Origin of the sequence: Enterobacter pseudoroggenkampii (genome assembly GCF_026420145.1) — a bacterium.
Taxonomy (GTDB): Bacteria; Pseudomonadota; Gammaproteobacteria; order Enterobacterales; family Enterobacteriaceae; genus Enterobacter; species Enterobacter pseudoroggenkampii.
The window spans coordinates 115,344-168,751 of the sequence record NZ_JAPMLV010000007.1 but is presented as its reverse complement, the minus strand read 5'-3'; the positions used below and the strand labels follow the sequence as shown (position 1 = coordinate 168,751).

The following is a 53,408-nucleotide window of genomic DNA, read 5'->3' as shown; positions in this document are numbered from 1 at the left end:
GCTTTCTTGTTGGTATAGGTCAGGATGTCCAGGGCCTGCGACACTTTCTTACCGCGAATCAGGTCAGCAACAAGGCGAACCTTCTGAGCAGAAGAACGAGCATGGCGATGTTGAGCTAAAGTTTCCATCTCTTCCTCCTACCTTATTTCTTCTTCGCTTTTTTATCAGCAGCGTGGCCGCGATAAGTACGAGTCGGTGCGAATTCACCCAGTTTGTGACCAACCATTTCGTCGGTAACAAAGACTGGAACGTGCTGACGACCATTATGGACAGCGATGGTCAAACCGATCATGTTAGGAAAGATCGTTGAACGACGGGACCAAGTGCGCAGGGGCTTCTTGTCTCCGCTTTCCACCGCTTTCTCTACCTTCTTCAGCAAGTGCAGGTCAATAAAAGGACCTTTCTTGAGAGAACGTGGCATGGCTTATCCTCTAAAATTATTTGCTACGGCGACGTACGATAAATTTATCAGTACGCTTGTTGCTGCGGGTCTTCTTACCTTTGGTCTGAACGCCCCACGGAGTTACCGGGTGCTTACCAAAGTTACGACCTTCACCACCACCATGTGGGTGGTCGACTGGGTTCATCGCAGTACCGCGAACGGTAGGACGAACACCACGCCAGCGTGCAGCACCTGCTTTACCCAGAACGCGCAGCATATGCTCAGCATTGCCAACTTCGCCCAGAGTAGCGCGGCAGTCTGCTTCGACTTTACGCATTTCACCAGAACGCAGACGCAGGGTGACATAAGCACCATCACGCGCAACGATCTGAACGTAAGTACCAGCGGAACGTGCCAGCTGACCGCCTTTACCTGGTTTCATTTCTACGTTATGAACGGTAGAACCAACCGGGATATTGCGCATCGGCAGGGTGTTGCCTGCTTTGATTGCAGCATCAACGCCAGACTGAATCTGGTCGCCAGCTTTCAGGCCTTTAGGGGCCAGGATGTAACGGCGTTCGCCGTCTTTGTACAGAACCAGCGCGATGTTCGCGGAACGGTTCGGATCGTACTCAAGACGTTCAACAACTGCTGGGATACCGTCTTTGTTGCGTTTGAAGTCAACAATACGATAAGCCTGCTTGTGGCCACCACCGATGTGACGAGTGGTGATACGGCCATTGTTGTTACGACCACCGGATTTGCTGTTTTTTTCCAGCAACGGAGCAAAAGGTTTGCCCTTGTGCAGCTCAGGGTTAACCACTTTAACTACGTGGCGACGACCCGGAGATGTCGGTTTACATTTAACAACTGCCATTGTATTACTCCTCCGACTTACTCAGCGCCGCCAACGAAGTCCAGATTCTGGCCTTCTTTCAGGGTGACGTAAGCTTTTTTCCAGTCGCTACGACGACCGATACGCTGTCCGTGACGTTTAACTTTCCCTTTAACTACTAGGGTGTTAACGACTTCGACTTCGACTTCAAACAGTTTCTGCACAGCAGCTTTGATCTCTGCTTTGGTCGCGTCTTTAGCAACTTTGAGAACGATGGTGTTTGTTTTTTCCATCGCAGTAGACGCTTTTTCAGAAACGTGCGGTGCGCGAAGCACCTTCAGCAGACGTTCTTCACGAATCATGCCAGCATCTCCTCAACTTGCTTAACAGCATCAGCAGTCATTACGACTTTGTCGAAGGCGATCAGGCTAACCGGGTCGATACCAGTCGCATCGCGTACGTCAACCTTGTGCAGGTTACGTGCGGCCAGGAACAGGTTCTCGTCCAGCTCACCGGTGATGATCAGCACATCTTCCAGAGCCATGTCTTTCAGTTTCTGTGCCAGCAGCTTAGTTTTAGGCGCTTCTACAGAGAACTTCTCGACAACGATCAGACGATCCTGACGTACCAGTTCGGACAGGATGCTTTTCAGCGCGCCGCGGTACATCTTTTTGTTAACTTTTTGACTGTGGTCCTGTGGACGCGCAGCGAAGGTCACGCCACCTGAACGCCAGATCGGGCTCTTGATAGAACCTGAACGCGCACGGCCGGTACCTTTCTGGCGCCATGGCTTTTTGCCAGAACCAGTTACTTCAGCACGAGTCTTCTGAGCACGAGTACCCTGACGAGCACCAGCTGCATAAGCAACAACAACCTGGTGAACCAGCGCTTCGTTGAAATCACGACCGAAGGTAGTTTCGGAAACAGTCAGCGCGCTCTGCGCGTCTTTCAATACTAATTCCATTGCTATCCCCTTACGCCTTCACAGCTGGTTTAACGATCAGGTCGCTACCGGTTGCACCCGGAACTGCACCTTTAACCAGCAGCAGGTTGCGCTCAGCGTCAACACGTACTACGTCCAGGCTCTGAACGGTTACACGTTCGTTACCCAGCTGACCTGCCATTTTCTTGCCTTTGAACACTTTGCCCGGAGTCTGGTTCTGACCGATAGAACCCGGAACGCGGTGAGACAAGGAGTTACCGTGAGTAGCGTCCTGGGTACGGAAGTTCCAGCGCTTAACGGTACCAGCAAAACCTTTACCTTTAGAGGTACCGGTTACGTCAACTTTTTTAACGTCAGCAAACAGCTCAACGCTAATGTCCTGACCTACGGTGAACTCTTCGCCTTCAGCAAGACGGAATTCCCACAGACCACGGCCAGCTTCTACGCCAGCTTTAGCGAAGTGACCCGCTTCTGGTTTGGTTACACGGTTAGCTTTTTTAGCACCAGTGGTAACCTGAATAGCGCGGTAGCCATCGTTAGCCAGATCTTTAACCTGAGTAACGCGGTTTGCTTCAACTTCGATTACGGTTACTGGGATAGAAACGCCATCTTCAGTGAAGATGCGGGTCATACCCACTTTTTTACCGACTAAACCAATCATTGTTTCAACCTCTCAATCGCTCGATGACCTGATTAACCCAGGCTGATCTGCACGTCTACACCGGCAGCCAGATCCAGACGCATCAGAGCATCAACGGTTTTCTCAGTTGGCTCAACGATGTCAACCAGACGCTTGTGAGTGCGGATTTCGTACTGATCACGCGCGTCTTTGTTGACGTGCGGGGAGATCAGAACGGTGAAGCGCTCTTTGCGGGTCGGCAGCGGGATCGGACCACGGACTTGCGCACCAGTGCGCTTAGCAGTCTCGACGATTTCCGCGGTTGATTGATCGATCAGACGATGATCAAACGCTTTAAGGCGGATACGGATTCTTTGGTTCTGCATGAGACCAGAGCTCCAATTATTTTATAAACGAAAATGATTACTCCTCAAACCCATTACGATTGATGGGAGAGTGTAACCGTTCTTACGTAGCTCCCCAATTGGGAGCATTGTTGAGTAACAAAATGAGCTACTCTGGTTCTGATTGAACCCGCCGTCAATTACGACAAGCCCGCGCATTATACGTAAATCTGGGTAAGACGCAAGTGCCGTTTAGAAATTAAGCGCCAAAGGCGCAGGATGCGTAAGAGCGCGCAACATTTCATGCAATGTATTCTGCGTCGATTCTTTGTTTCGAGCCGCTACGCATCTCCGTTTTTTATGCATTGCCGGCCAGGCCGTTTATAACGAGTATGCGCTCAAACCCGTTTGAGGCCTTTTTCATGCTAACCACCCTCCCCTTTCTGCTGATCTATCTTTCACTGACTGCCTTACTGGTACATGCCGATATTCGCTACGGTCGGCTTCCCGATAAATTTCTCTGCCCGCTGCTATGGGCGGGTCTGCTCTTTCAGCTCTGTATCCATCCTGATTTTCTGCCGAGCGCGGTGGCGGGTGCGATGGCTGGATATATTGGCTTTGCCGTTATTTACTGGGGCTACTGGTTTATCCGCCGACGTGAAGGTATGGGATATGGCGATGTGAAATACCTGGCGGCGCTTGGTGCATGGCACGGCTGGTGCGTACTGCCTACGCTGGCGCTACTCGCGGCGCTGATGGCGCTTCTTTGCATTCTTGTTTTTTCGTTAATCCGCCCTGATATGAAGGCAATAAAAAACCCGCTGCCTTTTGGGCCATTTCTGGCAGCAGCGGGTTTATGCATAGGCTGGAAGACGTTGGTTACTCTTCCACTTTAATCTGTGACTGAAGGTAGTTCTGCAGGCCAATTTTAGCAATCAGATCCAGCTCCGTTTCCAGCCAGTCAATATGGCCTTCTTCATCGGCCAGGATTTGGATCATCATATCGCGACTGACGTAGTCATGTACGCTGTCTGCGTAGGCAATGGCTTCACGGAGATCTTTGGCGCCTTCAAGTTCCAGCCTGAGGTCAGAACGCAGCATCTCTTCGACATCTTCTCCGATGCCCAGCTTGCCGAGATCCTGCAGGTTTGGAATGCCTTCAAGAAATAAAATACGCTCGATATATTTATCAGCGTGCTTCATTTCATCGATCGATTCATGGTACTCAACGTCGTTCAGACGTTTAAGCCCCCAGTTTTTGAACATTCTCGCGTGAAGAAAGTACTGGTTAATTGCGACAAGCTCATTTCCCAATAATTTATTGAGATAACTTATGATTTTAACATCACCTTTCATTATATAGTCCCTCCGCTTCCACTCATTGAAGCGTAGATCGGGCTACAGGGATGTCAAAAAAAAGATGGGCGCTTACGCTATCTCTTTGTATTCCGGGATCTGCATCAATTCGTCCTGCATGATCTCTCGCGCAGCACGTACGCATTTACCGCATTGATTTCCCACCGGAACAAATTTGCGTAGCTGTTGAAATGACTGAGGCTGAAACTGGCGAACGGCCTGACGTATTTTCTTGTCGCTTACACCATTACATAAACAAACGTACATAGAGACTCCCGTTCAAATTATGCGCAAAGTGTAAGTGAGAATGGTTATGATTACAATAGCACAAACGCCACAATACGGGACGGGAGCAGGCAAAAAATGCGAAATTTTGTGACAACGCCTGAGCGGCAAAAAACAAAAAAGGACGCCGAAGCGTCCTTTTTTTATTCGGGGATAATTAATTAGCCCAGAACTTTAGCAACAACGCCCGCGCCAACGGTACGGCCGCCTTCACGGATTGCGAAACGCAGACCGTCGTCCATCGCGATTGGGTGGATCAGAGTCACAACCATCTTGATGTTGTCGCCTGGCATTACCATCTCAACGCCTTCTGGCAGTTCGATGGTACCGGTCACGTCAGTTGTACGGAAGTAGAACTGTGGACGGTAGCCTTTGAAGAACGGAGTATGACGGCCGCCTTCGTCTTTGGACAGAATGTACACTTCAGATTCGAACTTGGTGTGTGGCTTGATTGAGCCTGGCTTCGCCAGAACCTGACCACGTTCGATTTCTTCACGTTTGATACCACGCAGCAGAACACCAACGTTCTCACCAGCACGGCCTTCGTCCAGCAGTTTGCGGAACATTTCAACGCCAGTACAGGTAGACTTCGCAGTCTCTTTGATACCAACGATTTCAACTTCTTCGCCAACTTTGATGATACCGCGCTCTACACGACCGGTAACAACGGTACCACGACCGGAGATGGAGAATACGTCTTCGATTGGCAGCAGGAATGGCTTGTCAATCGCACGCTCTGGTTCTGGGATGTAAGAATCCAGGAAGCCAGCCAGTTCGATGATTTTCGCTTCCCACTCAGCTTCGCCTTCCAGCGCTTTCAGAGCAGAACCTCGAACGATTGGGGTATCGTCGCCTGGGAAATCGTACTGAGACAGCAGTTCACGAACTTCCATCTCTACCAGTTCCAGCAGCTCTTCGTCATCAACCATGTCGCATTTGTTCAGGAACACGATGATGAAAGGAACGCCTACCTGACGACCCAGCAGGATGTGCTCACGAGTCTGAGGCATTGGGCCGTCAGTCGCAGCAACAACCAGGATCGCGCCGTCCATCTGCGCAGCACCGGTGATCATGTTTTTAACATAGTCGGCGTGGCCTGGGCAGTCTACGTGTGCGTAGTGGCGAGTCGGGGTGTCATATTCAACGTGGGAAGTGTTGATGGTGATACCACGTGCTTTTTCTTCTGGTGCGTTATCGATCTGGTCGAATGCACGAGCAGAACCACCGTAGGTTTTAGCCAGAACGGTAGTGATTGCAGCAGTCAGGGTAGTTTTACCATGGTCAACGTGGCCGATAGTACCAACGTTGACGTGCGGTTTTGTACGTTCAAATTTTTCTTTAGACACGGCTATATTCCTTACTATAGTGCTCTCCCCTGTGGAGAGAGCACGGGACTTAGGTTTTAATCCTGTGGATTACTTACCACGGGCTTCAATAACGGCCTGAGCAACGTTGTTAGGCGCATCATCATACTTCAGGAATTCCATGGTGTATGATGCACGACCTTTGGTCAGAGAACGCAGCTGAGTTGCATATCCGAACATTTCAGACAGCGGAACTTCAGCGTGGATCTTAACGCCAGTTACTTCGGATTCCTGACCACGCAGCATACCGCGACGACGGCTCAAGTCACCGATAACGTCACCGGTGTTCTCTTCAGGAGTTTCTACTTCAACCTTCATGATTGGCTCAAGCAGAACTGGTTTTGCTTTCTTAAAGCCTTCTTTAAAGGCAATAGACGCAGCCAGTTTAAACGCCAGTTCAGAGGAGTCAACGTCGTGGTAAGAACCGAAGTGCAGACGAACACCCATGTCAACAACCGGATAGCCAGCCAGAGGGCCCGCTTTCAGCTGTTCCTGGATGCCTTTATCAACGGCTGGGATGTATTCGCCAGGAATTACACCACCTTTGATGTCGTTGATGAACTCGTAACCTTTCGGGTTAGAGCCCGGCTCCAGTGGGTACATGTCGATCACAACGTGACCGTACTGACCGCGACCACCAGACTGCTTAGCGTGTTTACCTTCAATGTCGGTAACTTTCGCGCGAATCGCTTCGCGGTAAGCAACCTGAGGTTTACCCACGTTCGCTTCAACGTTGAATTCACGCTTCATACGGTCAACGATGATGTCCAGGTGCAGTTCACCCATACCAGCGATGATGGTCTGGTTAGATTCTTCATCAGTCCATACGCGGAATGATGGGTCTTCTTTCGCCAGACGGCCCAGAGCCAGACCCATTTTTTCCTGGTCAGCTTTGGTTTTTGGTTCAACTGCGATGGAGATTACCGGCTCTGGGAATTCCATACGCTCCAGAATGATCGGGTGATCCGGGTCACACAGGGTGTCACCAGTGGTCACGTCTTTCAGACCGATAGCTGCAGCGATGTCGCCCGCACGAACTTCTTTGATCTCTTCACGTTTGTTAGCGTGCATCTGTACGATACGGCCAAAACGCTCACGCGCCGCTTTCACGGAGTTCAGGATGGTATCACCGGAGTTAACCACACCAGAGTAAACGCGGAAGAAGGTCAGGTTACCCACGAATGGGTCGGTAGCAATTTTGAACGCCAGTGCAGAGAATGGCTCTTCGTCGCTTGCGTGACGCTCAGCCGGGGTATCTTTACCGTCGTCCAGGATGCCGTTGATCGCAGGAACGTCAACCGGGGATGGCAGGTAGTCAACTACCGCATCCAGCATCGCCTGAACACCTTTGTTCTTGAACGCAGAACCACAGGTTACCAGGATGATTTCGTTGTTCAGAACGCGCTGACGCAGAGCTTTTTTGATCTCTTCTTCAGTCAGTTCTTCACCACCCAGGTATTTCTCCATCAGCTCTTCAGAAGCTTCAGCAGCGGATTCGATCAGGTTCTGGTGCCATTCGTCAGCCAGGTCCTGCATTGCAGCTGGGATATCTTCGTATTCGAAGGTAACGCCCTGGTCTGCATCGTTCCAGTTGATGGCTTTCATTTTCACCAGGTCGATAACGCCGGTGAAGCCTTCTTCAGCACCAATTGCCAGCTGCAGCGGAACAGGGTTCGCGCCCAGACGGGTTTTGATCTGACCAACAACTTTCAGGAAGTTAGCACCCATACGGTCCATTTTGTTAACGAACGCGATGCGTGGAACTTTATATTTGTTTGCCTGACGCCATACGGTTTCAGACTGTGGCTGAACACCACCAACTGCGCAATAAACCATTACCGCGCCGTCAAGAACACGCATGGAACGTTCTACTTCGATGGTGAAGTCAACGTGCCCTGGGGTGTCGATGATGTTTACGCGATGCGGTTCGTACTGCTTAGCCATACCTGACCAGAATGCAGTAGTCGCTGCGGAGGTGATAGTGATACCACGCTCCTGCTCCTGTTCCATCCAGTCCATGGTGGCTGCGCCGTCATGAACTTCACCGATTTTGTGGTTTACACCGGTGTAGAACAGAATACGTTCGGTAGTAGTGGTTTTACCGGCGTCGATGTGCGCACTGATACCGATGTTACGGTAGCGTGCGATGGGTGTTGTACGAGCCATTTGATTCCTCGTTTATATCTTTAGGCGTTCAGTTAAGTTACCCAGAGCGGGCGGCTTCTCTGAAGCGCCCGCCTGGTGACTAAGACTCCGAAGGGATTACCAACGGTAGTGTGCGAACGCCTTGTTGGCTTCTGCCATACGGTGAACGTCTTCACGTTTCTTAACTGCAGTACCTTTGTTGTCTGCAGCATCAGAAAGTTCGTTCGCCAGACGCAGAGCCATGGATTTATCACCGCGTTTACGAGCAGCTTCAACGATCCAACGCATTGCCAGGGCATTACGACGAACCGGACGAACTTCAACTGGAACCTGATAAGTAGAACCACCAACGCGGCGGGACTTAACTTCTACAGTTGGGCGAACGTTGTCGAGAGCGACTTCGAAAGCTTCCAGTTCATTTTTACCAGAGCGCTGAGCCAGGGTCTCAAGCGCGCTGTATACGATTGCTTCTGCAGTAGATTTTTTACCATCTACCATCAGGATATTTACAAATTTTGCCAGCAGTTCTGATCCGAATTTCGGATCTGGAAGAATTTTACGCTGACCAATGACGCGACGACGTGGCATGGGAATACTCCGTTGTTAATTCAGGATTGTCCAAAACTCAAAGAGTTTAGTGTGACATTAAGATAAATCAGTTTGGCCTTACTTAACGGAGAACCATTAAGCCTTAGGACGCTTCACGCCGTACTTGGAGCGAGCCTGCTTACGGTCTTTAACACCTGAGCAGTCCAGCGCACCACGAACGGTGTGGTAACGAACACCCGGAAGGTCTTTAACACGACCGCCACGGATCAGGATCACGGAGTGCTCCTGCAGGTTGTGACCTTCACCACCGATGTAGGAAGTCACTTCGAAACCGTTAGTCAAACGCACACGGCATACTTTACGCAGTGCGGAGTTTGGTTTTTTAGGAGTGGTGGTATATACACGAGTACATACGCCACGTTTCTGCGGGCAGGCTTCCAGCGCAGGCACGTTGCTTTTCGCAACTTTGCGTGCACGTGGTTTGCGTACCAGCTGGTTAACTGTTGCCATTAAATAGCTCCTGGTTTTAGCTTTTGCTTCGTAAACACGTAATAAATCGACCTCATACAATATGAGGACGCGAAATTTTAGGGCTACGTCGAAAAGGTGTCAAGAAATATACAGCGATCTCAGATCACCAGTTCATTTGACTGGCGTGCGTCACAGTAAGATTGACGAAATCAGTATAGCCAACCACGTCAATTTTGGCTGAAATTTGACCAGAAAGACCCCGCGCATCCAGATCGTCTTTCAGCGCAGAGACTGTTATGGGGGCGTTCGTGAGAATTTCAACGAAACGACTGCCTTCCAGTGCGGCAAGCACGCCATCCTGAATCAGCAGCAGGTCATCACCTTCGCGCAGCATACTCAGTAACGCGTCGATATCACATTGCCACGGTGAATGGCTCAGAGTATGGAGCATGGCGGCCTCAGAAAGTCAGAACGGTGTCGTAGTGGGAAAGGTGTTCGCGTAATGCAGCAGAAGACAGGACGGTCACATCCAGCACGAAAGGCGTCTTCTCATCCAAACCGCGAGCGGCCAGCGAGTCGGCGCAGACATACAGGGTTTCAATGTCGTACAGCGGCAACACTTTGAAGGTAGCGATGTAATCCCGCGCAAGAATGGCCTGTGGCTGCTGACCCGCCAGAAGCTGAAACACCCCGTCCCCCAAAAAGAAGACGCCGATATCTTCGGTTAGCGCGGACGTCGCAAGTAACGCATCCAGCCCTTCGCGGCCGGAAGCGCTGCCGTGCGGCGCAGACGTAAAAACAAATGCCACGCGCTTCATCAGAATTGCACCACTCTGTCGCAGGTTAATGCCGCCTGTGCCAGTGCACCCAGACCACTCAACGAAAAACCGGGCTGCAGGTTAGAACCCGATAAACCAGAACGCGCGGCTTCGGTTGCATCGGTCACGCCGCGGCGCAGTGCCGCCGCCACGCAGATGTGCAGTTCTACGCCCTGCTTTTCGTTTAATGCCTGCCAGGCGCGCACCAGATCGAACTCATCGCTCGCCGGTGAGGTAAACTGATTCGCGTTATACACCCCTTCCCGATAGAAGAAGACGCTCGCCAGCTCATGTCCAGCCGCCAGTAGCGCATGCGCAAACTGCAGCGCGCTGCTGGCCTGCTGAGTACCGTACGCCGGGCCTGTCACCATTAACGCAAAACGCATTACTTGTCTTGTCCCAGGAAATCGCCGCTTTTGAACTGACGAATATAGAGGTAGACCGTGTGCTTGGAGATGTTCAGACGATCGGCCACCTGGTTGATGGCGTCTTTAATATCAAAAATCCCTTTTTCATAGAGATTGAGCACGATCTGACGATTCTTGGCGTTGTTCGAGACGTTGCGATCGGCATTCACCTCTTCAATCGTAAACTCAAGCGTCTGCGTCACCAGATCTTCAACGGAGGAGGCAAAGTTAACAGAAGAGCCAACGTCCGGCGTTTCTGGTGGAATAAAGGTGCTCATGATTTGCGAGAATGGCACATCAAGGTTCATGTTGATGCACAGCAGTCCAATAACACGATGCTCGCGGTTTCGAATCGCGATGGTTTCTGATTTCATCAGCACGCCGCTTTTGGCGCGGGTGAAATAGCATTTGGAGACGCTGCTGTCCGCGCCGGTCATGTCATGCAGCATACGCAATGCAAGGTCGGTAATTGGCGAACCAATTTTACGGCCAGTATGCTCACCATTCGCAATACGGATGGCGGAACACTTCAGATCTTGCAGGGAGTGCAATACGATTTCGCAGTGGGAGCCAATGAGCATCGCTAACCCGTCCACTACCGCTTCATAGGATTTCAGAATATCGAAGTCGGTCTGATCGAAAGGACGTTGATCCAGCAAATCAAGTTCACTGGTTTCGTTGGTTAAAAGCGACCTGGACATGAAAAAAACACTCCTTTTCAGGAGCCTGTCGTTAGGTTTTCAGGGCAGGCTCATTATCTACACGGACAACTAAATTAATACAGCGTGCCTAACGCTTTCCAGTGTTAATTATATCTGCCCCACAATAAAAAACCGCCGCCTTAAAGGCGGCGGTTTTTTTTCAGCATTACTTCTTAGCAGCAGCGGCTTTATCGTCAGCCGGCGCGTCTGCCTTGGCATCCGCTTTCGGTGCTGGTTTGATGTCCAGCAGCTCTACGTCAAAGACCAGCGTAGAGTTGGCAGGGATACCCGGCACGCCGGTTTTGCCATAGGCCAGATCCGGTGGAATAACCATCTTGATCTTGCCGCCTTTCTTGATGTTTTTCAGGCCTTCAGTCCAGCCCGGGATCACACCATCAAGACGGAAGGAGAGCGGCTCACCGCGGGTGTAAGAGTTATCGAACTCTTTACCGTCGATCAGCGTACCTTTGTAGTTCACAACAACGGTGTCGCTGTCTTTAGGCGCATCGCCGGTGCCTTCTTTCTCAACTTTGTACACCAGGCCAGTCGAAGAGGTTTTCACACCCTTCTCTTTAGCAAAGGTGTCGCGGTAGGCTTTGCCTTTCGCTTCGTTGTCTTTAGCGTCCGCGTCCATCTTAGTCTGCGCGGCACCCTTCACGCGCGCTTCAAACGCCTGCAGAGTCTGTTCAATTTCCTGGTCAGACAGCTTGCTCTTATCTGCAAATGCGTCCTGAACGCCCGCGATCAGCTGAGCTTTATCCAGTTTGATGCCCAGTTTCTCTTGTTCTTTCAGAGAGTTTTCCATGTAACGGCCCAGAGATGCGCCCAGTGCATAGGCGGATTTCTGGTCGTCATTTTTGAACGCCGCTTTGCTGTCTGCAGTGGCAGCAGGCTTCGCAGCAGTATCAGCAGCGAATGACAGCGGCGCGTTCAGCGCAACAGCCATCGTCGTCGCCAGCAGCGTTACTTTAAACAGTGATTTCATCCATATCTCCAGGGCCTGGGGACTCTCACCCCAGCGTTAAACGTAAATGAGTTACGTACTATAAAACGTTGCGGAAGAAATCTACAGACAGACACTTCCAATTCTCGCCACTTTTCAGACTATTTTTGTTTAAATAAGTTTCCTGCCAAGGGGATGCGGACTGTACTTAAGGATAAACTCAGTTAAACTGCGCCGCCGCAGGACCAATATGGCGAATCTGAAATAAACGAGGTGAATGATGAAGGATACAGCATTAGAAGCGAGAATGGCTGAGCTGGAAAGCCGCCTGGCTTTTCAGGACATCACCATCGAAGAGCTAAACCAGACCGTGACCGCACATGAGCTCGAAATGGCAAAACTGCGGGATCATATGCGCCTGCTGACGGAAAAGCTGAAGGCCACGCAGCCGTCAAACATTGCCTCTCAGTCAGAAGAGACGCCACCTCCTCATTATTGAGGCGTAAAAAAAGCGGGATTATCCCGCTTTTTTATTTTCCGCATGACGGAATTAGTGGCAACCGCAGCCGCCGTTACCGCAACCACCTTTACCGTGATCGTGGTCGTGACCATGGTCGTGGCCGTGACCACCGCAGCAGCCGTCGTGGCCGTGATCGTGGTCATGGTCGTGACCGTGCGCACCGTGAACGTGGCCATGAGCCAGCTCTTCTTCGGTCGCTTCACGGATCGCAACAACTTCTACGTTGAACTTCAGGTTCTGGCCAGCCAGCATGTGGTTACCGTCAACCACGACGTGGTCATCTTCCACTTCGGTGATTTCAACAGGAACGGGGCCCTGGTCAGTTTCAGCCAGGAAGCGCATGCCAACCTGCAGTTCGTCAACGCCCATGAACACGTCTTTAGGAACGCGCTGAACCAGATTGTCGTCATACTGACCGTAAGCGTCGTTCGCGCCTACAGCAACGTCAAATTTGTCGCCAACTTCATGACCTTCCAGCGCGTTTTCCAGGCCGGAAATCAGGGAACCGTGACCATGCAGGTAGTCAAGCGGCGCACTCACCGGAGACTCATCAACCAACACACCGTCTTCTGTACGTACCTGATAGGCCAGGCTGACCACCAGGTCTTTTGCTACTTTCATGATATCTCCTGAGCGTGGGAAAATTGCTGGCGCAGATTGTAGCGGAAATCTGCACCTGTGTACCCTTTAGCTTAAAAAAACTCAGGGCATATCGCTAGTCCGGATGAAAAATCCCGATAACTTGCTCTTCTTTGCGAACGTGATCGCGGGCCTCTTTGTCGGCCTCACGCATCTGGTGACCGCACTTAACACACTCAACAACATCAATATTATTTTCCCGCCACATCGCCAGGGTATCTTGCGCCTGGCAGGTCGGGCATTTTGCACCCGCGATAAAGCGTTTACGTACAGCCATCTTTCGTTACCCTTTATTCAAATTCATCCCAGCCATCGAGCTGGCGTCGTTCCTGCTGCATCTCGCGCTGGAAGATCTCCTCCAGCTCGCGACGCGCTTCCCGCACACGGGAGATCTGCGCCGTATCGGTATGTACCGGCATCAGCTCGCGCAGCATCCTCATATCCAGCCGGCGGAAGTGCATCTGGGCGCGCTGCGCCTGATGCGGATGCATGCCGAGCGAGATCAGCGCCTTACGGCCCAGCTCCAGCGCGCTGGAGAACGTCTCACGGGAGAAGTGTTTCACACCCGCCTGCAATAATTCGTGAGCTTCAACACGTCCCCGCGCGCGCGCCAGTATATGCAGATGCGGGAAATGCTGCTGGCACAACTCCACCAGCTTCATCGTATCTTCCGGATCGTTACAGGTAATCACGATGGACTCTGCCGCTTCCGCCCCCGCCGAGCGCAGCAGCTCAAGCTGGGTCGCGTCGCCGTAGTAAACCTTGTAGCCGTATTTGCGCATCAGGTTGACCGCGCTGATATCCCGCTCCAGCACCGTAATGCGCATTTTGTTCGCCATCAGCAAACGCCCGATCACCTGTCCAAAGCGGCCAAAGCCCACCACGATCACCTGGGGCTTATCATCCTCCACCCACGGCGCTTCGTCTTCATCGTCTGTCGGATTCAGGCGGCGCGACAGCAGTTTATCCACCAGCTTCATCAACAGCGGCGTGGTCATCATTGACAGCGTGACCGTCACCAGCAAAAGCGCCATCTGGTCGTCTTTAAACAGCTTCTGGGAGGAGGCGGTAGAGAACAGCACAAACGCGAACTCGCCTCCCTGGCTTAACACGCTGGCAAACTGCATGCGTTCCGAACTGCGCAAGCCGTAAATGCGCGCCATGACGTACAGTACCAGCGTTTTCACCGCCACCAGGATGGCCACGCTCACCACAACCCACAGCAGATGGGTATAGAGCACGCCAAGGTTGAGCGCCATCCCCACCGAAATAAAGAACAGGCCTAACAGCAGCCCTTTAAAGGGATCGATGGCAATTTCCAGCTCGTGGCGGTATTCACTTTCCGCCAGCAGCACCCCGGCGATAAAGGTCCCGAGCGCCATCGACAGCCCCAGCGCATCCATAAATAATGCCGACCCCAGCACCAGCAGCAGCGTCGCGGCGGTAAACACCTCGCGAACGCCGGATGCGGCAATAAAGCGGAACACCGGACGTAACAGGAAACGTCCGCCAATAAGCATCCCCGCGAAGGCCAGCACCTTCATCGCGATTTTCGCCCAGTCGAAGTGGTCGTCGCCGGAGCCCGCCAGCAGCGGCACCAGCGCCAGCGCCGGGATGACCGCCAAATCCTGGAACAGCAGCACCGAAAAACCCAGCTGACCGGCTTCGTTGCGGTTCATCCCCTTGTCGCGCATCAGTTGCAGGGCCATCGCCGTCGACGACATCGCAAGGCCTATCCCGCCGATCACCGCCGCCTGCCAGGAGAAATTCGTCAGCATTAACAGGCCACCCAGAATCGCGGCGCTGAACACCACCTGCGCGGCACCCACGCCAAAGATGGAGCGTCGAAGCTGCCACAATTTAGAAGGGTTGAGCTCAAGGCCGATGATGAACATCAGGAACACCACGCCCAGTTCGGAGAAGTGAAGAATTTCATCCACATCGCTGATGAATCCCAGTCCCCAGGGGCCAATCGCGATCCCCGCCAGCAGATACCCCAGTACCGCACCGATACCAATACGCGCAGCAAGCGGCACCGCGACGACGGCCGCAAATAAAAACAGCACCCCGGCGAGGAGCAAATTCGATCCTTCCATTAACGACCTCCTGCCGGAATCGGTGACGCCAGCCATTCACCATAGGCTCTGGCGTGGCTGGCCAGTTCTTTCGGATCCTGGCGTCGGGCCCAGTAGACAATAATCGGGCTCATCCAGTGCATACGGCACATTGCCGCCGTCAGCTCGAAAGGCCGCAGAATGTCGCTCATCGGATAGCGGTTCAGCCCGTCGTGGCGGTAAGCGCTTTCGGGTTCACCGGTCGTAATCACGCTACGCCAGTACTTTCCCGCCAGCTGGTTGCCCCCCACCCCGCTGGAGAAGCCCCGGCTCAGCACGCGGTCCAGCCACTCTTTGAGCAGCGCCGGACAGCTGTAGGTATAAAGCGGATGCTGGAACACAATCACGTCATGCTGACGCAGCAGTTCCTGCTCGTAAGGAATATCAATAAAGAAATCAGGATAGTGCGCGTAGAGATCGTGCACCGTCACGTTACTGAGCTGTGTGGCCGGCTTAAGCAGCACCCGGTTTGCCACCGAGTCCTGAGATTCCGGATGGGCATACAGCAGCAGCACTTTTGCTGTCTGAGACATCATTCCCCTCCCGGTCTTGTTTCTGTTTTTGTGTATCGTTGTTGTTTTGGGCTACCATGGCGGCCCGGTGCGGAAAATGGCCCACACCTTACATTATCATAATGACAAATTAACATAGTCGGAACATACGGCGCTTCTATGATTGTTTTCTCCTCGTTACAAATTCGTCGCGGCGTGCGCGTCCTGCTGGATAACGCCACTGCTACCATCAACCCAGGCCAAAAAGTGGGTCTGGTCGGCAAAAACGGCTGTGGTAAATCCACGCTGCTGGCGTTGCTGAAAAACGAGATTAGCGCGGATGGCGGTAACTTCACCTTCCCGGGGAACTGGCAGCTCGCCTGGGTGAACCAGGAGACGCCAGCCCTGAGCGAACCGGCACTCGACTATGTTATCGACGGCGACCGGGAATACCGCAAGCTCGAGGCGGAACTTAACGCCGCTAACGAGCGCAACGACGGCCACGCCATCGCCACCGTTCACGGCAAGCTGGACGCCATTGACGCGTGGACGATTCGCTCCCGCGCCTCCAGCCTGCTTCACGGCCTGGGCTTCAGCAATGAACAGCTGGAACGCCCGGTCAGCGACTTCTCCGGTGGCTGGCGCATGCGCCTCAACCTGGCGCAGGCGCTGATCTGCCGCTCTGACCTGCTGCTGCTCGATGAACCGACTAACCACCTCGATCTCGATGCGGTTATTTGGCTGGAGAAGTGGCTCAAGAGCTATCAGGGCACTCTGATTCTGATCTCCCACGACCGAGACTTCCTCGACCCGGTGGTGGATAAAATCATTCATATCGAACAGCAAACGATGTTCGAGTACACCGGCAACTACAGCTCCTTCGAGCGCCAGCGCGCGACGCGTCTTGCCCAGCAGCAGTCCATGTACGAAAGCCAGCAGCAGCGCGTGGCGCACCTGCAGAGCTTTGTGGATCGCTTCAAGGCCAAAGCGTCAAAAGCAAAGCAGGCCCAGAGCCGCATCAAGATGCTGGAGCGCATGGAGATGATCGCCCCGGCGCACGTCGACAATCCGTTCCACTTCAGCTTCCGCGCCCCGGAAAGCCTGCCAAATCCGCTGCTGAAAATGGAAAAAGTCAGCGCGGGCTATGCCGACCGCATTATTCTCGACTCCATCAAGCTCAACCTGGTGCCGGGTTCACGTATTGGTCTGCTGGGACGCAACGGTGCCGGTAAATCGACGCTGATCAAACTGCTGGCGGGCGAGCTTAACCCGGTCAAGGGTGAAATCGGCCTGGCGAAGGGCATCAAGCTGGGTTACTTCGCCCAGCATCAGCTGGAATTTTTACGCGCGGATGAATCCCCGATTCAGCACCTCGCGCGTCTGGCGCCGCAGGAGATGGAGCAGAAGCTGCGCGACTACCTCGGCGGCTTCGGCTTCCAGGGCGATAAGGTCACCGAAAACACCGAGCGTTTCTCGGGCGGTGAAAAAGCCCGTCTGGTGCTGGCGCTGATCGTCTGGCAGCGCCCGAACCTGCTGCTGCTCGATGAACCGACCAACCACCTGGATCTCGATATGCGTCAGGCGCTGACCGAAGCGCTGATTGAGTTCGAAGGTGCACTGGTGGTGGTTTCGCACGACCGTCACCTGATCCGCTCCACCACGGACGATCTCTACTTAGTGCACGATGGCAAAGTCGAACCGTTCGACGGCGATCTGGAAGACTACCAGCAGTGGCTGACGGACGTGCAGAAGCAGGAGAACCAGCCGGAGGAGTCGGCGAAAGACAACGCCAACAGCGCGCAGGCACGTAAAGACCAGAAGCGCCGTGAAGCGGAGCTGCGCACCCAGACGCAGCCGCTGCGTAAAGAGATTGCCCGTCTCGAAAAAGAGATGGAAAAGCTCAACGCCACGCTTGCCGCTGTTGAAGAGAAGCTCGGCGACAGCGGGCTGTATGACCAGAGCCGTAAAGCCGAACTGACGGACTGCCTGCAAACCCAGGCGAAGACCAAATCCAGCCTCGAAGAGTGCGAGATGGCGTGGCTGGACGCGCAGGAACAGCTGGAAGCGATGCTGCAGGCTGACTGATCCACCGGGAGGGCTATGAGTTTCGATAACACGAGCGAGATTACATTCCGCAAACTCAGCATCTTCATGACGTTTATGGAGAAGGGGAATATCGCGCGTACCGCCGAAACTCTGGGCCTGAGCGGCGTCAGCGTTCACCGTGCGCTGCACACGCTGGAAGAGAACGTGCGCTGCCCGCTCTTTACCCACAAGGGGCGCAACCTGATTGCTCTCCCTTCCGCCTGGACCTTGCTGGAATATTGCCAGGAAGTGATGCAGGTGATGGAGCGCGGGCTGGAAGCGTCGCGCAAAATTGCCGGGATCGGCCAGGGGCGGCTGCGCGTGGGCACGCTCTACTCACTCACCCTGGAAACCGTGCCGCGCCTGATTATGGGCATGAAGCTGCGTCGTCCGGATCTGGAAATGGATCTGACGATGGGCTCCAACGAAACCCTGCTGCACATGCTGGATGAAGGCTCGCTGGACGCCATTCTTATCTCCATTTCCGAGAGCGATATCGACCGTAACAGCCTCGAAGTGCTCCCCCTGTTCCACGACGATATTTTCCTTGCCGCACCGGCCTCCGCGACGCTCAATACCCGCGGTCCGGCCGATCTGCGCGACTATAAAGATCGGAAATTTGTCTCTCTTGCGGAAGGGTTCGCCACCTATGCAGGCTTCCAGGAGGCGTTTCATATCGCCGGGTTCGAGCCGGAGATTGTTACCCGGGTGAATGACATTTTCTCCATGCTCAGCCTGGTGCAGGCGGGAGTGGGCTTTACGCTGATGCCGGGCAGGATGAAAAAGGTCTATGAGAATTCCGTGCAGCTCCTGAAGCTTGCCGAGCCGTACCAGATGCAACAGCTGATTGCCATCGTCTTTGCCCGCAACCGCGAGCAGGATCCAAGCCTGCGGGCGCTGGCCGCCGAAGGGCGGATGTATGCCCGCAGTTTGCAGGATAGTGCCTGATGTTATTGCCCGGTGGCGCTACGCTTACCGGGCCTACAGTCCGTAGTAGGCCCGGTAAGGCGCAGCCGCCACCGGGCTAAACCATCACGCACGGAGTCGCTTCGCCAGATGTACCGCCACGTCCACTCCGCTGCGCTCCAGTGAAATGGTCTCTCCTTCCCACGGCGCCTGACGCGTGAGGCAGGTCAGTACGCCGCCGGGGGGCATCTCGATCGCCAGCCGGGCTTCGCGTTCATTCGCTGAAATCATCGCCTCCTGCCAGCGCACCGTACGCGCCATGTTCATCGCCAGATCGTCGGCGATCTTTTCCGACTGCCACAGCACGCGCCCGGTGCTGCCGCTCAGGTAGGCGCAGCGTGGGCGTGAAAGCGTGACCGATTCAAACGCCGTTGCCAGCTTTTGCGCGGGTGCTGTCAGCAGTTCGCAGTGCGACGGCACGCTGACCGCCAGCCGTTTGGCCTTGCTCGCCCCTTTCGCCAGCGCGCGCGATGCCGCCTCCGCCATTCCTTCATCGGTTCCGGCAATCACGATCTGCGTTTCGGCATTCAGGTTGGCAATATAGGTCCCGGTGCCCTGGATAAGGTCTTCCACCTGCGGCAGAGTGAGCCCCATAATTGCCGTCAGGCCGTAGCCGTGCGGATACGCCTGCTCCATCAGATCGCCACGCAGCGCCACCAGCTTCAGCGCATCCGTGAAGTCCAGCGCGCCTGCGATGACCGCCGCCGGATAAGCGCCGATGGACAGCCCGCTGACGATATCCGGCGTCACGCCGCGCCGTTCCAGCTGGCGCGCCCAGGCCACGCCTGCAATTAGCAGGCAAAGCTGAACCGCGCGGGTGTGGGTTAACGCGTCTGCGCTATCCAGCGTATCCACTTCGGCGCCAAGCACCTCACGCGCCTGAGCCAGTTCCGTTCCCGGCAGGTTTTGCAGCATGCCTTCGTGCTGCGTGCCCTGCCCCGGAAAGGTAAACACTATTTTCATCACTCCTCCCTGCGCCACGGATCCGCCACCAGGCGCGGTCCACGGCGGGTTTTCAGCAGCGTTTTGCCGTCGCGCAGCCACTCTGCCAGCGCAAAGCCACCCTCGGGGGTATCCACCTGCGTATCCGCACGGCACAGTGCGCGGCTAAGCTGAGACTGCCAGCCAGCAAACGCATCAGGGGAAACGGCGTGCGGGGCGCGGATCAGCAGATCAAGATCGCTGCCGGCATGAATAACCGGAATACCGGTCGCCAGCGCGTAGCCGGTGCTGCCGGTAATGCCCCACGTCCACGGCCACGCCTGCTGAGAAAGCTGCAGCGCCACCTGAACGGGTGGCTGGGTAACAAACGGCGAGCGCAACAGATCGGCCGCAACGCTCAGGTCTTCCGGTGAAACCACGCGTAACACGTTTTCCGGCTTCACCCACCCGGCCGCCCGCTGGTCGCGGCGCAGTCCGCGCACGCCAACGGGGATCCGGCCTTCACTGTCAACATCACGCCGCACCACCACCGGCAGGCCGGTATGCCAGGCCGCCTCCACCCAGGATTCGGTGATGCCTTCCAGCGCGTCGCGCGCGGTAAGCCAGATGAGGTCGTGCGGGCGTAATGTTATGGTCATGATTACATTCCTGAAGTCAGCGAGATAAACAGCGGCAGCGACAGGATACACAGTACGGAGCTTAACAGCAGCACGGCTTCAGCATCCGGCGACTGCACGCCAAAGCGGTTACCGAACACCACGCCGAAGAAGCCCGCAGAAAGTGCAATCATCAGGATAGCGGTGATCGCCACGGAGCCATGCAGGCCGAAGATCAGCACAATACCCCAGGCAATCGCTGGCTGAATCAGCAGCTTGGCGATGGTTGACGTAATCACCATGGTGTTGATCTGCAGCTTACGGGCAGAGAGGATCACCCCGGTCAGGAACAGCGCGGCAGCGGTGGCGGACAGCCCCAGCGGTTTAATCGCTGCAAGAACCAGTTCCGGCATTTTGATCCCAATGGCGGAAAGAATCACGCCCAGCAGCGGGCCCATCACGATCGGTTTTTTAATGGAGCGCCACATCAGCACCGGCAGCATGGAGAGCGTCGAGCCCGAGTTATTCCCCTCGGCGCGTGCTTTCTCACGCTCCAGAATCAGCAGGCAGAACGGGGTCATCAGCACCGAACCGCAGGCAATAGAGACCGCAACGGAAAGCGACGTGGACGAACCTTCACCCAGCACACTGCCCAGAATCGGCAGGCCAAGCGCTGCATAGTTCGGTAAAGCTACCGTCAGGGTCAGCACGGCCGCGTCCTGCGGGGATTTCTTAAAGACTTTCGTGGCGAGGAAGTAGATGGCCGCATAGGTGATCCACATCGCCAGAGTGAGAACCAGAATCAGCGGCGACTGCGCCACGATGCCGGTCCACGGCGTTTGCACGGTGGCGCTAAACAGCGCGGCAGGCAGTGCAAAATCCATGACGAATATATTGAGCAGGGAAACGTTTTTGTTATCGACCATCTTTGCCTTACCGGCCCAGAATCCCAGCAGCATGATGACGAAAATCGGTGCAAGAGCATGAACAATTACGTAAGTCATAAATCACCTGTAGTAAAAAAAGTTTTAGCACTGGTGCGATGTTTATTATTTTTCAGGATGCAGGCTCCCGCGCGGGCGCAGCGGGCGCGCCCACGGGGTTTGCATCTCCGGCAGGTCTTTTTTTTACTTACCAGCTGGCTCGCATACGTTCGCGTACGAGCGCCGAGCTGCGGCGGTTGTCAGCACCCAGACGGTTTTTAAGCGTCGCGTCCTGACGAGCGTCACTGATGGCCTGTTGCAGGGTGGTTTTCACCAGCGTCAGATCGTTATCGGAGGGGGCATCCGGGTTGCTGATATCCAGCAGGTTAGAGAGCAGCCCCAGCGTGGCGTAGTTGCCGATGTCGTATGCCATTGGCGGAATGGTCGCCGCCAGTTTTTCCAGCGCCTCGACGGTACGCAGCGTAATGCGCGCCGCAGACTCTTTGCCCATCGCGTGGATCAGCACGCCTTTGTCGTTAAAGGCGATCAGACGGTTGGCCTGATAGCCGTGCGCCAGGAACGCGCCGGACATTGCCTTGCCGACGATAAGCCCAATCACCGGGTGACCGGCCAGGCGCGCATTCGCATAGGCTGCTGCCGCACCGGCCAGCGCCTGGTGAATTCCAAACGCCTCTTCGCGTCGGCCATAGGCCTGGCTTGGAACGTCGATCACTGCCACAATCGGGCGCTTCACGCCCTTATCGGCATCCGCTGCGACGGTTTCGCTGACTACTTTCGCCAGGGTCCAGCCCTCCAGCAGACCGACTTCCCCTTTCGCCGCGCGCGGGAAGTGGTTGTTGGCATCCGGCACCACGGCGACAAAGCGCACCGATTCACCGTTCAGCTCGCCGTCTGCCGCCTGCACGGACGGGCACAGTCCCGCGATACGTTTGGCATTCGGGGCGAGGGTTTCCAGCCAGAGCTCGCCACGGCTTATTGCGTTACTCATCATTTCACCTCCCGGGCAAAAAGCGCGTTAATTTGTTCGGCATCGGCCTGTTTGCGGGTGTCGAAATTCGTTAAACGGTTCAGGTAATCGTCGTAGTTGTCGGTGCGGTGTTTCGCGGGAACGCCTTTACCAATCGCGTCGTTCATCGCCTGTTTCACCGCGTTGATACCGTCGCCGACGAGCGCATCCACCAGCCCGCTTTGATAGCGCACTTCACCGCCGGTCATGCTCCAGATAAACGGACGATCGCGGGAGTCGTACTCCTCAATGCCCGCCTCCTGCTCGATAACCTGCGGGCCGTTAAGACCAAGACGCGCTTCGCGGGTCACAATCAGATAACTGCACAGCGCTGCCGCGATGGACATCCCGCCGAAGCAGCCCACGGTCCCGGCCACAATCCCGATGACGGGCGTGTAGCGACGCAGGTCTACAATCGCGGCGTGGATATCGGCAATCGCCGCCAGGCCGAGGTTCGCTTCCTGCAGACGCACGCCGCCGGTTTCGAGGCACAGCACCGCCTGCGTCGGAATGCCGTTGCGGTTATCTTCCGCCGCCAATTCCAGCGCCGCCGCCATTTTGGCACCGGACACTTCGCCCATGCTGCCGCCCTGGAACGCGCCTTCAATCGCCACGACGACGGCAGGCTTGCCGTTGATGGTGCCTTTCGCCACCACCATGCCGTCGTCCGCCTGCGGCACAATGCCCTGTGGCCCAAGCCACGGAGAGATAATGCCTTCAAACGGATCCAGCAGTTCGCGGTAGCGGCCCTCGTCGAGCAGAGCCTGCGCGCGCTGGCGCGCTTTCAGTTCGATAAAGCTGCTGTCATCACGCATGGCTCACCCCCTCAAAAACCTGTTCGATACGAATGCGCGCCACGCCCGGCGTCGCGCCGAAGTCGTGGATGGTCAACTTCCCTGCGGGCAGGCTGCTGACGGTTTGCAGACGGTTGAACAGCGCCTCCCAGCGACCCCGGCTGTTGTCCACGGAGGTGGTGATATCAATGGTTAGCGTCTGGCCCGGTTCGGCGGTGAAGAGCACCTCCATATCCCCGGAACCAACTACCCCTGCCAGCGCCCTGCCGCTTAACGCGCGGCTGGCTGGCACGGTCAATGTGATTTTTTCCATAACATCCTCTTAATGCTTTGAATTTGGCGTTTCGATGCGGTCGAGAAACAGCGTGGCGGCAAGCAGGTCGGCAGCGCCGCCCGGTGAGGCGTTGAGCGCCAGCATCTGACGGTCTAACCTGGCCAGCGCCTGCTGGCCCGCAGGCGTTGCGCAGCCGCCGGTATTCAGCACCGCACGGGCACCGTCCTGCATGGCGTCAAGCCCTTCCATTCCGGCACGTGACAGCACGCAGGTGTCGGTGAGTGAGGTCATGATGGCCATCAGCGCGTCGAGCCTGGCGTGCGTTTCGCTGCTGCCGTTGAGGCGGCTCAGACGAAGCTGCGGCAGCGCACGCTGCATAACGTGCGGAAACGCCTGCTGCGCCTCTTCACGCGCGCCCGGCACGCGGTAACGGTGCGTGGCGCGCAGGCCTTTACTGAACACCTTCGGCGCCGCATCATCCGGCAGCTTTGCCAGCTGCGCGGCGGTGCGGGCGACATCTTGCGCCCTGGCATCACCGCCGAGCATCGCCACCGCGCTGACCAGCAGCCCCAGCGCCCAAATCGCGCCGCGATGGGTGTTTACGCCACCGGTTGCGGCCATCATTTGCTGCTCGCCTTCGCGACCGAGTCGCCCGACGGTTTGCCGAAGTGCGATATCTGCCGGACGCTGCCAGCTTTGCTGCGCCAGCGCCTGAAACGTGGAGGTCAGGCTGTGCGCCGAGCGCTCCATCAGCGCAAGGGATAAATCGTGGTGCGCGCCGTTCCCCCGACTGTCCACCAGACCGGGTTTCGGGCTTAAACGTGCTTCGTCAATCAGACACTGCGTGGCGGTTCGCGCCAGCCATTCGGCACCGCCTTCAACCTGAATCTGGGGGAGAAGCTTCATTACCAGCTCCGGAATTTCGCAGGTGGGTTATACAAACCGCCGGACCACTCAACGAGGTCAGACACGCTGCCCGCAGCCAGCAGAGAGCGGGTGGCGTCAGTGCGGCGAATCCCCATATCTTCCGGATACACAACCTTGCCGCTCTGGCGCAGTTCCGCCACGCGTTTGGCGTCCACGCCCAGGCCGATGTCGGTGATCCCCGCGACGGCGGCAACCATGGCCCGACGCTCTTCCAGATCTTTCGCCCGGTAGAGGTAGGCAATCCCCTCTTCCGTCAGCACGTGCGTCACGTCATCTCCGTAAATCATCACCGGTGCCAGCGGCATGCCGGAGGCTTTCGCCACGTCTACGGCATCGAGTTTTTCCACGAAGGTTGGCTTCACGCCTGCCTGGAAGGTTTCGACCATCTGCACGACCAGCTTTTTACCGCGCTGCATCGGGTCCGGCTCGGTGATCATGTTCAGCCAGGCCGGCGTGGCGTGGCGGCGACCGTGCGGGTCATGGCCCATGTTTGGCGCACCGCCGAAGCCGGAAAGACGACCGCGGGTCACGGTTGAGGAGTTGGCGTAGCCGTCAACCTGCAGCGTAGAGCCGATAAACATATCCACCGCGTACTGACCTGCCAGCTGGCAGAAGGCACGGTTGGAACGCATAGAGCCGTCGGCACCGGTAAAGAAGACGTCCGGACGAGCACGGATGTACTCTTCCATCCCCAGCTCGCCGCCGAAGCAGTGCACGCTCTCCACCCAACCGCTTTCGATGGCGGGGATCAGCGTCGGATGGGGGTTCAGCGTCCAGTGTTTACAGATTTTGCCCTTCAGGCCGAGCTGTTCGCCGTAGGTGGGCAGCAGCAGCTCGATCGCTGCGGTGTTAAAGCCGATACCGTGGTTCAGGGACTGCACCTGGTGCTCCGCGTAGATGCCTTTGATGGCCATCATCGCCATCAGGATATGTTCCTGTTTAATGAGGCGTGGGTCGCGGGTGAACAGCGGTTCGATAAAGAACGGCTTGTCTGCAACCACCACGAAGTCAATCCACGAGCCCGGAATATCCACGCGCGGCAGGTCACACTCGTCATCCACCAGCTCGTTCACCTGCGCGATGACGATGCCGTCATGGAACGCGGCGGCTTCCACCAGCGCCGGGGTATCTTCGGTGCTCGCCCCGGTGTAGAGGTTGCCTTTGCGGTCGGCTTTAAAGCCGGCAATCAGCGCCACGTTGGGCGACAGGTCGACGTAGAGACGTGAGTAAAGTTCGATGTAGGTGTGAATTGCGCCGATTTCGAGCTGACCATCTTCCAGCAGCTGGGAGATTCGCAGGCTCTGCGTCCCGGAGAAGGAGAAATCCAGCTTGCGGGCGATGCCTTTCTCGAAGATATCCAGATGCTCGCTGCGGCCGACGCTCGGCATGATCATATGCAGGTCGTGGACAATTTGCGGGTTCACTTCGGCCAGCGAGCGGGAAAGGAAATCCGCCTGCTTCTGGTTGTTACCTTCCAGAACGACCTTGTCGCCAGGCGCGATTAATTTTTCCAGCATGGCGACAAGATCGCCGGTTGGCAGTACCTTGCCCTGCACCGGTACGGACGCCAGGCGACGCGCTTTTTCGCTGCGTCGCGTGTTCCATTGCCGGGTGGGTGTTTGCCCAGATAACATTATTAACCTCCTGATTCAGCTAATCATTTTGATTTGCTTAACGTTGAGTAAAGTGTGCGCTCTGGTGAGAAAGGCATCAATTAAGCGTAGAGTGGAATCATTAGCCTGAGAGTAATAATCAAGGTTAAGATTTGTGATCGGGATCAGTTCATGTTTCGGAAAACCAGGCTAAACGGGGTACAATTCGGAAAGTACCGTAAATTTCTGACAAGAATCAGCATCGCCCTTATGACCCAAATCATTCCATCAGACTTCGACATTGCGGCCGAAGACAGCACTGAGTTCGTGCCTATGCGCGGCGTGGCCAATCGCCATTTGCAGACCATGCTGCCGCGACTGATCCGCCGCAAGGTTCAGTTCACCCCACACTGGCAGCGGCTTGACCTGCCAGACGGTGATTTTCTGGATCTCGCCTGGAGCGAAGCGCCGGAGCAGGCCCGCCATAAGCCGCGTCTGGTGGTCTTTCACGGTCTGGAAGGCAGCCTGCACAGCCCATATGCACACGGGTTAATCGAGGCGGCAAAAGCGCGCGGCTGGCTCGGCGTGGTGATGCATTTTCGCGGCTGCAGCGGCGAACCGAATCGTCAGAAACGCATTTATCACTCGGGTGAAACCGAAGACGGAACGTGGTTTTTACACTGGCTGCGGGACAACTTTGGCACCGTGCCGACCGCCGCGGTGGGCTACTCGCTGGGCGGCAATATGCTGGCCTGCCTGCTAGCCAAAGAGGGTGAAACCGTCCCGCTGGATGCCGCCGTCATTGTCTCCGCACCGTTTATGCTGGAGCAGTGCAGCTACCACATGGATAAAGGCTTTTCCCGCGTCTATCAGCGCTACCTGCTCAACCTGCTGAAGGCCAACGCGGCGCGTAAGCTGAAAGCCTACCCGGATACCCTGCCGGTCAGCCTGCGTCAGCTGAAAAAGGTGCGCCGTATTCGCGAGTTCGACGACCTGATCACCGCGAAAATCCACGGCTTCGCCGATGCGATTGACTATTATCGTCAGTGCAGCGCCATGCCGCTGCTCAGCAAGATCACGCAGCCGACGCTGATCATTCATGCCAAAGATGACCCGTTTATGGATCATCACTCGATCCCCGCTCAGGAATTCCTGCCCGACAACGTTCACTATCAGTTGACCGAGCACGGCGGCCACGTCGGGTTTATCGGCGGTACGCTGCGCCGCCCGAAAATGTGGCTTGAGACGCGTATTCCTGACTGGCTAACCCCTTATCTGGACGGTGCAAAATGATTATTCCCTGGCAGGATCTGGCTCCCGAAACACTCGATAATCTGATTGAAAGCTTTGTATTACGCGAAGGCACCGATTATGGTGAACAGGAACGCTCGCTTGAGCAAAAGGTCAACGATGTTAAGCGCCAGCTGAAAAGCGGCGACGTGGTGCTGGTGTGGTCAGAACTGCATGAGACGGTCAATATCATGCCCCGCAACGCGTTTCACGGCTGATCTTCCACCCTTTTCAGTCAGGGAGTTGCTATGTCTGCCAGACATCCGGTTATTGCCGTTACGGGGTCGAGTGGTGCGGGAACCACCACCACCAGCCTCGCCTTTCGCAAGATTTTCGCCCAGCTGAATCTTCGTGCGGCGGAGGTCGAAGGCGACAGCTTTCACCGCTACACGCGTCCGGAGATGGATATGGCCATCCGTAAAGCGCGCGATCTGGGTAAACACATCAGCTATTTCGGCCCGGAAGCCAATGACTTCGGCCTGCTGGAACAAACCTTTATAGAGTACGGTCAGAGCGGCAAAGGGCAGTCCCGCAAGTATCTGCATACCTATGATGAAGCCGTTCCCTGGAATCAGGTGCCGGGGACGTTCACCCCGTGGCAACCGCTGCCGGAACCCACCGACGTACTGTTTTACGAAGGATTGCACGGTGGCGTGGTCACCCCTCAACACGACGTGGCGCGCCACGTGGACCTGCTGGTCGGCGTGGTCCCTATCGTTAACCTGGAGTGGATCCAGAAGCTGACGCGCGACATGAGCGAGCGCGGCCATTCACGAGAGGCGGTGATGGACTCGGTGGTGCGCTCCATGGAAGATTACATCAACTTCCTGACGCCGCAGTTCTCCCGCACCCATATCAACTTCCAGCGCGTGCCGACGGTGGATACCTCCAACCCGTTTGCGGCCAAAAGCATCCCGTCTCTGGATGAGAGCTTTGTGGTGATCCATTTCCGCAATCTCGAAGGCATTGATTACCCCTGGCTACTGGCCATGCTGCAGGGCTCGTTTATTTCGCACATGAATACGTTAGTCGTGCCGGGCGGAAAAATGGGGCTGGCGATGGAGCTCATCATGACGCCGCTGGTGGAGCGACTGATGGAAGGGAAGCAGATTGCGTGAACATGTTCCCTCTCCCTGTGGGAGAGGGTTAGGGTGAGGGCATCAACACGCACGATGCCCCAATAATTAAGCCTCGATCACTTCATACGAATGCGTGATTTTTACCGCTTTCTCCAGCATTAACGCCACAGAGCAGTACTTCTCCGCAGACAGATCCACCGCACGCGAGACCGCTGCGTCCTTCAACTCTTTACCGGTGACCACAAAGTGCAGATTAATATGGGTGAACAGGCGTGGCGCCTCTTCGCGACGTTCTGACGTGAGTTTAACCTCACAATCCGTCACGTCATGACGACCTTTTTGCAGAATCGACACCACGTCAATGGCGCTGCATCCCCCTGCCGCCATCAGCACCATTTCCATTGGGCTTGGCGCTTTATCGCCGGAGTTACCGTCCATCAAAATCTGGTGTCCTGACGCGGACTCGCCCAGGAACGTTAAACCTTCAACCCATTTCACGCGCGCTTGCATATTCTTAAACTCCAACGTTGCATTTTTGGTGACAGATTACGCGTGCGTTACATTTCTCGCAATGGAAGGCGACCTGCATCATGCTGAAGCGAGACACCAGGAGACACGCGGCGAAAGCTATGCTAAAACACTCTGGATGCTACAGTAATACATTGACGTTACACATGTATGCAGAGGACATCAAACTTTACTGGCTGCGAAACGTTACGGTAGCCGACTTCCCAGGGTATGGGTAAGAATTCGATTGCAACCCCAGAGTCCGGATGCATCTGATGACTCTGGTGACAGCTTATAACAGAGGATAACAGCGCATGGTGCTTGGCAAACCGCAAACAGACCCGACTCTCGAATGGTTCTTGTCTCATTGCCACATTCATAAGTACCCATCAAAGAGCACGCTGATTCACCAGGGTGAAAAAGCGGAAACGTTGTATTACATCGTTAAAGGCTCGGTGGCAGTGCTGATCAAAGATGAAGAAGGGAAAGAGATGATCCTTTCTTATCTGAACCAGGGCGATTTCATCGGTGAACTGGGCCTGTTTGAAGAGGGCCAGGAACGTAGCGCCTGGGTTCGTGCAAAGACAGCATGTGAAGTGGCTGAAATTTCTTACAAGAAGTTCCGTCAGCTGATTCAGGTTAACCCTGACATCCTGATGCGTCTTTCTTCCCAGATGGCGCGCCGTCTGCAGGTCACCTCAGAGAAAGTGGGCAACCTCGCCTTCCTGGACGTGACTGGCCGTATCGCACAGACCCTGCTGAACCTGGCGAAACAGCCAGACGCTATGACCCACCCGGACGGCATGCAAATTAAAATTACCCGTCAGGAAATTGGTCAGATCGTCGGTTGCTCTCGTGAAACGGTGGGTCGTATCCTGAAAATGCTGGAAGATCAAAACCTGATCTCTGCCCACGGTAAAACCATCGTGGTTTACGGAACGCGTTAATTCCGCTTAAACGGCGTGCCATCGCAAGGTGTCACGCCGTTTTTGTCTCTACTCCCCATGTGGCGCAGGCTGATCTATCACCCGGAAGTTAACTACGCACTGCGACAAACGCTGGTGTTGTGTCTTCCCGTGGCTATAGGCCTGATCCTCGGACATCTTCAGCAAGGTCTGCTGTTTTCCCTCGTGCCTGCCTGCTGCAACATCGCCGGTCTGGACACGCCGCATAAGCGCTTTTTCAAACGCCTGATTATCGGCGGCTGCCTGTTTGCGGGCTGTAGCCTCGCCGTACAGCTTTTACTGGCTCGGGATATCCCGCTGCCGCTGATCCTGACTGTGCTGGCGATGACCCTCGGCGTCACGGCGGAAATCAGTTCGCTGCACGCCCGCTTGCTTCCCGCGTCGCTGATTGCGGCCATTTTCACGCTGAGCCTCGCCGGGAATATGCCGGTGTGGGAGCCGCTGCTGATCTACGCCCTGGGGACATTATGGTACGGCCTGTTTAACTGGTTCTGGTTCTGGCTGTGGCGGGAGCAGCCGCTGCGTGAATCCCTGAGCCTGCTCTATGTGCAGCTTGCGGATTACTGCGAAGCCAAATACACCCTGCTGACCCAGCATACCGATCCGGAAAAATCCTTACCGCCCCTGCTGACGCGCCAGCAGAAGGTGGTGGATCTGATAAGCCAGTGCTATCAGCAGCTGCATATGCTCGCCGCCAACAAGAACCACGAGTACAAACGGCTGCTGCGCACCTTCCAGGTCGGGCTGGATCTGCAGGAGCATATCTCCGTGAGCCTGCACCACCCGCAGGAGGTACAAAAGCTGGTCGAGCGCAGTCACGCCGAAGCGGTGATCCGCTGGAACGCGCAGACGGTGTCCGCACGCCTGCGCGTGCTGGCCGATGATATTCTCTATCACCGCTACCCGACGCGCTTTAACATGGATAAGCAGCTGGGCGCGCTGGAGAAAATCGCTCGTCAGCATCCGGATAACCCGGTCGGCCAGTTTGCCGCCTGGCACTTCAGCCGTATCGCCCGCGTGTTGCGCACGCAGCGCCCGCTCTATCCGCGCGACCTGATGGCGGATAAGCAGAAACGGCTGCCGCTATTGCCCGCGCTCAAAAGCTATCTTTCTCTTAAATCGTCCGCCCTGCGCAACGCCGCACGTATTAGCGTGATGCTCAGTACCGCCAGCCTGATGGGCATGGCGCTGCATCTGCCGAAACCCTACTGGATCTTAATGACCGTGCTGTTTGTCACCCAGAACGGCTATGGCGCCACGCGGGTGCGTATTCTGCATCGGGCTGGCGGAACGATGGCCGGGCTGATCATCGCGGGCGTGACGCTGCACTTCCACGTGCCGGAAGGCTATACTCTGGCAGGAATGCTGGCGGTTACGCTGGTGAGCTACCTGATTATCCGCAAAAACTACGGCTGGGCGATGGTGGGCTTTACGGTGACGGCGGTATATACCCTGCAGCTGCTCACGCTCAATGGCGAACAGTTTATTGTCGCCAGGCTGATTGATACCCTGATCGGCTGTCTGATTGCCTTTGGCGGCATGGTCTGGCTGTGGCCGCAGTGGCAAAGTGGACTGCTGCGCCAGAACGCCCACGACGCGCTGGAAGCCGACCAGCAGGCCATTCGCCTGATCCTGAGCGACGACCCGCAGCCGTCGCCGCTGGCGTATCAGCGCATGAAGGTCAACCAGGCGCACAACGCCCTGTTTAACTCGCTCAACCAGGCAATGCAGGAGCCGGGCTTTAACTCGCACTATCTGGCAGATATGAAGCTGTGGGTGACGCACAGCCAGTTTATCGTCGAGCACATTAACGCCATGACCACGCTGGCGCGCGAGCACACGATGCTGACACCGGATCTGGCGCAGCGCTATTTGCAGTCGTGTGAAATTGCGTTGCAGCGGTGTCAGCAGCGTCTGGAGTATGACTCGCCGGGTGAGTCGGGAGATTCGAACATTCTGGAAGCGCCGGAAACGTTAACCCACGGGCCAATGAGCACCCTGGAGCAGCATTTGCAGCGCGTACTGGGGCATCTGAACACCATGCACACCATTTCGTCGGTGGCATGGCGTCAGCGTCCGCATCACGGGATTTGGCTAACCCGCAGGTTGAAGCGGACGGCGTATTAACCTTTTACGATCTTCGCGACCGCGGCGGCAAACCGGGTTAACCCGTCTTCAATGTCTTTGTCTTCCACCACCAGCGACGGTGCAAAGCGCATCACGTCCGGCCCGGCGTTGAGCACCATCACCCCTTCGCGAGCGGCGGCGTGCAGGAAGTCGCGCGCGCGGCCCTTATACTGCGGCTTCAGCTCGGCACCAATCAATAACCCCATCCCGCGGATCTCGCTGAACACATCGTACTGCTCGTCAATCTTTTGCAGGTGTTTTACGAACAGCTCGCGCTTCGCGCTGACGCCGTTCAACACCTCTGGCGTGTTGATGATGTCGAACGCGGCACCCGCCACGGCGCTCGCCAGCGGGTTACCACCGTAGGTGGAGCCGTGAGAACCGACGTGGAACGCGGAGGCGATCTCCTGCGTCGTCAGTACCGCACTCACCGGGAAACCGCCGCCGAGCGCTTTAGCACTGGTCAGAATATCCGGCGTCACGCCGTAGTGCATATACGCGAACAGATCGCCGGTACGTCCCATTCCGCACTGCACTTCATCAAAGACCAGCAGCGCCTGATGTTCGTCGCACAGCGCGCGCAGCCCTTTCAGGAATTCCGGGGTTGCCGCCGTCACGCCGCCTTCACCCTGGATCGGCTCAACGACTACCGCGCAGGTATGGTCGTCCATCACCGCTTTCACCGCGTGCAGATCGTTAAACGGCACGTGGACGATATCAGCCGGTTTCGGGCCAAACCCGTCGGAATACTTCGGCTGGCCGCCAACGGAGACGGTAAAGAAGGAGCGTCCGTGGAAGGCATTGTGGAAGGCGATGATTTTGGTTTTGTACGGGCTGTGGCGCGTTGTGGCGTAGTAGCGCGCCAGCTTAAAGGCGGTTTCGTTGGCTTCGGTGCCGGAGTTCATAAACAGCACGCGCTCGGCGAAGGTGGCATCGATGATCTTACGTCCCAGGCGCAGCGCCGGTTCGTTGGTGAACACGTTGCTGGTGTGCCACAGGGTTTCCCCCTGTGTTTTCAGCGCCTCCACCAGCGCGGGATGGCAATGACCCAGCGCCGTGACCGCAATACCGCCCGCGAAATCCACATACTCTTTACCCTGCTGATCCCAGACGCGGCTGCCTTTCCCCTTCACCGGGATAAACTCAGCCGGTGCATAAATCGGCAGGATCACTTCATCGAATGTCGCGCGGGTAATTGCTGGTTGTTCAGTTGCCATGTCATGACCATCCATTTTATGTCACAGTGATTGTGAAAATATAATCACAAAATATGCATAAAAAATCACAGCAAGGCAACAGTTATTCAGCGATGGAGGAAATTTGCCAGCAGCGCATGGCCCTGCTCGCTGAGGATGCTTTCCGGGTGGAACTGCACGCCTTCGAGGTCCCATTCGCGGTGACGAATCCCCATGATCTCCTGCGTATCGCTCCAGGCCGTCACCTCAAAGCAGTCGGGCAGCGTCGGCGGGTCAATGACCAGGGAATGGTAGCGCGTCACGGTTAACGGATTATTGAGCCCCGTGAACACTCCGGTGCCCGTGTGGGTGACCGGCGAGGTTTTACCGTGCATCACTTTGGCGGCGCGCACGATGGTGGCACCAAACGCCTGGGCAATCGCCTGATGGCCCAGACAGACGCCCAGGATCGGCAGCCTGCCGGCATAGTGCTGGATCACATCCAGAGAAATACCCGACTCCGAGGGCGTACACGGCCCCGGAGAAATCACGATTTTCTGTGGAGCCAGCGTCTCGATATCGGCGAGATCGATCTCGTCGTTGCGACGAACAACCACCTCGGCACCCAGTTCGCAAAAATACTGGTAAAGGTTCCAGGTGAAAGAATCGTAGTTATCAATCAGCAGAATCATGGCGGCTCCCGAAAAAAATGCCGCCCTATTCTACTCAGATTCCCGCGCTTCGCTCACTACTTTGGCAAAGATAGCGTTCAGCGCGGATAAATCACCCGTTGCGCCGCTGCGGTTAGCCGCCACCCACTGCTCGGGATCGATATCGCGCCAGTCCAGCGCGTAGCCTGCATGGAGCGCCAATTGCTCGAAGAACACGCGTTGGGCAATACCGTTGCCGCGCATGAAGGGATGCAGCATGTTGATTTCGCAGTAATAGTGGCTAACCCGGTCAACAAACGCCGCTATCTCAAGACCCACAAGATATTTTTCGCTTTCCAGCGCCGCCATCAGCTCGTTACCCATCTTTTCGATGTATTCGAAATGGCAGAACGGAATATCACCTTTAAAAATATCCTCGGTACGGAGTTCGCCTGCCCGCTTCATCTCGCTGCGGTACAAATGACGATGAATAAGGCACAGATGGGGCAACCCAGGCGCGGAAGGCCCAAGCTCCAGCGTCTCAATGTGGGGTTCCGAGGGACCATTACCTTTTTCAAGGAGACAACTGGCCTGTAAATTGACGTTACGCTGCTGTTCCCAGAGACGGGATTTTTGCTTGTCGGTGAGTTTTTTCACTTAACGCCTCCCTGAATAGTCCGTTTGCCACAAGTATAAGCAGCAAAACGCGCTTTCGCAGGGAGGGCGACATCACGCGGGCAGGAGAGCCCGCGTTCAGAAGAATTACGGCAGAACTTTTGCGGAGAGGATAACCACCGGTTTTGACGGCACATTCTGATACGGACCGACGTCGTGAGTAGGCACCTGAGAAATCTTGTCAGCCACGTCCATCCCTTTCACGATTTTACCGAACACCGCATAGCCGAAGTCACGCTGACCGTGGTCGAGGAAGGCGTTATCCGCCACGTTGAGGAAGAACTGGCTGGTCGCGCTATCTTTGTCTGCGGTACGCGCCATGGAGATGGTGCCGCGCTTGTTCAGCAGGCCGTTGTCCGCTTCGTTTTTAATAGGCGGGTTCGGCTGCTTCTGCTGCATCTGCTCGTTGAAGCCGCCGCCCTGCACCATAAAGCCAGGGATCACGCGGTGGAAGGTGGTGTTGTTATAGAAACCACTGTTCACGTAGTCGAGGAAGTTTTTCACAGAAACCGGAGCTTTCTGGCTATTCAGTTCCAGCTCAATGTTCCCGGCGGAGGTGGTCAGCAGAACGTGAGGGTCCCCTTTAGCTGCCAGCGCAGCAGGGGAAACGGCAGAAAGAGCAAACACAGCTGCGACAGCCGCCAGTGTTGATTTGAGCATGAGAATTCCTTAACAAAGCGCAGTATAAAAAGCGAATGGCTTGATTCTAAAGAGCAGTATGAACGGAGACCAGCCTTTTACCTAATTTTACGAAATTGAAACAGTTGTAACCACGCAAACGGTTGGCTTTAGCACCATTTTGTGTGATCAGGATCACACAAAAACATGCAATGAAGTTCTAATTTCTCTTAAAAGATATGAATAGATCACTTTAATGTCTAAAATCTGCCCGCTCTCAGCGCCCCCTGGGCGCTTTTCTTTTTCTGAACAGGCCAGACATGACTAACAGCAATCGCATCAAGCTCACATGGATCAGCTTCTTCTCCTACGCCCTGACCGGCGCGTTGGTGATCGTCACCGGGATGGTGATGGGAAATATCGCAGACTACTTCCAGCTGCCCGTTTCCAGCATGAGTAATACCTTCACCTTCCTCAACGCAGGGATCCTGATCTCTATTTTCCTGAATGCCTGGCTGATGGAAATCGTGCCGCTGAAAACCCAGCTGCGTTTTGGCTTTGTGCTGATGGTCGCCGCCGTGGCGGGCCTGATGCTGAGCCACAGCATCGCCCTGTTCTCCGCCGCGATGTTCGTGCTTGGTCTGGTCAGCGGGATCACCATGTCGATCGGTACGTTCCTGATTACCCATATGTATGAAGGCCGCCAGCGCGGCGCGCGCCTGCTGTTTACCGACTCCTTCTTCAGCATGGCCGGAATGATCTTCCCGATGGTCGCGGCCGTTCTGCTGGCGCGCAGCATTGAGTGGTACTGGGTCTATGCCTGCATTGGGCTGGTCTACGTTGCCATCTTCATTCTGACCTTCGGCTGTGAATTCCCGGTGCTGGGCAAGAAAGCGCAAACCACCGCAGAACCCGTCGCGAAAGAGAAGTGGGGCATCGGCGTGCTATTCCTCTCCATCGCCGCCCTGTGCTATATCCTGGGCCAGCTGGGCTTTATCTCCTGGGTACCGGAATACGCCAAAGGTCTGGGCATGAGCCTGAACGATGCGGGTAAACTGGTGAGCGATTTCTGGATGTCTTACATGTTCGGCATGTGGGCGTTTAGCTTCATCCTGCGCTTCTTCGACCTGCAGCGCATTCTGACCGTGCTGGCAGGTCTGGCGACCGTGCTGATGTACCTGTTCATCAACGGCTCCCCGGAACATATGCCGTGGTTCATTCTGACCCTGGGCTTCTTCTCCAGCGCGATCTACACCTCGATCATCACCCTGGGCTCTCTGCAGACCAAAGTGGCCTCGCCGAAGCTGGTTAACTTCGTTCTGACCTGCGGCACCATCGGCACCATGCTTACCTTCGTGGTGACGGGCCCGATCGTTGCCCACAGCGGCCCGCTGGCCGCGCTGCATACCGCGAACGGTCTGTACGCCGTGGTGTTCATCATGTGCTTCATCCTGGGCTTTGTGACCCGCCACCGCCAGCACAACGCGGCAGCGGCATCGCACTAAACCCTGCGCCCCTTTGCATTACGCAGAGGGGCTGTTTCTGGCGAAACTCACCTCTTCTCCCCCGACGTCCGTCTGGATCCAGGTCTGCGCCAGCTGCGTCGTAGCGATCACGCGCCCCTGACGAATCGACCAGCGCACCGGCACTTGGCAGCGCACCGCTTCAAACCCGCTCTCCGCAGGCAAAATAATCAGGTTTGCCGGGTTTCCCGTTTCAATACCGTAATCGCTCAGGCCGAAGGTACGGGCGCTGTTATGGGTGATCAGGTTCAGGCCGCTGTCGATTTGCGGGTAGCCCATCATCTGACAGACGTGCAGCCCCATATGCAGTACCTGCAGCATGTTGCCGGTACCGAGCGGGTACCACGGGTCGAAGACGTCGTCGTGACCGAAGCAGACGTTAATGCCCGCCTCCTGCAACTCTTTCACCCGGGTGATGCCGCGACGCTTCGGATAGTCATCAAAGCGCCCCTGCAGGTGGATGTTGACCAACGGGTTCGCGACGAAGTTAATCCCCGACATTTTCAGCAGACGGAAAAGCCGCGAGGTGTAAGCGCCGTTGTAGGAGTGCATGGCGGTGGTGTGGCTGGCCGTCACGCGCGGCCCAATACCGGCCTCATACGCCAGCGCGGCCACCGTCTCGACAAACCGAGACTGTTCATCGTCGATTTCGTCGCAGTGAATATCCAGCGGACGGTCATACTTCTTCGCCAGCTCAAACGCGATGTGCAGCGACTGGACGCCATACTCGCGGGTGAACTCGAAGTGTGGGATCGCCCCCACCACGTCGGCGCCCAGCTTTAACGCCTCTTCCAGCAGCGCCGCGCCGTTCGGATAAGAGAGAATACCTTCCTGCGGGAACGCGACGATTTGCATAGTTACCCACGGCGCCACCTCCTGCTTCACCTCCAGCATCGCCTTCAGGGCGGTCAGCGTCGGGTCGGAGACATCCACATGGGTGCGAACAAACTGAATGCCGTTGGCAATTTGCCACTTCAGCGTTTTCCAGGCTCGCGCTTTAACGTCCTCATGACTGAGCAACGCCTTGCGCTCAGCCCAGCGCTCGATGCCTTCGAACAGCGTGCCGGACTGGTTCCAGTTCGGCTCACCCGCCGTCTGGGTGGTATCAAGATGGATGTGCGGCTCGATGAACGGCGGAATAGCCAGCCCACCGCGCGCATTCAGTACTTCATAACTTTCGGCATGGGTGTCGTCCATCGGGGTGATGTCACCAAATCGCCCGTTCTCAATGGCGAGCTGCCACAGCCCTTCCCGACCCGGTAAACGAACATTCTGAACAAGCCATAACGGTGCTGTAGACATACCTTTCCCCTAAAAAACGCCGCTGATATTCAGGCGTATCGTTTTTTGCAAAATCGCCCCTGAGTTGTACACAAATTCAACGAACACGAAAAGCCTTCGATTTCCACTACTTATAAAAATCCTGACAAATCAGTCATATACCACCTAAGGAGTAGGCGAAGACGTATTTGATTTGCATCAATAAGCGCCCCTGCTGAATCGTTAAGGTAGGCAATAATAGAAAAGAAATCGAGGCAATAATGAGCAAAGTCAGACTCGCTATCATCGGTAACGGCATGGTCGGCCACCGCTTTATCGAGGATCTTCTCGATAAGGCCGATGCTGAGCAGTTCGATATTACCGTGTTCTGTGAAGAACCCCGCAAGGCGTACGACCGTGTGCACCTCTCTTCCTACTTCTCCCATCATACCGCCGAAGAGCTCTCTCTGGTGCGCGAAGGTTTCTACGAGAAGCATGGCGTAAAGGTGCTGGTGGGCGAACGCGCTATCACCATCAACCGTCAGGAAAAAGTGATCCACTCCAGCGCCGGGCGTACGGTTTTTTACGACAAGCTGATCATGGCGACGGGCTCCTATCCGTGGATCCCGCCGATTAAAGGCTCGGAAACGCAGGATTGCTTCGTCTACCGTACCATTGAAGACCTCAACGCCATTGAGTCCTGCGCACGCCGCAGCAAGCGCGGTGCGGTGGTCGGCGGCGGTCTGCTGGGCCTGGAAGCGGCTGGCGCGCTGAAAAACCTCGGCGTTGAAACCCACGTCATCGAATTTGCCCCGATGCTGATGGCCGAACAGCTGGACCACATGGGCGGTGACCAGCTGCGTCGTAAAATCGAGAGCATGGGCGTGAAGGTTCACACCAGCAAGAACACCAAAGAGATTGTCCAGGAAGGCACCGAAGCACGCAAAACCATGCGCTTTGCCGACGGCAGCGAGCTGGAAGTGGACTTCATCGTCTTCTCCACCGGTATTCGTCCGCGCGACAAGCTGGCGACCCAGTGCGGGCTGGCCGTAGCGCAGCGCGGCGGGATCATGATTAACGACGCCTGCCAGACCTCCGATCCGGATATCTACGCTATCGGCGAATGCGCCAGCTGGAACAACCGCGTATACGGTCTGGTGGCGCCGGGCTACAAAATGGCGCAGGTCGCCGTGGACCATATCCTCGGCAGCGAAAACGCGTTTACTGGCGCAGACATGAGCGCCAAGCTGAAGCTGCTGGGCGTGGACGTAGGCGGTATTGGCGATGCGCACGGCCGCACCCCGAATTCCCGCAGCTATGTCTATCTCGACGAAAGCAAAGAGGTCTACAAACGACTCATCGTCAGCCAGGACAACAAAACCCTGCTCGGCGCGGTGCTGGTGGGCGACACCAGCGACTTCGGCAACCTGCTCCAGCTGGTGCTCAACGCCATCGAACTGCCGGAAAACCCGGACGCGCTGATCCTCCCGGCGCACGCCTCCAGCGGCAAGCCGTCCATCGGCGTGGATAAACTGCCGGACAGCGCGCAGATTTGCTCCTGCTTCGACGTCACCAAAGGCATGCTGATCTCTGCCATCAACAAAGGCTGCCACACCGTTGCGGCGCTGAAAGCGGAAACCAAAGCCGGTACCGGCTGCGGCGGCTGTATTCCGCTGGTCACGCAGGTGCTGAACGCCGAGCTGGCGAAACAGGGCATCGAAGTGAACAACAACCTGTGCGAGCATTTCACGTATTCTCGCCAGGAGCTGTACCACCTGATCCGTGTGGAAGGCATCAAGTCCTTCGATGAACTGCTGGCGAAGCACGGCCAGGGCTACGGCTGTGAAGTGTGTAAACCGACAGTCGGCTCCCTGCTGGCCTCCTGCTGGAACGAGTACGTGCTCAAGCCGGAGCACACGCCGCTGCAGGACACCAACGACAACTTCCTGGCCAACATTCAGAAAGACGGCACCTACTCCGTTATCCCACGTTCCGCCGGTGGCGAAATCACGCCGGAAGGGCTGGTCGCGGTGGGCCGTATAGCCCGTGAATTTAACCTTTACACCAAAATTACCGGCTCCCAGCGTATCGGCCTGTTCGGCGCGCAGAAGGACGACCTGCCGGAAATCTGGCGTCAGCTGATTGAAGCGGGCTTCGAAACCGGCCACGCGTACGCCAAAGCGCTGCGCATGGCGAAAACCTGCGTGGGCAGCACCTGGTGTCGCTACGGCGTCGGCGACAGCGTGGGCTTCGGCGTGGAGCTGGAAAACCGCTACAAAGGCATCCGTACCCCGCACAAAATGAAGTTTGGTGTCTCCGGCTGCACCCGCGAATGTGCGGAAGCGCAGGGTAAAGACGTGGGTATTATTGCCACCGAGAAAGGCTGGAACCTGTATGTGTGCGGCAACGGCGGGATGAAACCGCGCCATGCGGACCTGCTGGCGGCGGATCTCGATCGCGACACGCTGATTCAGTATCTCGACCGCTTCATGATGTTCTACATCCGTACCGCCGATAAGCTGACCCGTACCGCCTCCTGGCTCGATAACCTCGAGGGCGGCATCGACTACCTGAAATCGGTCATCATCGACGACAAGCTGGGCCTGAACGAGCATCTGGAAGCGGAAATGGCGCGCCTGCGCGAGGCGGTGATCTGCGAGTGGACGGAAACCGTCAACACCCCGGCGGCACAGACGCGCTTCAAACACTTTATCAACAGCACCCAGCGCGACCCGAACGTACAGGTTGTGCCGGAGCGCGAACAGCATCGTCCGGCGACGCCGTATGAACGTATTCCGGTCACGCTGGTGGAGGAAAACGCATGAGCCAGTGGGTAAACATCTGCAATATTAACGACATTCTCCCCGCAACCGGCGTCTGTGCGCTGCTGGGCAACGAGCAGGTGGCGATTTTCCGCCCTCGTCACGATGAACAGGTTTTTGCCATCAGCAATATCGACCCGTTCTTCGAGGCCAGCGTGCTCTCCCGCGGACTGATTGCCGAGCACCAGGGTGAACTGTGGGTCGCCAGCCCGTTGAAAAAGCAGCGTTTCCGCTTAAGCGACGGGTATTGCATGGAAGATGAGAGCCGCTCTGTGAAGCACTACGACGTCCGCGTGAAGGACGGTAAGGTGCAGCTGAAAGGCTAATCCCCCGCCCTTTTAGGGATAACGGCAGGAAAGTCGTATGTTCTGTACGATCCCTGCTGTTATCCTGACGTCAATTCTTACCCCCTCCATGAATGCTGCGAGGTAACGTCGTGGATCACCTGCCGATTTTTTGTCAATTACGCAACCGCGACTGCCTGCTCGTGGGCGGCGGCGACGTGGCTGAACGCAAAGCGCGCCTGCTGTTAGAGGCTGGCGCCCGACTGACCGTTAACGCCCTTTCCTTTGCCCCCCAGTTTGAGGTCTGGGCGCAGGAAGGGATGCTCACGCTGGAACAGGGTGCGTTTAATGAATCCCTGCTGGATACCTGCTGGCTGACCATTGCCGCGACGGATGACGATGAAGTGAACCAGCGCGTGAGCGATGCCTGCGAAGCGCGCCGTATCTTCTGCAACGTGGTGGATGCGCCGAAAGAGGCCAGCTTTATCATGCCGTCGATTATCGACCGCTCGCCGCTGATGATTGCGGTATCGTCCGGGGGACGTTCACCGGTTCTCGCGCGTCTGCTGCGGGAAAAACTGGAAGCCCTGTTGCCCCAGCATCTTGGTCAGATTGCGCATTATGCCGGGCAACTCCGCTCCCGCGTGAAGCAAACCTTCTCGACAGTGGGCGAGCGCCGCCGCTTCTGGGAAAAATTCTTTGTGAACGACAGGCTGGCGCAGTCGCTGGCGAATCAGGACACCAAAGCCGTTGAAGAGACAACGACGCAGCTACTCTCCGAACCTCTGGATCATCGAGGCGAAGTGGTACTGGTGGGCGCAGGTCCCGGCGATGCGGGTCTGCTGACGTTAAAAGGACTACAGCAGATCCAGCAGGCGGATATCGTGGTCTATGACCGTCTGGTCTCCGATGACATCATGAATCTGGTCCGTCGCGATGCCGACCGCGTCTTCGTGGGCAAACGGGCGGGCTACCACTGCGTGCCGCAGGAGGAGATTAACCAGATCCTGCTGCGCGAGGCGCAGAAAGGTAAACGCGTAGTGCGCCTTAAGGGCGGCGATCCGTTTATCTTTGGTCGCGGCGGCGAGGAGCTGGAAACCCTGTGCGACGCGGGCATTCCGTTCTCCGTCGTGCCGGGCATTACGGCAGCATCCGGCTGCTCAGCGTACTCTGGCATTCCGCTGACCCACCGGGATTACGCCCAGAGCGTGCGTCTGGTGACGGGTCACCTGAAGACCGGCAGCGAGCTGGACTGGCATAACCTGGCCGCCGAAAAGCAGACGCTGGTGTTCTACATGGGGCTCAATCAGGCCGCCACGATTCAGGCGAAGCTGCTGGAGCACGGTATGAATGCGGATATGCCCGTCGCGCTGGTCGAAAACGGCACCGCCATTACGCAGCGCGTGGTGGATGGCGTGCTGACGCAGCTCGGTGAGCTGGCGCAGCAGATTGAAAGCCCGGCGCTGATTGTGGTGGGCCGCGTGGTTGAACTGCGCGACAGGCTGAACTGGTTCTCGAATCACTAACGCATATTCTTCCTTCCCGGAGTAGTCCTTAAGCGGACTACTCCCCTCTTACCGCTGTCGATAACATACCGCCCCGAAGTGGAACTTTTCCCTTTATTCCCTTGAGTTACATCCAATTTTCGTTTTTAAGACAAGGAATGCGTATGTTCAAACTGGCAAAAGCCGCCGTTCTGGTTGGCCTGTTATCGACGCTGACTGCCTGCACCGGTCACGTACAGAACACCAAAAATAACTGCAGCTACGATTATCTGCTGCACCCGGCGATCTCCATTTCGAAGATCATCGGTGGTTGCGGCCCGGCGGCGCAGCAGTAAGCGTTTTACAGGCGTAAAAAAACCGGGATGTCCCGGTTTTTTTGTTTAGGGAAGTGCGGCCTGATGCCCTCACCCTGACCCTCTCCCACAGGGAGAGGGAACAAACCCTAAAAACGGTAACGTGGTTACCGTTTTGCTTTTACTTAAGGTTTACCCACAAACCCAATCGCGTTGTATACCGCTTTCAGGGTTTCGGACGCGCGCGCGCTGGCTTTTTCCGCGCCCTCTTTCATTACCTTCTGCAGGAAGGCTTCGTCGTTGCGATAGCGGTTATAGCGCTCCTGCAGCTCGGTCAGCATCCCGGAAACGGCGTCTGCCACTTCGCCTTTCAGGTGGCCGTACATCTTGCCTTCGAAGTGCTGTTCCAGCTCAGGAATGCTCTGGCCGGTCACGCCGGAGAGGATATCCAGCAGGTTGGAGACGCCCGCTTTGTTCTGCACGTCGTAACGCACTACCGGCGGCTCGTCGGAGTCGGTGACCGCACGCTTGAGCTTTTTGACGACGGATTTCGGGTCTTCCAGCAGGCCGATAACGTTGTTGCGGTTATCGTCAGACTTGGACATCTTTTTGGTCGGCTCCAGCAGCGACATCACGCGCGCGCCGGACTTCGGAATAAACGGCTCTGGCACTTTGAACACATCGCCATAGATCGCGTTAAAGCGCTGGGCGATATCGCGGCTCAGCTCCAGATGCTGCTTCTGGTCTTCACCCACCGGGACCTGGTTTGTCTGGTACAGCAGGATGTCCGCCGCCATCAGCACCGGATAGTCAAACAGACCGGCGTTGATGTTCTCAGAGTAGCGCGCGGATTTATCCTTGAACTGGGTCATGCGGCTCAGCTCGCCGAAATAGGTGTAGCAGTTCAGCGCCCAGCCCAGCTGCGCGTGCTCCGGCACGTGAGACTGAACGAAGATAGTGCTTTTCTCAGGATCGATGCCGCAGGCCAGGTACAGCGCCAGCGTATCGAGAGTGGCTTTGCGCAGCTTCTCAGGATCCTGACGCGCGGTAATCGCATGGAGATCGACGATGCAGTAGATGCAATGGTAGTCATCCTGCATGCTGACCCACTGACGTAACGCACCCATGTAGTTACCAATGGTCAATTCACCTGAAGGCTGTGCGCCACTAAAAACGATGGGCTTAGTCATTATTCAATTCCTGATGTTCACTGTGCGAAAGCCCGAGTGCGGGCAACAAATCTTTGAAGTGGTCGAAGACCACATCCGGCTCACTTAGCGTGATGGCCTCACCGTAGTTGTAGCCATAGGTTAATCCGACGGAAGGACACCCTGCCGCTCGGGCAGCCAGAATATCATTGCGCGAATCCCCGACAAAGAGCAGCTCCGCAGGCGTTAAGGATAATTTTCCTGCCACCAGCAGCAGCGGTTCCGGATGCGGCTTTTTGTTCTGCACGTCATCGCCGCCCACAATCACGGAGAAATACTTTGCGATGTCGAGCGCTTCCAGCAGAGGCGCAACGAACGGGGTTGGCTTGTTAGTCACCAGCCCCAGCGGGATACCCTTCGCGTGAAGCGCGCTCAGCGTTTCCTGAACGTCCGGGAACAGGAAACTGCCCTCCTCGACGGTCTCTTCGTAGAAACGATCGAACAGTTTGCGCAGAATACGCAGCTGCTCATCCTTAGGAATGTCAGCGTGATCGACGCTCGGTTTACCCTGCGCGGAACGCTGCGACGCGCGCTCCTGGCGAGCCCACGTCAGTGCACGCTCCATCAGAACATCGGCGCCGTTGCCAATCCACGTTACCACGCGTTCTTCACCTGCAACGGGCAGCTCAAGTGCGTACAGCGCCTGATCTACGGCGCTCGTTAAGCCCGGCGCGCTGTCGACCAGCGTACCGTCGAGGTCGAATGCCACACCCCGAATAGCCTGTAATTTATCCATGACTTACCTTCGCCAGCTCGCGGCGCATTTCATCAATGACTTTTTTGTAATCCGGTTGGTCGAAAATGGCTGAACCGGCAACAAACATATCCGCGCCCGCTGCCGCAATTTCACCAATGTTATTCACTTTCACGCCGCCGTCCACTTCCAGACGAATATCGTAGCCTGACTCGTCAATACGACGGCGTACTTCACGCAGCTTATCCAGCGTGTGGGGGATAAACGACTGGCCGCCAAAGCCCGGGTTAACGGACATCAGCAGGATCACGTCCAGCTTGTCCATGACATAGTCGAGATAGCTCAGCGGCGTGGCCGGGTTAAACACCAGACCTGCTTTACAGCCGTTCTCTTTGATCAGCTGCAGCGTGCGGTCGACGTGTTCAGAGGCTTCCGGATGGAAAGTGATGATGCTGGCACCCGCCGCGGCGAAGTCAGGCACGATGCGGTCAACAGGCTTCACCATCAGGTGAACGTCGATCGGCGCGGTAATGCCATAGTTACGCAATGCCTTGAGCACCATTGGGCCAATGGTCAGATTCGGAACGTAGTGGTTATCCATCACGTCGAAATGGACGACATCTGCGCCAGCCGCGAGAGCTTTGGCGGTATCTTCACCCAGACGGGCAAAATCGGCCGACAGAATTGAGGGAGCAATCAAAAACTGTTTCATCCGCTTCTCCTTGAAATGTGTTTACCGGCGGGCAAAACGGCTCAGGGGCGATAAAGAGCCAGAAGTTCGTCCACCTTTTTACGTGTGCCGCCGTTGCTGCTAATGCTACGCCGCACCTTAACCTGAAAATGCTTCGCGGCTTTGTACCATTCGCGCGTATCAGGGGTATCGTGATTCGAAATTAACACCGGAATTCTTTTGCTGACCAGCTTTTCCGCCATCTCCGCCAGACGAGCCTGTTCGGCAGGGCTGAAGCTGTTGGTGTGATAGGCGGTGAAGTTCGCCGTCGCAGACAGCGGCGCGTAAGGCGGGTCACAGTAAACCACCGAGTTTACGCCTGCCAGTTCCATACACTCTTCATAGGAGAGGCAATGAAACTCTGCGCTCTGCGCTTTTTCGGCAAAGTGATACAGCTCGTCCTGCGGAAAATACGGGCGCTTATAGCGGCCAAAAGGCACGTTAAACTCCCCGCGCAGGTTATACCGACACAGGCCGTTGTAACCATGTCGGTTGAGGTAGAGGAACAGCAGGGCTCTGCGGAACGGGTCCTGGCTCTGGTTAAACTCCGCGCGGTACTGGTAGTAAACGTCCGGGTTATTGTTCTCGGGCGTAAACAGTTTGCGCGCCTCGGCGACATACTCATCGGTACGCAGCTTAACGATGTTATAGAGGCTGATAAGGTCGCTGTTGATATCCGCCAGGATATAACGAGAAAAATCGGTGTTGAGGAACACCGATCCTGCACCCACGAAAGGTTCGATAAGACACTCGCCTTTAGGCAGGTGCTTTTTAATATCATCGAGCAGGGGGTATTTCCCCCCTGCCCATTTCAGAAAAGCGCGATTTTTTTTCATGCTGACTAACTGATTACACCTTCTCCAGCTGTGGAGAAAGCTCCGACAGCATCCTGCGCTTTAAACATTACTTCAGATCGGCCTGAACCTGATGAATCGGCTTCGCCCATGGGTTTTTCGCCTGAACATCAGCTGGCAGCGCCGCTACGGCACGTTTTGCTTCATCTTTGGACGAATAAACACCGCTCACCAGCACATACCACGGCTGACCGTTACGGGTCGTCTGATAAACAACGTAGTTTTTCAGATTTGATTTCTTCGCCCAGCTGTTGAGGTTGTCATAGTTAGACGAACTGCTTAGCTGTAGCGTGTAGTTGCTGGATGGCGCAGACTTCAGCGAGCCAACGTTACCTGCAGTTTTACCTGCGGCGCTGCTGGAGGCTGTTGCCGTGGCTGCTGGAGCCGTTGCTGCAGGTGCAGCTGTGGCAGCCGGTGCCGTGGTGGTCGCCGTGGCTTTCGGCGCAGTCTGCGTGACGGGCGCTTTAGCCGGCTCGCTCACCGCGGCCGTTTCGGTATGTTTCGGCTGGGCCGGAACAGCTTTCACTTCAGGCGCTTTAACGACTGCCTGAGGTTTGGTTTCACGCTTAGGCTCAATCACCGCCTGCTTACGTTCAGGACGTGCCGCAGTCTGCGTCTGGCGCGGCTTGGTTTCCGTCGCGGCCGCTTGCGGCTGAGCGTTACCACCGCGAACCGGGGCAACGGTTGCAGGTTCAGTTGGCAGCGTAGAGTTAACCACGACGTTATCAACCTGCTGCTGGTTCTGCGGCTGCGTCAGCGCATTGTTCAGGTCTCCCTGAACTTCTACGCGCTGCTGGCCTTCAGGCGTAGCAGGTGCCTGACCCTGAGCAGGGGTTGAAGAAACAGGCGGCAGAGAAACATCCTGCGGCGCTGCGGTGTTCCCTGCGGTCTGCTCTGCGGAAGTGGTACCCGGAGCAGGCTGCGCACCATTCGCCTGATTGGACGCATCGTTACCGGACAGGTTGATGCTCTTCTCAGCGGAAGCCGTTTGCTCGGTTGAGTTCGTTGACGGTGCTTTAAGCGCGGAGCCAATGCCGACAATCAGCAGCACAAGCACCAGAACGCCAAGGCCCATCATGATGTACTGGCGGGACGCCGGTTTAGGCGCAGCGGCTTTTTTACGTTTACGCGGGCGACGCTCTACAGGCTGTTCGTCCATTGAATCTTCTTCGGACTCATAATCCTCTTCTGCTCGCTCCTCGTGCGCGTTGCGGTTGCGCGAAGGGCGACGATCGTCTGCATCCAGATCAACATCGTCAAAGTTGATCTGCGGCTCGTTATCACGTTCTGAAGATTGACGAGAACGACCAGTACGACGATCGCTGGGATCGGGTTTCAGCTCGTCTTCTGGTTTGAATTCATCCATTTAACACCCCACTCAAAGGCTTATGCCAACGACTTTGCATTTCACCTGAAGCTAAACGACCACCTGCGACAGTGGCCTGACCTTTCTAGTTGTTACGCCTGCTGACAGTCAGCGATAGCGCCAAGAACGACATCGTGCGGCACTCCGCCGCGTACTTCACTCTTCCCTATGGCAAGCGGGAGTACAAGACGCATCTCGCCTGCCAATACTTTTTTATCGCGCATCATGTGGGGTAAATACGCTTGCGCCGACATCTCCTGCGGCCCGGTCACCGGCAAACCTGCACGCTCAAGCAGCGCAATGATGCGTGCCGTCTCTTCCGGCTTGAACTGCCCGAGACGTTCGGAGGTGCGAGCCGCCATCACCATGCCGGCCGCGACGGCTTCACCGTGCAGCCAGTTACCGTAGCCCATTTCGGCTTCAATCGCGTGACCAAACGTATGCCCAAGATTCAGTAAAGCACGTAAGCCCGTTTCACGCTCGTCTGCGGCAACAACTTCTGCTTTCAGCTCACAGCAACGACGAATGCAGTATGCCAGTTTAGCCTCATCCAGGCCCAGCAGCGCATCCATATTCTCTTCAAGCCAGCTAAAGAACTCGCCATCCAGAATAATGCCGTATTTGATCACTTCCGCCAGACCAGAAGCCAGCTCGCGCTTCGGCAGCGTTTTCAGACAGTCGAGATCCACCACCACCGATGCGGGCTGGTAGAAGGCGCCAATCATGTTTTTACCGAGCGGATGGTTGACTGCCGTTTTGCCACCGACAGAGGAGTCGACCTGGGACAGCAACGTGGTCGGGATTTGAATAAAACGGACGCCACGTTGATAGCTTGCGGCCGCAAAACCGGTCAGATCGCCAACAACACCGCCGCCCAGGGCAAGCAGTGTTGTATCGCGACCGTGTGGTTTTTGCAGCAATGCGGTAAAGACGGTATCCAGTACCGTCAGGCTTTTATACTGCTCGCCATCGGGGAGAATCACACTGTCGACTTTTACGCCCGCCTGCTCAAACAGGTGGCGTACGCGGTCGAGATAAAGCGGAGCCAGCGTCTCATTGGTGACCAGCATCGCCTGATCACCCGCTTTCAGTGGTAAAAAGGAAGCTGGGTCGTTAAACAAACCAGCCGCGATGGTGATAGGGTAACTACGTTCCCCGAGAGTAACTGTAATCCTCTCCATGACGCGACATCCACCTTTAATGCTTTTACCCGCAGGCGAGTGTATATAAAGCCAGAATCAGTTGCTTTCCAGCATATGAATAATCTGGTTTGCAACCACTTTAGCGCTCTGGTCGTCAGTACGAATGGTCACATCGGCAATCTCTTCATACAGCGGATTGCGTTCATCGGCCAACGCTTCCAGAACTTCGCGTGGTGGCGTTTCAACCTGCAGCAGCGGGCGCTTTTTATCGCGCTGCGTACGTGCCAGCTGTTTCTCGATAGTCGTCTCAAGATAGACCACTACGCCACGGGCGGAGAGACGGTTGCGGGTTTCGCGAGATTTCACAGAGCCGCCGCCTGTTGCCAGAACGATGCCCTGTTTTTCCGTGAGTTCGTTGATCACTTTTTCTTCTCGGTCACGGAAACCTTCTTCGCCTTCTACGTCGAAAACCCAGCCCACATCAGCTCCGGTTCGTTTCTCAATCTCTTGATCAGAATCGTAAAATTCCATATTGAGTTGTTGAGCTAACTGACGCCCAATAGTGCTTTTGCCGGCACCCATAGGCCCAACCAGAAAGATATTGCGTTTCTCTGCCATTTTATCGGTACTACTAAGACTATTCGTTAATGGTAATCCCCGCTGCGCAGACACCCGGCGTAGCAGGACATGAACTGAAACCTCATATGCAATAGAGCGAGAGTCAGACTAAAAATTATCTCAATACTCCGGCTTGTTTGGCAACTGATTAAATCACCGCGCCGGGCGCATAAGGTAATAAGACGTAAGTCCAACTCAAATCGGTACTCCTTGTATGCTAATTCATGCCCCACGTCAAACATCTGCAACAAACTGAATGCAAATTCATTGCGGGGATCGTTACCCGTCAGCGAATACCGACCAGACGTGGTGTAATAAACACCACTAACTCACGCCGTTCGTTGTCTTTCCCGTCATGGCGAAAAAGCTGACCAATCCAGGGGATTTTTCCCAGCCCCGGCACGCTGTCACTGCCGGTTTTGTTCTTCTGCGAAAAAATTCCGCCCAACGCCAGCGTTTCTCCACTTTTTACCTCCACCTGGGTTTCTATCTCCTGTTTGTCGATCGCCAGCGTTTCGCCGTCCGCCTGCTGCAGAACCTGTCCCGGCATATTTTCGCTGATGTGCAATTTCAGGCGCACGCGCCCTCCCGGTAACACCACCGGCGTGACCTCCATCCCTAATACCGCTTCCTTAAACTCAACGGAGGTGGCGCCGCTTTCACCGCTTGAGACCTGATACGGGATCTCACTCCCCTGCTTGATACTGGCCGGCTGCATATGCGAGGCCAGCAGCCGCGGGCTGGCGATGATATCGACCTGCTGTTTTTGCTCCAGCGCAGAGAGCTCCAGATCCAGCAGCCGACCATTGATCCGTCCGATGTTAAAACCCACGTGGCTGGTGGCGCTGGCGACGGAAAGATCGCTGCCAAGCGTGGTGAGCTGGCCAACCTTGCCCGCGTCGGTGGCGTCGGCGAGATTCCACTTCACTCCCAGCTCACGCAGGCTTTTTTCATTAATGGTCACAATGTGCGCCGCCAGCTCGATCTGTTCGACGGGAATATCCATCTGAGCGGCCCAGCGCTGCAGCGTCTCCACCACCGTCTGGTTATCCCGGATCAGCAGGCGGTTGGTGCGTTTGTCGACAGATAAACTCCCCTTCGGGCTCAGAAGTTTTTCCGCGGCTTTTTGCAGCTCTCCGGCATCGGCATAGGAAAAAGGGATAGTGTGAGACACCAGCGGCGCATCAAGCTGTCGACGCGCCCGCTCCTGTTCTGAACGTTCCTGCTGTTCACGCTGCCAGGCGGCGGTATGCACGTAAAAAATGCCCGCGTCCTCGCGCAGGACAAGTCCGGCACTGGAGACTACCGTCCGTAACGCCTGCCGCCAGGTGACGCGCGTCAGGTTAAGCGAAAGCGAGCCGCCGACATCAGGCGAGACCACCAGATTACGGTTCTCCTGTGCGACCAGGGCCTGTAACACCTGGACCACAGGAACGTCATCCACCACCAGCGTGACCGGTTTTGGCGCGGCGGCCCACAGCGGATGGCTGAACGCCAGCAGCCACAGCATTATCCGTAAATTCATTCTTATCCGTTCCTTCTCGTTGCCACGTCCATTTTTCTGGTTCACATGTGTCACCCACATCAACAACCAGTTCCGTTGCATTGATGGCTGTTATCGTCCAGCCTGCCGGGAAGCGCTCATGCGTTTTCAGCCGGTACCAGCGCTTTTGCCCATCCTGTAAAATGCCGATAGCCTGCTGTCCTCCCACCATGCCGCGATAGTGCCACTGCGCCAGCTCGCCAATGGCGCAGGGATCGTCCGGCGGGTGAAACGGATCGCGCATGCCGGTCAATAGCAGCGCTGAGCAAACCAGCAAATATCGCGCGCTATTTCGCATGTGCCAGCTCCAGCCGCAGGCGCAACGCCGTACCTTGTGGCACAATCGCAAAAGCGGCGATCTGCACATCCTGCTGCGCCAGCCGGGAAAAAAGCGCCGGAAGCGCCTGCCACTCAACCTCCAGCATCAGTTCCCCTCCGTTCTGCAGCGGCTTCCAGTGAACCAGCGTCGTGTTATCACCCTGAAAATCGAGCGGGGAAAAAGATATCAATTCCCGTGATTCCGGCGTTTCCGGACGAAACGGCACCTTTCTGACGGCAGGCCATAACGCTGCGTTAGTTCTCGTGTCCTGAATCAGCTGGCGCTGTCGTTCAGCACACTGCCTGTCTACCGGTCTGAGCAAGGTGCCCCACGCGGCCAGTCCTGCCAGGAGACTCCCCAGACACCAGAAGAGCACCCGATACCAGGGACGGCTTTCGCACCAGCGTTCTAACAGGGTATCCACGCGTTACCCCTCGCTTTTAAGCTGAAGCGTGAACATCCAGCGCCCCTGGCTGTCCCGCCGAAGCTCACCCGCCGTCCCGGGCGTAAAACCCGCTATTTGGCCAAGTGCATCGCGCAGAGCAGACAGGGCCGGCAGGGTTATGGCATACCCGCTCAGCATCAGAGCAGGAGGCTGATAGCGCAGCTCTGTCAGCCAGACCTGTGCCGGAATGGTGCGGGAAAGGGTTTCCAGCACCGGTTGCCATGCACGTCGTTGAAGTTCCTGCGCTGGCAGCTGCGCCTGTGAGGCGAGTCTCTGCCGGGAGAGAAGCACATGCTGCACGGCCTGCAGGCCCGTCAGATCCGTTTGCAGCGCGTGCAGCCTCATAAGAGGGTTCATCCGCAGACAGAAAATGGCCATGAAGATTAACAGTACGGTGCCGACACACATTGCGCCCCAGAAACGCAGGCATCGCGCGCGCCGCTGCTGCCGCCAGGGCAGAAAGTTCATGATGCTCATCCGGGCACCTCGCTCATGGCCAGCGCCAGCGCAACGGTATAATCAGCGCCGCAGTCCGGCAGCGGAGCATGGCAGCGCTCAAGGATTTCCCACGGGTCACGTCGGCTATCAAACAGCGCGATGTCATCCGGACCAAGCGCCAGCAGCGCCGACAGCTCAGCCACATTGTCTGCTTCTGTGGTAAAGCGGCGTCCCCACTGGTGGCGCATCGCCCAGAGCCACTGCCGCTCGTCCCGCCAGGCGATGCACTTCGCTGGTGTCACCGCAGGAAGAAGATTCGCCAGAGCGCTGGCATCCGGCGTAATGGTCATCAGCCGCAAACGCAGCGCCTTCGCCAGCGCCAGAAGGGTGTCAACCTCGTTGTTTTGTGCGGCTGTCACCTGAAAGGTATTGCTGAGCGTATCCTGCACGTAATCGAAACAGAGCGTATCGGCAGACATCTCCAGTTCGCGGGCGAGCGCGGCGCCAAGCCATGAGAGCTGCTCGCTGTCGCGCAGCGCAACGGTCGGACGGGCAAGCGACCGCTGCAGGGTGCGTGCTGCCGGGAAAGAGAGGAACGCCCGGTGGTAGTGCGGCAGCGTTTTTCGCCAGTCGCGTAACGCATCAACCAGCTGTTCTGACTGATAAATTTTGCCGTCACGAATGATGCCTTCAGCCAGCGGGATTGCCCACCAGCGCCGCAAACACCAGCCGGACTTCTCCCGGGCCAGTGCGACGATCAGCACCCTATCCTGTTGAATATGAATGCCCGTTTGCCAAGTTTTGAAAGCCATGCTTCACGATCTCCTTATCGCCCGTCACCCTGACGGCTATATCAATGAATCAGGCTTGCCTTTATACTACCGCGCGATTGTTTAGAAACTGCCCAAGTGAAACCAAATGGGAAATCTCCGGTGAAGTTCGTAAAGTATTTATTCATCCTTGCAGTCTGTTGCATTCTGCTGGGAGCAGGCTCGATTTACGGTTTGTACAAATATATTGAGCCACAGCTACCTGATGTCGCCACGCTTCGCGATGTGCGACTCCAGATCCCGATGCAGGTCTATAGCGCCGATGGCGAGCTCATGGCGCAGTATGGCGAGAAGCGTCGTATTCCGCTGACCTTAAACCAAATTCCCCCTGTGATGGTGAAAGCCTTTATCGCCACGGAGGACAGCCGTTTTTACGAGCACCACGGTGTCGATCCG

The 53,408-nt window shown here is 56.2% G+C and carries 62 protein-coding genes and 2 pseudogenes (2 of these 64 cut by a window edge); 15 read left to right on the top strand and 49 right to left on the bottom strand.

Annotated features, from left to right (window positions below; translation table 11 throughout):
* The 7 genes in view from rplV to rpsJ are tightly spaced (at most 32 nt apart) and all read right to left on the bottom strand, a layout consistent with a single transcriptional unit that may run on beyond the window.
* Positions 1-128: the 5' portion of a 50S ribosomal protein L22 gene (gene rplV / locus OTG14_RS21335; protein ID WP_002919773.1), read on the bottom strand. Its footprint begins 205 nt before the window's first position; the window shows 128 of its 333 coding nt (coding positions 1-128); it begins with the start codon at positions 126-128; its stop codon lies beyond the left edge, outside the window.
* Positions 129-142: 14 nt separating this feature from the next.
* Entirely contained in the window at positions 143-421 is a 279-nt protein-coding gene (gene rpsS, locus OTG14_RS21330) for a 30S ribosomal protein S19 (protein WP_001138117.1), read from the bottom strand.
* A 16-nt stretch (positions 422-437) separates the two neighbouring features.
* Entirely contained in the window at positions 438-1,259 is an 822-nt protein-coding gene (gene rplB / locus OTG14_RS21325) for a 50S ribosomal protein L2 (RefSeq protein WP_000301859.1), read from the bottom strand.
* 17 nt (positions 1,260-1,276) lie between these two features.
* The gene (rplW, locus tag OTG14_RS21320) at positions 1,277-1,579 is read right to left on the bottom strand and encodes a 50S ribosomal protein L23 (protein ID WP_000617546.1); all 303 of its coding nucleotides are present in this window, start codon (positions 1,577-1,579) and stop codon (positions 1,277-1,279) included.
* Complete coding sequence (gene rplD / locus OTG14_RS21315; RefSeq protein WP_000424395.1) at positions 1,576-2,181, bottom strand: 50S ribosomal protein L4; 606 nt, start codon at positions 2,179-2,181, stop codon at positions 1,576-1,578. The genes rplW and rplD overlap by 4 nt, the downstream gene beginning before the upstream one ends.
* Before the next feature lie 10 nt (positions 2,182-2,191).
* On the bottom strand, positions 2,192-2,821 hold the full coding sequence (gene rplC / locus OTG14_RS21310; protein WP_003863274.1) for a 50S ribosomal protein L3: 630 nt from the start codon (positions 2,819-2,821) through the stop codon (positions 2,192-2,194).
* A 32-nt stretch (positions 2,822-2,853) separates the two neighbouring features.
* A complete protein-coding gene (gene rpsJ / locus OTG14_RS21305; protein ID WP_001181005.1) occupies positions 2,854-3,165 on the bottom strand; it encodes a 30S ribosomal protein S10 in 312 nt (103 codons plus the stop codon).
* Positions 3,166-3,545: 380 nt separating this feature from the next.
* Here rpsJ and OTG14_RS21300 point away from each other — a divergent pair, with 380 nt between their 5' ends.
* A complete protein-coding gene (locus OTG14_RS21300; RefSeq protein ID WP_248273439.1) occupies positions 3,546-4,019 on the top strand; it encodes a prepilin peptidase in 474 nt (157 codons plus the stop codon).
* Here the strand turns inward: OTG14_RS21300 and bfr are convergent.
* From bfr to fkpA, 11 genes are all read right to left on the bottom strand, one after another.
* Positions 4,003-4,479: a bacterioferritin gene (gene bfr, locus OTG14_RS21295; RefSeq protein WP_008503492.1), complete on the bottom strand. Its 477-nt coding sequence runs from the start codon at positions 4,477-4,479 to the stop codon at positions 4,003-4,005. The two genes, OTG14_RS21300 and bfr, sit on opposite strands and share 17 nt — an antisense overlap.
* Positions 4,480-4,551: 72 nt before the next feature.
* Positions 4,552-4,746 carry a bacterioferritin-associated ferredoxin gene (bfd, locus tag OTG14_RS21290; RefSeq protein WP_008503493.1) on the bottom strand — a complete coding sequence of 65 codons (195 nt, stop codon included), beginning with the start codon at positions 4,744-4,746 and terminating at the stop codon, positions 4,552-4,554.
* Positions 4,747-4,925: 179 nt separating this feature from the next.
* The gene (gene tuf / locus OTG14_RS21285) at positions 4,926-6,110 is read right to left on the bottom strand and encodes an elongation factor Tu (protein ID WP_014068448.1); all 1,185 of its coding nucleotides are present in this window, start codon (positions 6,108-6,110) and stop codon (positions 4,926-4,928) included.
* Between the two features lie 69 nt (positions 6,111-6,179).
* Entirely contained in the window at positions 6,180-8,294 is a 2,115-nt protein-coding gene (gene fusA / locus OTG14_RS21280) for an elongation factor G (RefSeq protein ID WP_008503004.1), read from the bottom strand.
* Between the two features lie 96 nt (positions 8,295-8,390).
* Positions 8,391-8,861, bottom strand: coding sequence for a 30S ribosomal protein S7 (gene rpsG, locus OTG14_RS21275; RefSeq protein WP_004106370.1), 471 nt, complete (start codon positions 8,859-8,861; stop codon positions 8,391-8,393).
* Between the two features lie 96 nt (positions 8,862-8,957).
* Positions 8,958-9,332 carry a 30S ribosomal protein S12 gene (gene rpsL / locus OTG14_RS21270; RefSeq protein ID WP_000246815.1) on the bottom strand — a complete coding sequence of 125 codons (375 nt, stop codon included), beginning with the start codon at positions 9,330-9,332 and terminating at the stop codon, positions 8,958-8,960.
* A gap of 124 nt (positions 9,333-9,456) precedes the next feature.
* Complete coding sequence (tusB, locus tag OTG14_RS21265) at positions 9,457-9,744, bottom strand: sulfurtransferase complex subunit TusB (protein WP_024907951.1); 288 nt, start codon at positions 9,742-9,744, stop codon at positions 9,457-9,459.
* Positions 9,745-9,751: 7 nt separating this feature from the next.
* Positions 9,752-10,111, bottom strand: coding sequence for a sulfurtransferase complex subunit TusC (gene tusC / locus OTG14_RS21260; protein WP_032648384.1), 360 nt, complete (start codon positions 10,109-10,111; stop codon positions 9,752-9,754).
* Complete coding sequence (gene tusD / locus OTG14_RS21255; RefSeq protein WP_048992404.1) at positions 10,111-10,497, bottom strand: sulfurtransferase complex subunit TusD; 387 nt, start codon at positions 10,495-10,497, stop codon at positions 10,111-10,113. The genes tusC and tusD overlap by 1 nt, the downstream gene beginning before the upstream one ends.
* Positions 10,497-11,219: a helix-turn-helix transcriptional regulator gene (locus tag OTG14_RS21250; RefSeq protein ID WP_003861697.1), complete on the bottom strand. Its 723-nt coding sequence runs from the start codon at positions 11,217-11,219 to the stop codon at positions 10,497-10,499. Before OTG14_RS21250 ends, tusD begins: the two co-directional genes overlap by 1 nt.
* Before the next feature lie 166 nt (positions 11,220-11,385).
* On the bottom strand, positions 11,386-12,204 hold the full coding sequence (gene fkpA / locus OTG14_RS21245) for an FKBP-type peptidyl-prolyl cis-trans isomerase (RefSeq protein WP_023309460.1): 819 nt from the start codon (positions 12,202-12,204) through the stop codon (positions 11,386-11,388).
* A 238-nt stretch (positions 12,205-12,442) separates the two neighbouring features.
* On the opposite strand from fkpA, the gene OTG14_RS21240 reads away from it, so the two are divergent.
* On the top strand, positions 12,443-12,661 hold the full coding sequence (locus OTG14_RS21240) for a protein SlyX (protein WP_024907948.1): 219 nt from the start codon (positions 12,443-12,445) through the stop codon (positions 12,659-12,661).
* A gap of 51 nt (positions 12,662-12,712) precedes the next feature.
* On the opposite strand, the gene slyD is transcribed toward OTG14_RS21240, so the two are convergent.
* From slyD to kefG, 4 genes are all read right to left on the bottom strand, one after another.
* On the bottom strand, positions 12,713-13,303 hold the full coding sequence (gene slyD, locus OTG14_RS21235; protein WP_024907947.1) for a peptidylprolyl isomerase: 591 nt from the start codon (positions 13,301-13,303) through the stop codon (positions 12,713-12,715).
* Positions 13,304-13,397: 94 nt separating this feature from the next.
* Positions 13,398-13,598: a YheV family putative zinc ribbon protein gene (locus OTG14_RS21230; protein WP_010436300.1), complete on the bottom strand. Its 201-nt coding sequence runs from the start codon at positions 13,596-13,598 to the stop codon at positions 13,398-13,400.
* Between the two features lie 13 nt (positions 13,599-13,611).
* Positions 13,612-15,417 carry a glutathione-regulated potassium-efflux system protein KefB gene (gene kefB, locus OTG14_RS21225; protein WP_267215714.1) on the bottom strand — a complete coding sequence of 602 codons (1,806 nt, stop codon included), beginning with the start codon at positions 15,415-15,417 and terminating at the stop codon, positions 13,612-13,614.
* Positions 15,417-15,968, bottom strand: coding sequence for a glutathione-regulated potassium-efflux system ancillary protein KefG (gene kefG / locus OTG14_RS21220; RefSeq protein WP_014885493.1), 552 nt, complete (start codon positions 15,966-15,968; stop codon positions 15,417-15,419). Before kefG ends, kefB begins: the two co-directional genes overlap by 1 nt.
* Positions 15,969-16,106: 138 nt before the next feature.
* On the opposite strand from kefG, the gene OTG14_RS21215 reads away from it, so the two are divergent.
* Positions 16,107-18,011 (top strand): ABC transporter ATP-binding protein, encoded by a 1,905-nt coding sequence (locus OTG14_RS21215; RefSeq protein WP_136195929.1) that lies wholly within the window; start codon positions 16,107-16,109, stop codon positions 18,009-18,011.
* A 15-nt stretch (positions 18,012-18,026) separates the two neighbouring features.
* Positions 18,027-18,959, top strand: coding sequence for a LysR family transcriptional regulator (locus OTG14_RS21210; protein ID WP_021242218.1), 933 nt, complete (start codon positions 18,027-18,029; stop codon positions 18,957-18,959).
* Positions 18,960-19,043: 84 nt separating this feature from the next.
* Here OTG14_RS21210 and mdcH read toward each other — a convergent pair whose 3' ends face one another.
* The 8 genes from mdcH to mdcA form a co-directional block, all read right to left on the bottom strand.
* Positions 19,044-19,940, bottom strand: coding sequence for a malonate decarboxylase subunit epsilon (gene mdcH, locus OTG14_RS21205; RefSeq protein ID WP_267215713.1), 897 nt, complete (start codon positions 19,938-19,940; stop codon positions 19,044-19,046).
* Positions 19,940-20,557, bottom strand: coding sequence for a malonate decarboxylase holo-ACP synthase (locus tag OTG14_RS21200; RefSeq protein WP_267215712.1), 618 nt, complete (start codon positions 20,555-20,557; stop codon positions 19,940-19,942). The genes mdcH and OTG14_RS21200 overlap by 1 nt, the downstream gene beginning before the upstream one ends.
* 2 nt (positions 20,558-20,559) lie before the next feature.
* Positions 20,560-21,519, bottom strand: a complete 960-nt coding sequence (locus OTG14_RS21195) for an AEC family transporter (protein WP_024907941.1) — start codon at positions 21,517-21,519, stop codon at positions 20,560-20,562.
* Positions 21,520-21,646: 127 nt separating this feature from the next.
* Positions 21,647-22,447 carry a biotin-independent malonate decarboxylase subunit gamma gene (gene mdcE, locus OTG14_RS21190; RefSeq protein WP_248273351.1) on the bottom strand — a complete coding sequence of 267 codons (801 nt, stop codon included), beginning with the start codon at positions 22,445-22,447 and terminating at the stop codon, positions 21,647-21,649.
* Positions 22,447-23,280 carry a biotin-independent malonate decarboxylase subunit beta gene (locus OTG14_RS21185; RefSeq protein WP_267215710.1) on the bottom strand — a complete coding sequence of 278 codons (834 nt, stop codon included), beginning with the start codon at positions 23,278-23,280 and terminating at the stop codon, positions 22,447-22,449. Before OTG14_RS21185 ends, mdcE begins: the two co-directional genes overlap by 1 nt.
* On the bottom strand, positions 23,273-23,572 hold the full coding sequence (gene mdcC / locus OTG14_RS21180) for a malonate decarboxylase acyl carrier protein (protein WP_014885504.1): 300 nt from the start codon (positions 23,570-23,572) through the stop codon (positions 23,273-23,275). Before mdcC ends, OTG14_RS21185 begins: the two co-directional genes overlap by 8 nt.
* A gap of 9 nt (positions 23,573-23,581) precedes the next feature.
* A complete protein-coding gene (locus tag OTG14_RS21175) occupies positions 23,582-24,439 on the bottom strand; it encodes a triphosphoribosyl-dephospho-CoA synthase (RefSeq protein WP_248166263.1) in 858 nt (285 codons plus the stop codon).
* On the bottom strand, positions 24,439-26,094 hold the full coding sequence (gene mdcA, locus OTG14_RS21170; RefSeq protein ID WP_039024078.1) for a malonate decarboxylase subunit alpha: 1,656 nt from the start codon (positions 26,092-26,094) through the stop codon (positions 24,439-24,441). The genes OTG14_RS21175 and mdcA overlap by 1 nt, the downstream gene beginning before the upstream one ends.
* Before the next feature lie 228 nt (positions 26,095-26,322).
* Here mdcA and OTG14_RS21165 point away from each other — a divergent pair, with 228 nt between their 5' ends.
* The 3 genes from OTG14_RS21165 to OTG14_RS21155 are packed head-to-tail and all read left to right on the top strand — an operon-like array spanning position 26,323 to position 28,460.
* Positions 26,323-27,345, top strand: a complete 1,023-nt coding sequence (locus tag OTG14_RS21165) for a hydrolase (RefSeq protein ID WP_024907935.1) — start codon at positions 26,323-26,325, stop codon at positions 27,343-27,345.
* Positions 27,342-27,560 carry a YheU family protein gene (locus tag OTG14_RS21160; protein WP_008503016.1) on the top strand — a complete coding sequence of 73 codons (219 nt, stop codon included), beginning with the start codon at positions 27,342-27,344 and terminating at the stop codon, positions 27,558-27,560. Before OTG14_RS21165 ends, OTG14_RS21160 begins: the two co-directional genes overlap by 4 nt.
* Before the next feature lie 30 nt (positions 27,561-27,590).
* Positions 27,591-28,460, top strand: a complete 870-nt coding sequence (locus tag OTG14_RS21155) for a phosphoribulokinase (RefSeq protein WP_008503017.1) — start codon at positions 27,591-27,593, stop codon at positions 28,458-28,460.
* A 66-nt stretch (positions 28,461-28,526) separates the two neighbouring features.
* On the opposite strand, the gene OTG14_RS21150 is transcribed toward OTG14_RS21155, so the two are convergent.
* Positions 28,527-28,931, bottom strand: a complete 405-nt coding sequence (locus tag OTG14_RS21150) for an OsmC family protein (protein WP_008503018.1) — start codon at positions 28,929-28,931, stop codon at positions 28,527-28,529.
* Between the two features lie 311 nt (positions 28,932-29,242).
* On the opposite strand from OTG14_RS21150, the gene crp reads away from it, so the two are divergent.
* Together crp and OTG14_RS21140 are read left to right on the top strand one after the other, a co-directional pair.
* The gene (gene crp, locus OTG14_RS21145) at positions 29,243-29,875 is read left to right on the top strand and encodes a cAMP-activated global transcriptional regulator CRP (RefSeq protein ID WP_000242758.1); all 633 of its coding nucleotides are present in this window, start codon (positions 29,243-29,245) and stop codon (positions 29,873-29,875) included.
* Positions 29,876-29,932: 57 nt separating this feature from the next.
* Positions 29,933-32,020 carry a YccS/YhfK family putative transporter gene (locus OTG14_RS21140; protein ID WP_267215722.1) on the top strand — a complete coding sequence of 696 codons (2,088 nt, stop codon included), beginning with the start codon at positions 29,933-29,935 and terminating at the stop codon, positions 32,018-32,020.
* On the opposite strand, the gene argD is transcribed toward OTG14_RS21140, so the two are convergent.
* The 5 genes and pseudogenes from argD to ppiA form a co-directional block, all read right to left on the bottom strand.
* Positions 32,017-33,237: a bifunctional acetylornithine/succinyldiaminopimelate transaminase gene (argD, locus tag OTG14_RS21135; protein WP_198313984.1), complete on the bottom strand. Its 1,221-nt coding sequence runs from the start codon at positions 33,235-33,237 to the stop codon at positions 32,017-32,019. The two genes, OTG14_RS21140 and argD, sit on opposite strands and share 4 nt — an antisense overlap.
* 86 nt (positions 33,238-33,323) lie before the next feature.
* Positions 33,324-33,887, bottom strand: a complete 564-nt coding sequence (gene pabA, locus OTG14_RS21130; protein ID WP_248166261.1) for an aminodeoxychorismate synthase component 2 — start codon at positions 33,885-33,887, stop codon at positions 33,324-33,326.
* A 30-nt stretch (positions 33,888-33,917) separates the two neighbouring features.
* A pseudogene (locus OTG14_RS21125) lies at positions 33,918-34,385 on the bottom strand (putative adenosine monophosphate-protein transferase Fic); the annotation flags it as partial.
* 45 nt (positions 34,386-34,430) lie between these two features.
* Positions 34,431-34,502 (bottom strand): annotated as a pseudogene (locus OTG14_RS23760) (YhfG family protein); the annotation flags it as partial.
* A gap of 105 nt (positions 34,503-34,607) precedes the next feature.
* Positions 34,608-35,180, bottom strand: coding sequence for a peptidylprolyl isomerase A (ppiA, locus tag OTG14_RS21120; RefSeq protein ID WP_023309471.1), 573 nt, complete (start codon positions 35,178-35,180; stop codon positions 34,608-34,610).
* Between the two features lie 278 nt (positions 35,181-35,458).
* On the opposite strand from ppiA, the gene tsgA reads away from it, so the two are divergent.
* Entirely contained in the window at positions 35,459-36,643 is a 1,185-nt protein-coding gene (gene tsgA, locus OTG14_RS21115) for an MFS transporter TsgA (RefSeq protein ID WP_021242206.1), read from the top strand.
* 18 nt (positions 36,644-36,661) lie between these two features.
* On the opposite strand, the gene OTG14_RS21110 is transcribed toward tsgA, so the two are convergent.
* On the bottom strand, positions 36,662-37,963 hold the full coding sequence (locus OTG14_RS21110; protein WP_267215709.1) for a cytosine deaminase: 1,302 nt from the start codon (positions 37,961-37,963) through the stop codon (positions 36,662-36,664).
* Positions 37,964-38,202: 239 nt separating this feature from the next.
* Here OTG14_RS21110 and nirB point away from each other — a divergent pair, with 239 nt between their 5' ends.
* From nirB to OTG14_RS21090, 4 genes are all read left to right on the top strand, one after another.
* Positions 38,203-40,746: a nitrite reductase large subunit NirB gene (nirB, locus tag OTG14_RS21105; protein WP_047646837.1), complete on the top strand. Its 2,544-nt coding sequence runs from the start codon at positions 38,203-38,205 to the stop codon at positions 40,744-40,746.
* A complete protein-coding gene (gene nirD / locus OTG14_RS21100) occupies positions 40,743-41,069 on the top strand; it encodes a nitrite reductase small subunit NirD (protein ID WP_032648347.1) in 327 nt (108 codons plus the stop codon). Before nirB ends, nirD begins: the two co-directional genes overlap by 4 nt.
* A gap of 110 nt (positions 41,070-41,179) precedes the next feature.
* The gene (gene cysG, locus OTG14_RS21095; protein WP_267215708.1) at positions 41,180-42,553 is read left to right on the top strand and encodes a siroheme synthase CysG; all 1,374 of its coding nucleotides are present in this window, start codon (positions 41,180-41,182) and stop codon (positions 42,551-42,553) included.
* Positions 42,554-42,696: 143 nt separating this feature from the next.
* A complete protein-coding gene (locus OTG14_RS21090; protein ID WP_008503029.1) occupies positions 42,697-42,867 on the top strand; it encodes a YhfL family protein in 171 nt (56 codons plus the stop codon).
* Positions 42,868-43,010: 143 nt separating this feature from the next.
* On the opposite strand, the gene trpS is transcribed toward OTG14_RS21090, so the two are convergent.
* From trpS to OTG14_RS21030, 12 genes are all read right to left on the bottom strand, one after another.
* Positions 43,011-44,015, bottom strand: coding sequence for a tryptophan--tRNA ligase (gene trpS, locus OTG14_RS21085; RefSeq protein ID WP_148769869.1), 1,005 nt, complete (start codon positions 44,013-44,015; stop codon positions 43,011-43,013).
* On the bottom strand, positions 44,008-44,769 hold the full coding sequence (gene gph, locus OTG14_RS21080; RefSeq protein WP_024907924.1) for a phosphoglycolate phosphatase: 762 nt from the start codon (positions 44,767-44,769) through the stop codon (positions 44,008-44,010). Before gph ends, trpS begins: the two co-directional genes overlap by 8 nt.
* The gene (gene rpe / locus OTG14_RS21075; RefSeq protein WP_024907923.1) at positions 44,762-45,439 is read right to left on the bottom strand and encodes a ribulose-phosphate 3-epimerase; all 678 of its coding nucleotides are present in this window, start codon (positions 45,437-45,439) and stop codon (positions 44,762-44,764) included. Before rpe ends, gph begins: the two co-directional genes overlap by 8 nt.
* A 41-nt stretch (positions 45,440-45,480) precedes the next feature.
* Positions 45,481-46,293, bottom strand: coding sequence for an adenine-specific DNA-methyltransferase (gene dam, locus OTG14_RS21070; RefSeq protein WP_267215707.1), 813 nt, complete (start codon positions 46,291-46,293; stop codon positions 45,481-45,483).
* Between the two features lie 67 nt (positions 46,294-46,360).
* On the bottom strand, positions 46,361-47,677 hold the full coding sequence (damX, locus tag OTG14_RS21065) for a cell division protein DamX (protein WP_267215706.1): 1,317 nt from the start codon (positions 47,675-47,677) through the stop codon (positions 46,361-46,363).
* Between the two features lie 92 nt (positions 47,678-47,769).
* Positions 47,770-48,858, bottom strand: coding sequence for a 3-dehydroquinate synthase (gene aroB / locus OTG14_RS21060; protein ID WP_267215705.1), 1,089 nt, complete (start codon positions 48,856-48,858; stop codon positions 47,770-47,772).
* Positions 48,859-48,915: 57 nt separating this feature from the next.
* On the bottom strand, positions 48,916-49,437 hold the full coding sequence (aroK, locus tag OTG14_RS21055; RefSeq protein ID WP_003861630.1) for a shikimate kinase AroK: 522 nt from the start codon (positions 49,435-49,437) through the stop codon (positions 48,916-48,918).
* Between the two features lie 286 nt (positions 49,438-49,723).
* On the bottom strand, positions 49,724-50,947 hold the full coding sequence (gene hofQ, locus OTG14_RS21050) for a DNA uptake porin HofQ (protein WP_267215721.1): 1,224 nt from the start codon (positions 50,945-50,947) through the stop codon (positions 49,724-49,726).
* On the bottom strand, positions 50,874-51,278 hold the full coding sequence (locus tag OTG14_RS21045) for a HofP DNA utilization family protein (RefSeq protein ID WP_032645261.1): 405 nt from the start codon (positions 51,276-51,278) through the stop codon (positions 50,874-50,876). Before OTG14_RS21045 ends, hofQ begins: the two co-directional genes overlap by 74 nt.
* Complete coding sequence (locus tag OTG14_RS21040; protein ID WP_267215704.1) at positions 51,268-51,723, bottom strand: HofO family protein; 456 nt, start codon at positions 51,721-51,723, stop codon at positions 51,268-51,270. The genes OTG14_RS21045 and OTG14_RS21040 overlap by 11 nt, the downstream gene beginning before the upstream one ends.
* A 3-nt stretch (positions 51,724-51,726) precedes the next feature.
* Positions 51,727-52,221 (bottom strand): PilN domain-containing protein, encoded by a 495-nt coding sequence (locus OTG14_RS21035; RefSeq protein ID WP_267215703.1) that lies wholly within the window; start codon positions 52,219-52,221, stop codon positions 51,727-51,729.
* Positions 52,218-52,994, bottom strand: a complete 777-nt coding sequence (locus OTG14_RS21030; protein WP_024907916.1) for a type IV pilus biogenesis protein PilM — start codon at positions 52,992-52,994, stop codon at positions 52,218-52,220. Before OTG14_RS21030 ends, OTG14_RS21035 begins: the two co-directional genes overlap by 4 nt.
* Positions 52,995-53,114: 120 nt before the next feature.
* Here OTG14_RS21030 and mrcA point away from each other — a divergent pair, with 120 nt between their 5' ends.
* Positions 53,115-53,408 carry the start of a peptidoglycan glycosyltransferase/peptidoglycan DD-transpeptidase MrcA gene (gene mrcA, locus OTG14_RS21025; RefSeq protein WP_267215702.1) on the top strand. The gene runs 2,259 nt beyond the window's last position, so only the first 294 of its 2,553 coding nucleotides appear in the window; it begins with the start codon at positions 53,115-53,117; its stop codon lies off the right edge, out of view.

Bases quoted from the DNA above. Each gene is read 5' to 3' on its own strand.
- OTG14_RS21035 (WP_267215703.1), bottom strand. From the start codon at position 52,221: ATGAGCATCATGAACTTTCTGCCCTGGCGGCAGCAGCGGCGCGCGCGA.
- nirB (WP_047646837.1), top strand. From the start codon at position 38,203: ATGAGCAAAGTCAGACTCGCTATCATCGGTAACGGCATGGTCGGCCAC.
- mdcE (WP_248273351.1), bottom strand. From the start codon at position 22,447: ATGAGTAACGCAATAAGCCGTGGCGAGCTCTGGCTGGAAACCCTCGCC.
- OTG14_RS21210 (WP_021242218.1), top strand. From the start codon at position 18,027: ATGAGTTTCGATAACACGAGCGAGATTACATTCCGCAAACTCAGCATC.
- fkpA (WP_023309460.1), bottom strand. From the start codon at position 12,204: ATGAAATCACTGTTTAAAGTAACGCTGCTGGCGACGACGATGGCTGTT.
- aroK (WP_003861630.1), bottom strand. From the start codon at position 49,437: ATGGCAGAGAAACGCAATATCTTTCTGGTTGGGCCTATGGGTGCCGGC.
- rpsS (WP_001138117.1), bottom strand. From the start codon at position 421: ATGCCACGTTCTCTCAAGAAAGGTCCTTTTATTGACCTGCACTTGCTG.
- OTG14_RS21250 (WP_003861697.1), bottom strand. From the start codon at position 11,219: ATGTCCAGGTCGCTTTTAACCAACGAAACCAGTGAACTTGATTTGCTG.
- bfr (WP_008503492.1), bottom strand. From the start codon at position 4,479: ATGAAAGGTGATGTTAAAATCATAAGTTATCTCAATAAATTATTGGGA.
- tusC (WP_032648384.1), bottom strand. From the start codon at position 10,111: ATGAAGCGCGTGGCATTTGTTTTTACGTCTGCGCCGCACGGCAGCGCT.
- rpe (WP_024907923.1), bottom strand. From the start codon at position 45,439: ATGAAACAGTTTTTGATTGCTCCCTCAATTCTGTCGGCCGATTTTGCC.
- tusB (WP_024907951.1), bottom strand. From the start codon at position 9,744: ATGCTCCATACTCTGAGCCATTCACCGTGGCAATGTGATATCGACGCG.
- OTG14_RS21185 (WP_267215710.1), bottom strand. From the start codon at position 23,280: ATGCGTGATGACAGCAGCTTTATCGAACTGAAAGCGCGCCAGCGCGCG.
- OTG14_RS21150 (WP_008503018.1), bottom strand. From the start codon at position 28,931: ATGCAAGCGCGCGTGAAATGGGTTGAAGGTTTAACGTTCCTGGGCGAG.
- rpsL (WP_000246815.1), bottom strand. From the start codon at position 9,332: ATGGCAACAGTTAACCAGCTGGTACGCAAACCACGTGCACGCAAAGTT.
- OTG14_RS21200 (WP_267215712.1), bottom strand. From the start codon at position 20,557: ATGACCATAACATTACGCCCGCACGACCTCATCTGGCTTACCGCGCGC.
- rplD (WP_000424395.1), bottom strand. From the start codon at position 2,181: ATGGAATTAGTATTGAAAGACGCGCAGAGCGCGCTGACTGTTTCCGAA.
- kefG (WP_014885493.1), bottom strand. From the start codon at position 15,968: ATGTCTCAGACAGCAAAAGTGCTGCTGCTGTATGCCCATCCGGAATCT.
- OTG14_RS21030 (WP_024907916.1), bottom strand. From the start codon at position 52,994: ATGGCTTTCAAAACTTGGCAAACGGGCATTCATATTCAACAGGATAGG.
- pabA (WP_248166261.1), bottom strand. From the start codon at position 33,887: ATGATTCTGCTGATTGATAACTACGATTCTTTCACCTGGAACCTTTAC.
- tsgA (WP_021242206.1), top strand. From the start codon at position 35,459: ATGACTAACAGCAATCGCATCAAGCTCACATGGATCAGCTTCTTCTCC.
- crp (WP_000242758.1), top strand. From the start codon at position 29,243: ATGGTGCTTGGCAAACCGCAAACAGACCCGACTCTCGAATGGTTCTTG.
- hofQ (WP_267215721.1), bottom strand. From the start codon at position 50,947: ATGCTGTGGCTGCTGGCGTTCAGCCATCCGCTGTGGGCCGCCGCGCCA.
- OTG14_RS21215 (WP_136195929.1), top strand. From the start codon at position 16,107: ATGATTGTTTTCTCCTCGTTACAAATTCGTCGCGGCGTGCGCGTCCTG.
- OTG14_RS21140 (WP_267215722.1), top strand. From the start codon at position 29,933: ATGTGGCGCAGGCTGATCTATCACCCGGAAGTTAACTACGCACTGCGA.
- OTG14_RS21110 (WP_267215709.1), bottom strand. From the start codon at position 37,963: ATGTCTACAGCACCGTTATGGCTTGTTCAGAATGTTCGTTTACCGGGT.
- OTG14_RS21300 (WP_248273439.1), top strand. From the start codon at position 3,546: ATGCTAACCACCCTCCCCTTTCTGCTGATCTATCTTTCACTGACTGCC.
- rplW (WP_000617546.1), bottom strand. From the start codon at position 1,579: ATGATTCGTGAAGAACGTCTGCTGAAGGTGCTTCGCGCACCGCACGTT.
- tusD (WP_048992404.1), bottom strand. From the start codon at position 10,497: ATGCGTTTTGCGTTAATGGTGACAGGCCCGGCGTACGGTACTCAGCAG.
- dam (WP_267215707.1), bottom strand. From the start codon at position 46,293: ATGAAAAAAAATCGCGCTTTTCTGAAATGGGCAGGGGGGAAATACCCC.
- OTG14_RS21160 (WP_008503016.1), top strand. From the start codon at position 27,342: ATGATTATTCCCTGGCAGGATCTGGCTCCCGAAACACTCGATAATCTG.
- slyD (WP_024907947.1), bottom strand. From the start codon at position 13,303: ATGAAAGTAGCAAAAGACCTGGTGGTCAGCCTGGCCTATCAGGTACGT.
- ppiA (WP_023309471.1), bottom strand. From the start codon at position 35,180: ATGCTCAAATCAACACTGGCGGCTGTCGCAGCTGTGTTTGCTCTTTCT.
- OTG14_RS21165 (WP_024907935.1), top strand. From the start codon at position 26,323: ATGACCCAAATCATTCCATCAGACTTCGACATTGCGGCCGAAGACAGC.
- mdcA (WP_039024078.1), bottom strand. From the start codon at position 26,094: ATGTTATCTGGGCAAACACCCACCCGGCAATGGAACACGCGACGCAGC.
- OTG14_RS21230 (WP_010436300.1), bottom strand. From the start codon at position 13,598: ATGGCTGTACGTAAACGCTTTATCGCGGGTGCAAAATGCCCGACCTGC.
- fusA (WP_008503004.1), bottom strand. From the start codon at position 8,294: ATGGCTCGTACAACACCCATCGCACGCTACCGTAACATCGGTATCAGT.
- damX (WP_267215706.1), bottom strand. From the start codon at position 47,677: ATGGATGAATTCAAACCAGAAGACGAGCTGAAACCCGATCCCAGCGAT.
- OTG14_RS21195 (WP_024907941.1), bottom strand. From the start codon at position 21,519: ATGACTTACGTAATTGTTCATGCTCTTGCACCGATTTTCGTCATCATG.
- OTG14_RS21045 (WP_032645261.1), bottom strand. From the start codon at position 51,278: ATGCGAAATAGCGCGCGATATTTGCTGGTTTGCTCAGCGCTGCTATTG.
- OTG14_RS21090 (WP_008503029.1), top strand. From the start codon at position 42,697: ATGTTCAAACTGGCAAAAGCCGCCGTTCTGGTTGGCCTGTTATCGACG.
- OTG14_RS21155 (WP_008503017.1), top strand. From the start codon at position 27,591: ATGTCTGCCAGACATCCGGTTATTGCCGTTACGGGGTCGAGTGGTGCG.
- argD (WP_198313984.1), bottom strand. From the start codon at position 33,237: ATGGCAACTGAACAACCAGCAATTACCCGCGCGACATTCGATGAAGTG.
- gph (WP_024907924.1), bottom strand. From the start codon at position 44,769: ATGGATAAATTACAGGCTATTCGGGGTGTGGCATTCGACCTCGACGGT.
- mdcC (WP_014885504.1), bottom strand. From the start codon at position 23,572: ATGGAAAAAATCACATTGACCGTGCCAGCCAGCCGCGCGTTAAGCGGC.
- rplB (WP_000301859.1), bottom strand. From the start codon at position 1,259: ATGGCAGTTGTTAAATGTAAACCGACATCTCCGGGTCGTCGCCACGTA.
- trpS (WP_148769869.1), bottom strand. From the start codon at position 44,015: ATGACTAAGCCCATCGTTTTTAGTGGCGCACAGCCTTCAGGTGAATTG.
- aroB (WP_267215705.1), bottom strand. From the start codon at position 48,858: ATGGAGAGGATTACAGTTACTCTCGGGGAACGTAGTTACCCTATCACC.
- mdcH (WP_267215713.1), bottom strand. From the start codon at position 19,940: ATGAAAATAGTGTTTACCTTTCCGGGGCAGGGCACGCAGCACGAAGGC.
- OTG14_RS21175 (WP_248166263.1), bottom strand. From the start codon at position 24,439: ATGAAGCTTCTCCCCCAGATTCAGGTTGAAGGCGGTGCCGAATGGCTG.
- rplC (WP_003863274.1), bottom strand. From the start codon at position 2,821: ATGATTGGTTTAGTCGGTAAAAAAGTGGGTATGACCCGCATCTTCACT.
- rpsJ (WP_001181005.1), bottom strand. From the start codon at position 3,165: ATGCAGAACCAAAGAATCCGTATCCGCCTTAAAGCGTTTGATCATCGT.
- bfd (WP_008503493.1), bottom strand. From the start codon at position 4,746: ATGTACGTTTGTTTATGTAATGGTGTAAGCGACAAGAAAATACGTCAG.
- rpsG (WP_004106370.1), bottom strand. From the start codon at position 8,861: ATGCCACGTCGTCGCGTCATTGGTCAGCGTAAAATTCTTCCAGATCCG.
- OTG14_RS21240 (WP_024907948.1), top strand. From the start codon at position 12,443: ATGAAGGATACAGCATTAGAAGCGAGAATGGCTGAGCTGGAAAGCCGC.
- kefB (WP_267215714.1), bottom strand. From the start codon at position 15,417: ATGGAAGGATCGAATTTGCTCCTCGCCGGGGTGCTGTTTTTATTTGCG.
- nirD (WP_032648347.1), top strand. From the start codon at position 40,743: ATGAGCCAGTGGGTAAACATCTGCAATATTAACGACATTCTCCCCGCA.